The sequence below is a fragment of the Streptomyces sp. NPDC058145 genome, assembly GCF_042884245.1.
In the GTDB taxonomy this organism is placed as follows: domain Bacteria; phylum Actinomycetota; class Actinomycetes; order Streptomycetales; family Streptomycetaceae; genus Streptomyces.
Genome location: NZ_JBHVUH010000003.1, coordinates 320,372 through 375,518, shown reverse-complemented (window position 1 = coordinate 375,518; position 55,147 = coordinate 320,372). Strand labels below are relative to the sequence as shown.

Here is a 55,147-nt window from a genome sequence, read left to right as displayed (position 1 = left end):
CCAGGACGGCCCGGGAGCGAGCCCGCACGCCGCCGAGGCCAGCGTGAACAGGGCCAGCCCGAACAGGAAGGCCTGGCGCCGGCCGCGCATGTCGCCCAGCCGGCCCGCCGGGACGAGCGCGAGCCCGAAGGTCAGGGCGTATCCGGAGACCACCCAGGCCTGGGCGGCCTCGGAGGCGCCCAGCCCGTGCTCCATCGAGGGCAGTGCCACGTTCACGATCGAGGTGTCGAGCAGCGAGATGAACCCCGCCGTCAGACAGACCCCGAGCGCCTTCCACCGCCGGTCGTCGAGGGTGGGCCCTGCCTGGACTGTGGTCATGAGGTCACGCTAAGCAGCCGTTCGGCCAGGCGCACGCCGGGAGCGCCGCCGTGTGCCTCGGGAACATCCCGTCCGGTTCAGCGGGATCCGGACGTGTCCATGAGCCACGCGTACGCCGACTGCGCCGTGAACTCGGCCTGGCCGCCCCGCACCAGCAGTGCGGCCGTGGCGAACTCGGGGGCGTCCGTCTGCGAGGCCACGTACGGGACGGCGATGCAGCGCATCCCGGCCGCGTGCGCGGCCGCCGCGCCCGGCGCCGCGTCCTCGACGACCACGCAGCCGGCCGGATCCGCGCCGAGCCGGCGGGCCGCCTCGAGGAAGACGTCGGGGGCGGGCTTGCCGCGGGGAACCTCGTCGGCGGAGACGACGGTGCGCAGATGGGCGTCCAGGCCGGTGCCCGCGAGGATCGCCTCGATCGCGTCCAGGGAGGAGCCGGAGGCCACCGCCGTCGGCACGCCCTCGGCGGCCAGCAGTTCGACGAACTTCCGCATCTCCGGGTACGCGCGCGTGCCGGTGCGGGCCAGTTCCAGATAGCGCCGGTTCGTCGCGTCGAACAGCTCCTCCACCGAGGCGCGCAGGCCGTAGCGCTCCCGCCAGAGGACGACGGTCTCCAGGGTGCTGACGCCGACGTAGCTCTCGTGCTCCGTCCAGGTGAAGTCCGGGACGCCGTGCTCGGCCAGGGTCAGCCGGCCCGCCTCGTAGTAGTTCGGCTCGCTGTCCACCAGCGTTCCGTCGAGATCGAAGACGACCGCAAGGGTGCCTGGCTCGCTCATGCCGACCAGCATGCCCGGCGTCAGGCGCGGTCCGCCCGTCCTACCGCCTCCACCAGGGGGAGCAGCCGGTAGGGCACGCGCTCGCGCAGGGCCACCTCGGTGCGGGTGCGCACCACGCCCGGCAGGCTGATCAGCTTCTGGATCACGTCCTCCAGATGGGCGTTGTCCCGCCCCACCACCCGGGCCAGCAGATCACCGCCGCCCGTGATCGAGAAGGCCTCGACGATCTCCGGCACGGCGGCCAGCGCGTCGCCCACGTCGTCCAGGTGGCCCTGGGTGACCTCGATGTGCACGAAGGCCAGCACCGGGTGGCCCAGCGCGGCGGGGGACAGCGAGGGGCCCGTACCGGTGATCACGCCGTCGCGTTCCATGCGGTCCAGGCGGGCCTGCAGGGTGCCCCGGGCCACGCCGAGGATGCGGGCGTACTCGCGCACGCTGGTGCGCGGCTGCTCCAGCAGCAGCCGCAGGATGCGGGTGTCGAGTGCGTCCACGCTCATGAGGTACGACTGTACCAATGGCTCACCGGTGAGCTGACGGCGTGTGCCGCCCGACCTGGTCCGTTGGCATTCCGGCGACCGCTCCTCCGGGCGGCGGACCGGGCCATTGGATCAGTGACGCAGTCGACACTTGAGCCAGTGACCTCTGTGATGCTCTCATGGAGACGTCGATGGCGCTGCGGATCCCCGCGGCGCCTTTTGTGTGCCGGTCTGCCATCCGGCGTTCCAGGTGTTCCGGGCGTCCCGGGGTTCCAAGGGGAGGGGCTCAGTGCTGAAGAGGGTGTTCGTGGCCGCGGACCCGGGGCGGACGCGGCTGCGTTTCGCAGCGCGGGCCGTGCTCGGCATCGGGCTGGCGGTCGCCGTGTGCGGGGCGGCGGGGCAGCCCCTGGCCGGCGCGGTCACCGGTGGTCTCGCCGCGCTGCTCGCCCTGTTCACCGTCACCGACGCCACCGTGCGCGGGCAGGCGGTCACGACCGCGCTCCTGCCCGCCGTCGGCCTGCCCGTGCTCGCCGCCGCGGCCGAGCTGCACGACTTCCCCGTGGCGCGGGACCTGGTGTTCCTCGCCGTGGTCGGTGCCGGCGTGTACGCCCGCCGCTGGGGCCCGCGCGGCCACAGCCTCGGCGTCTTCGCCTTCATGACCTTCTTCATGGCCCAGTTCCTGCACACCACGCCGGGACAGCTGCCCGCGCTGTACGCCGCCGTCCTGCTGTCCGTGCTGAGCGCGGCCGTCGTGCGCTTCGGCCTGTGGTGCTACGAGCGCCGGCTGCCCCCGGCCGCGGTGCCCGCGCCGCCCGCCGGCACCGGCCTGGCCCGGGTGACCACACGGCAGGCCGTGCAGGCGACCGCGGGCGCGGGCTTCGCGCTCGTCGCCGGCCAGCTGATGTCCGGGCAGCGCTGGTACTGGGCGGTGGGCGCCACCTGGTGGGTCTTCGTGAACACCGCCTCGCGCGGCGAGACACTGGTCCGCGGCTTCCGGCGGGTCCTCGGCACCGTCATCGGCATCGGCCTGGGCTTCCTCGTCGCCGTGCCGGTCCACGGCGCGGCCGTGCCCACCGCCGTCCTCGTAGCCGCCGCCGTCTTCGGCATCTTCTACACGGCCGCCGTCTCCTACACCTGGATGATGCTCTGGGTGACCGTGCTCGCCGCCTCGCTCTACGGCCTCCTCGGCGTCCTCAGCCCCGGCCTGCTCGCCCTGCGCCTGGCCGAGACCGGTGTCGGCGCCCTCGGCGCCGCGCTCGCCGTGCTCTTCGTGCTGCCCGTCACCACGCACGCCACCACCGAGGCCTGGATCCAGCGCGCCCTGCGCTGCGTGCACGCCTGCACCGCCGAGGCCGCCGCACGGCTCGCCGGATCGGCGACGGCCGACCCGGCGCCGCGCGTGGCCGAGCTGGAGCAGCTCCTCGGCCGGGTACGGCTCTCGGTCGCCCCGCTCGTGCACCCGCTGAACCCGATGCTCGGCCGCAAGCGGCGCGCGCGCCGGGTGCTCGCCCTGCTCGACGACTGCGCCCGCGAGATCCGCGGTCTGGTCGCGGTCGCCGCGGACCCCGAGGCCTCTCACGACGCTCGCCTGGCTGCCGCCTGCTGGCGGGTGGAGACCGCGGTCGAGGCGCTCACCGACGGCGGCTCCGAACGGGTCCACCGGCTCGCCGAGGCCCCCGCCGAGCCCGCCCTGGCCCATCTGCACGGCCTGGAGCGGGCGCTCGCCGAGCTGGCCGAGCCGCTGCGGGCACCCTCCGGTTCACGGCTCGTCGGCGCCTGAGAGGAAACGTCCCCTGTTGGTCTAGACCGACGGTGATCGACTGCTACCGTCGGCACCACTGGCGCGGACCGAGAGGGGACAGCGGTGGCAGCAGTCGGCATGCGGCACAGGGCGTTCATCGGGTCGTTCACGGCCGCGGGCGGCCCCGGACTGGTCACCGCGACGGTCCAACCGGGCACCGGCGCGCTGACCCTCACCGGCCGCCTCGGCACCGTCCCCGACCCCGCCTATCTGGCCCTATCCCCGAACGGCGACATGCTCTACGCGGTCAGCGAGACCGCCGAGGGCGCCGTCGCCGCGTACCGCGTCGGCGGGGACAAGCCGGAACCCGCCGGGCCGCCCGTGCCGGTCGGCGCCGGCGGCCCCACTCACCTGGCCCTGCACGCCGGTCACGTGCTGACCGCCAACTACGGCTCCGGCAGCGTCACCGCCGTACCGGTGCGCCCGGACGGCACCCTGGCCGCCGCGCCCTCCGGGCTGCTGCTGCACACCGGCTCCGGCCCGCACGACCGCCGCCAGCGCGGCCCGCACGCCCACCAGGTGCAGTCCGATCCCAGCGGCCGGTGGATCGTGAGCGTCGACCTCGGCACGGACTCGGTACGGGTCTGCACCCTCGACGGGGGCGTGCCCGCGCTGCACCGCGAGATCGCGCTGCGCCCCGGCTCGGGCCCCCGCCACCTCGCCTTTCACCCGGACGGCGAGCACGCCTACGTGGTCAACGAACTCACCCCGACGGTCACCGTGTGCCTCTGGGACGCGGACGGCGGCTCCCTGAAGCCGCTGGCCGAGGTCCCGGTCCTGCCGGGCGCCCCGGCCGGCGACGCCTACCCCTCGGGCGTCGTGGTATCACCGGACGGCGGCTCCGTGTGGACCGCGACCCGCGGTGAGGACGTCCTGTCCGTGTTCGCCGTCCAGGGGGACGGCCTCCGGCTGACCGGCACGGTGCCGTGCGGCGGGCACTGGCCCCGCGCGCTCGCCGAGCACGACGGCTTCCTGTACTCCGCCAACGAACGCTCCGGCGACGTGACCTGGTTCGACGTACGGGAACGGACGGGACTGCCCCGCTACGACGGCTCCGTCGAGGTCACGGCGGCCTCGTGCGTCGTCTTCGGCTGAACGGGCGTCCGCGCATCCCCGCGGCACGCCGAAGGGCCCGCTCCAGCGACCGGAGCGGGCCCTTGTGCCGTACGGGGGTGCCTGCCTTCGCGTCAGCGGACCGGCGTGCCCTGCTGCTGCGGCGGGGCGATACCGAGCGCGGTCGTGTACTTGGCGAGGGCGAGCTTGCCGATCGCCGGGTAGGCGCCCAGCGCCTCGGCGGTGGCGCAGCCGGCCTCCTCGGCGGCTGCGGCGAGCAGCGCCGAGTCGATCTCGGGGCCGATCAGGTACGGCGCGAGGGCGAGCTGCTGCGAGCCGGAGGAACGCAACTGCTCGGCGATCGAGGTGATCGCACCCTCCTGGTCGAGAGCCGCCGCCATGACCGGGACGGCCAGGCGCGCGGCGAGCAGCATGCCGGTGATGCCGGCCGCCTGCACGGCCTCCTCGCCCCCCACTGAGGCCAGGATGATGCCGTCCGCGGCCGTGGCCACGGTGAACAGCCGGGCGCGGTCGGCGCGGGCCAGGCCCGCCTCGGACAGGCGCACGTGCAGCGCCTCGGCGAGCAGCGGGTGCGGGCCGAGGACGTCGGTCAGCTCGGCGGCGACCCGGCTGTCCATCACGGCCTGGCGGACCTGGCGCAGCAGCGCGCTGTCCGGACCGGCCAGCAGCGGGACGACGACGGCGACCGGGCCGTCGGGCTCCCTGACCTCGGCACCGGCGGCGCGGGCCTGCTCGAAGCGTACGGTCCGCTCCTCGGCGGCGCCGGACAGCACCGTGCGCAGGCTCGGGAACTCGGCGTCGTCCCCGTCCAGGTAACCGATGCGGGCGTCCAGGCCGGGCAGCTCGGAGCGGGCGATGCTCACTACATCCTCAGCGAGGCTGCGCGAGGCGGCGCTGGGCGCGCCGGGCACCGCGAGGACGAGCGCGGGCGCGCCCTCGGGAGCCACCAGCGGTTCCGGTCGGCGGTGCCTTCCGGGCTGGCGGGGTCGCGGCATTCGTACTGGCAGGCCGGACGCGGGCCCAGTGGGGGAGCTCATGGCGCCGCATGTTACTGGCTCTTTGGGTTCCCCTGTTCGGGGAGGGTGCAGGTGAACGGTATCCGTCCGCTTTTGTCTGATGAGTTACGCCCGTTTGGCATGTGTTTCGGGCACGTGCCGGACAGATGGAACGGAAAGCGAGGAATCACCCTATGTGTGGACGATATGAAGCATGGTCGATTCACCCGGAAGTGTGAGCCGCCCGGCCGCCAGCTCGCCCGCGATCCGCACACAGCCGTGCAGCGGGTCGCCCTCGGCCGGAACCAGCCGGGCCCGCGGCAGCCGGTGCGCCAACTCCTCACGCACCGGCACGAGGAGCGGGTCGCCCATGTTGAAGAGGCCTCCGGTGAGTGCCACTTCGGCCGCACCGGAGGCCGGGCAGACGGCCGCGGCGGACTCGGCCATGGCACGGGCCGCCGCGCGCAGGATGCCGGCGGACACCGCGTCGTGCGGGGCGCAGGCGGCCACTCGTGGCGCGAACGAGGCGAGCATCGCCGGTCGGTCGGGGCGCGGGTAGAGCAGGCCGGGCAGTCCCGGCAGCGGGCCGAACTGTTCCTCGGCGCCGGCCCGCAGCGACACGGAGCCGCCGTCGCGGCCGTCATGGGCGCGCAGCGCCGCCTCGAGACCGGCCCGCCCGATCCAGGCCCCGCCGCCGCAGTCGCCCAGCAGATGTCCCCAGCCGTCCGCCCGGTGCCAGCGGCGCAGATCGGTGCCGATCGCGATCAGGCCGGTGCCCCCGGCGACCACCGCACCCGGCCGTGGTCCCAGGGCGCCCACATAGGCCGTCACGGCGTCGGCGGCGAGCGCCACGGACCGCACGCCCAGTTCGCGCGCGAGCAGGCCCGGCAACTCGGCGCGCAGGGCGTCGCCCAGGGTGGCGAACCCGGCGGCGCCGACGACGGCCGTGCCCAGCTCGCCGACCCCGGCCCGCGTGGTCAGCTCGCGGGCCAGCGGGAGGAGTTGCGCCATGAGGTGCGCGGGGTCGATGCCCCGCGCACCGGTACGCACCGGCTCCCGAGACTCCCCCCGGGCCGACGGCGGCCGCCCCGGCACCCCGACGGCGACCCGAAGGCCGGAACCCCCGGAGTCCACGGCCAGGAACCCGGCGGCGGTCACGGCAGACGCCAGTCCACCGGCTGTCCACCCTGCTCGATCAACAGGACGTTGGCCCGGCGGAACGGACGCGAACCGAAGGAGCCGCGGTGGGCCGACATGGGCGACGGCTGCGCCGGCTCCTCGGCCGGCAGCCGGCCCAGCAGCGGACGCGGGTTGCGGGCGTCCCTGCCCCACAGGATCGACACCAGCGGCTTGCCGCGCCCGGCCAGGGCCCGGATCGCCTGCTCGGTGACCTCTTCCCAGCCCTTGCCGCGATGGGCGGCCGGGCGGCGCGGTGCCGTGGTGAGCGCCCTGTTGAGCAGCGGCACGCCCTGCTGCGTCCAGGGTGTGAGGTCACCCGTGGACGGCTGGGGCGGCCCCAGGTCGCTGGTCGGCTCACGGTAGATGTTGATCAGGCTCGGCGGCAGCGGACGCACCTCGGGCGTGACCGAGAACGAGAGCCCGACCGCGTGTGCGGGAGTTCCAGGATCTGGGTGTCGAGCATGAGGGGGTGACCAGGCGTGATGACTGTGGCGGAGTGGTGCGATCACTGGATGCAACAGGCTCCCCTCCTTCCCGGTGACCGGCTGCGTGATCCGCTCGACCGGTTCGAGGATCTCGACGAGGAGGAAGAGTAGCGGCAGGAGCGGCGGCCGTGGGTGAGGGCTTCTGTGTTGTGCCGGAGCACGGCACCCACCAGTAGAGTGAGGCGCCGTGGCACCACGACCCTTGCATGAACTTGTTGACGCAGGCTGGGCGAAGGCCCTTGAACCTGTGGCTGAACGCATCGCGGCCATGGGGGACTTCCTCCGGGCCGAGGTAGCGGCGGGCCGGACCTACCTGCCGTCCGGGGCGAACGTCCTGCGGGCCTTCCAGCAGCCTTTCGACGACGTCCGCGTCCTGATCGTGGGGCAGGATCCCTACCCCACACCCGGGATGGCCATCGGACTGAGTTTCGCGGTCTCGCCGGAAGTGCGTTCGTTGCCAGGGAGTCTGGAGAACATCTTCCGGGAGATGCACTCCGACCTCGGGTTGCCCAGGCCGTCGAACGGCGATCTGACGCCGTGGACGCAGCAGGGCGTGCTGTTGCTCAACAGGGCGTTGACGACGGCCCCGCGCAAGCCCGCGGCGCACCGGGGCAAGGGCTGGGAGGAGGTCACCGAGCAGGCCATCCGGGCCCTCGCCGGGCGGGGCAAGCCGCTGGTGTCCATCTTGTGGGGGCGTGACGCGCGCAATCTGCGGCCGTTGCTGGGGGATCTTCCGGCGATTGAGTCGGCGCACCCGTCGCCGATGTCGGCGGACCGGGGCTTCTTCGGCTCGCGTCCGTTCAGCCGGGCCAACGATCTGCTGCTGCGGCAGGGTGCGCAGCCGGTGGACTGGCGACTGCCGTAGGGCACGTTGAGCGTGATGGCTTGGAGGGCGCCGGCCTCCCGCCAGGGGCGCCGGGAGTAGCGACCGTAGCCGATCCGACGCCCGTGTTCATCACGGTTGTGGACGCGGTGTTCGCGCGGTCGCCCGGGCGGACCGGGAGGAGCAGGGTGAAGCTCGTCGGGGTGCGGCTGGCCAGGGAGAGCCGGCCGCCGAGGCGGACGGCCAGATCATGGGCGAACCGCGAGACCGATGCCCGGTCCCGACCCTGCGGCACCGCAGGGGGAGGATCTCGCGGACTATCAGGGCGCTGACCAGGGGGAATGGAGAACTCCCCCCGGAGTATCTAGGGTCATCGCGTGGCTTTTATTATGGTGTGCGAAGATGACGCGGCGGTCCGCGACGTCCTCAAGCGCGCACTCGAGCGCGACGGTCATACGATCGCAGTCGCTTCTACGGCGGACAGCCTGCTGCGGCACCTTGAGCCGGTCCCTCACCTGATCGTTCTGGATCTAGGGCTTCCGGACGCTGATGGCCGCGATGTCTGCTTGGCGCTGCGCGCACGTGGCGTTGATGCCCCGGTGCTGATGCTCACCGCTCTGGATGGCATGCATCACAAGGTGGGCGGCTTCGAGGCGGGAGCCGACGACTACATGACGAAGCCGTTCGACGTCCGGGAGTTGCTGGTGAGGGTCCGCGCCCTGCTACGTAGAACAACAGCGACGACCTCGCGAAGGGGCGTCGTTCTCGATCCGGCGAGACATGTCGTGATCTACGGTTCGACGAGCGAGAGCCTGACGCCGACCGAGTTTCGGTTGTTGGGCAGGCTTATCGCTTCGCAGGGCGACGCTGTACGCCGTCACGCCCTCGTTGCTGCCGGTTGGCCACATGGCGCGCAGGTCAGCGACAACACCCTTGACTCCTTCGTTCGCCGGCTACGGACCAAACTCGGTGCGCTGGGCGTGGCCGATCGCCTGGCGACGGTCCGGGGGGTGGGCTATCGATGGGAGTGACGGGCTTCCGCGGGAGGGTCGTCGCGCTTGCGGTTCTGATCGCGACAGCGGTGGTCGCGGTGTTGGTGGTGGTCTCACACGTGTTGCTGAGCCGGGTGACCGACGCCGACGCGAACGCTCTGGCGCATACGCGGGCAGAGGCGGTGGCGGCGAACGTAGCCGTACGCGGTGGCCACGTCGTGCTGATCGAGAGCGGCAACGAAGCGCTGGACACGGTCTCGTGGGTGTATGCCGATGGGCACCTCATTGACGGGATCGTGCCGCGCAGCGTCCTTGACCGCGTAGAGGCGCTTGCCGGCTCCGGGCAGTCCCAAACCACCACGGTCGGCAATTACCTTCTGTATGCCCGGCCGATCCGGCTCGAAGGCCACCGCGTAGTGGCGGTCGTGAGGGTGGATCTGACGCCGTACGAGACGTCGGAGCAGCGCAGCCTGGCGATGTCGCTCATGTTGGGTGGCATCTCGATCCTGCTCGCAGGCGTCGTCGCATACCTCATGGTGGGTCGTGCGTTGCGGGTGGTTCACGAAATGGCCGCTCTTGCCAACGACTGGGGCGATCACGAAGGCGGGCGCCGATTCAACCTTGGCGTTCCTCGCGACGAATTCGGGGAGCTGGGACGAACTCTCGATCGCCTGCTTGACCGCATAGACAACGCGCTCGCGGACGAGCGCCGGCTCACCGATGAGATCGCCCACGAGTTGCGGACACCCTTGACGGCCCTGCGGGGCGAGGCACAGTTGGCGCAACTCTCCGGTCATCATCTGGCACCGGAGTCTGTTCTGACCGAGGTCGACCGCCTGAACACGGCGATCACGACGATTTTGAGCGCCGCCCGGACACGGATCGGTGGCGGTACCCGCTGCGATCTCAGGGCGGCGGCGCGACAGGCGATCGCTGGTCGCTCCATCGAACTCGCCATCCCTGCGAACGTCGATGTCGCCGTGGCAACCGAACTCGTCGTGGCTGTGTTGTCACCCCTGCTGGAGAACGGCCTGCGGCATGCGAGTTCGCGGGTTTGGGTCACGGCGCGCACCCAGCCGCAGGGCGTCGTGATCAATGTCCTCGACGACGGCCCGGGGTTCGATCCGGCAGAGGTTGACCGGGTCTTCGAAGCGGGTGTGACCAGCGGCAACGGGCACGGGTTGGGGCTGGCCGTGGTAAGGCGTCTCGCCGCGTCCGCGGGAGTGGCGGTTCGTGCGATCGCGGATGGTCACGGTCGCGTCGAAGTGACCTTCCCCACGCCATAGGCGACTGCGTAGTCAGGTTGTGTGCAGGTTGGCCGAGCCAACCTCGTCGCATGACGACGACAAGCGAAGCCCGCACACGCCGCGGTGGGCGGCTGATGCTGAACAAGGTTCCCGAGGTCACCATCTGGTTCTGGGTGATCAAGATCCTGTGCACGACCGTCGGTGAGAGTTTCGCCGACTGGATCAATATGAAGCTGGGCGTCGGCCTGGTGAACACTGCCTGGATCTTCACCGCGGTGTTCGTGGTGGTTCTGGGCGTCCAGCTGCGCTTCAAGCGATACGTCCCCTTCCCGTACTGGCTGACCGTAGTCGTTGTCAGTGTCACGGGCACGCTCTACACCGACATCCTGACCGACCAGCTCAACGTGCCGCTGTGGATCAGCTCCGCGGTGTTCTCGGTCCTGCTCGCCGTGGTCTTCGGTGTGTGGTGGCTGCGCGAGCGCACCCTCTCGATCCACTCGGTCACGACGCTGCCGCGTGAGTCGTTCTACTGGCTCGCCGTTCTCGTCACCTTCGCGCTCGGCACCGCGACCGGCGACTGGACCCTCGAGCTCACCGGCTGGAGCCCGGGAGTCTCGGTCCTGTTGCCGCTCGGCCTTATCGCGGCGATCACGCTGCTGTGGAAGTTCGGCGCGAACCCGGTGCTGTCCTTCTGGCTCGCCTACATCATGACCCGCCCGCTGGGCGCCAACATCGGCGACTGGCTCGCCTCCCCGAAGGTCGCTCAGCCGGGCGAGCCGACCGGCCTTGCGCTGGGCACCTTCACCACCAGCCTGATCTTCCTCGGCCTCATCCTGGCGACCGTCATCTACCTGACGGTGACACGCTCCGACGTGACCGAGACCCACGAGGCTTCGCACACCCCGCAGATCACCGCGAACCCGCGCAGGGAGCGCATCGCGCTGGCGGGCTTCGGCCTCCTCGCCGTCGCCACCGGGAGCCTGCTGTTCTGGGCACACAGCCGGCCGCACGTCGGCCCGGCGCCGGAGACCGACGCCACCTCCACCGTCCACCTCGCCCCCGGCCAGGCCGTGAAGCACTTCCCGTCCACGAAGGTCGACGCACTGAAGACACTCGCATCGACCTCACTCAAGGACGCACGGTCGGGGAACACGACCGGGGCCCACGCAGCTGCCCAGTCGCTGCGAGACCTCTGGGATGCCGACCAGGCTTCGTTGCAACCGCTGGACAACACCGGCTGGACGTTCATCGACGCCCAGATGGACCAGGTCCTGAAGACCTTCGGCATCGACCACCCGAACCCGCCGATGTCGCCGGCCCGGCAGGAGACCGAACTCAACACCCTCCTCACAGACATGCGCTGACGGACCTGATCGGCGGCGGCTCCCCAGAGGCCGCCGCCGACCAGGCTCTCGCGGTGTACGGGATCAGTGACGCAATGGTCGTCGCGTCCACCTTCGATCAGGTGCTGCCCGAGCTGCTGCGCGCGGGAACGCCCTGAACCCCCGGCCCCACTCGTGACACTCGGATTGGTGGTAGCCGTACGCATCACGTATCTCCCACGCATGCTCGTACGCCGTCGGCTTGCGCTCGGTGTGGGGCCTGGGCCCGCAAACGGGGCATGCATGTGCCGTCCCAAGGCAGGCTTCGCGGGGAGATCTGGGGTGCCTGGCACACCGCCCACCCAACCTCACCACGGAAGGCGTGAGCGGCGGGCTGCGGTGCTGGGCCGCCGGTCGTCGAGTGCCGGGCACCGGTCGGCGATCAAGCCGCGGCCGGGTCCGGCCGGGGGACGGCCGCCGCCGGCCCGGCCGGCCGGCGCCCCCACATCCCCTACGGGGTGACCCCTGTCAGCCGATCACGGCGGCCCGTACGCACAGCACGTCCGGCAGATGAGAGGCCAGTTGCCGCCAGGTGTCGCCGTCGTCGGCCGAGGCGAACACCTCGCCGTTGCGGTTGCCGAAGTAGACCCCGGCCGGATCGGCGTCGTCCGTGCAGAGCGCGTCCCGCAGCACGGTGCCGTAGTGGTCCTCGGACGGCAGCCCCGCCGACAGCGGCTCCCAGCTCTCGCCCGCGTCGGCCGTACGGAAGACCCGGCAGCGGCGCCCGGCCGGCACCCGGTCGGCGTCGGCGTTGATCGGGAAGACGTACGCCGTCCCGCCCCGGTGCGGATGGGCGGCCACCGCGAAGCCGAACGTCGACGGCAGTCCCGCGCCGATGTCGGTCCACTTCCCGCCCGCGTCGTCGCTGCGGTACACGCCCCAGTGGTTCTGCAGATACAGCCGGTCGGGGTCGGCCGCGTCGCGCGCGACCTTGTGCACGCACTGGCCGAACTCCGGGTCGGGGTCCGGCAGGAACACCGCGGACACACCGGAGTTGGACGGCGCCCAGCTCGACCCGCCGTCCCGGGTGCGGAACACCCCGGCGGTGGACACAGCCACGGTGACCGCCCGCGGATCGCGCGCGTCGGTGAGCACCGTGTGCAGCCCCTCGCCGCCACCGCCCGGCACCCACTGGGAACGGGTCGGGTGCTCCCACAGGGGGCGCACCAGCTCGAAGCTCTCCCCGCGGTCCTCCGAGCGGTACAGCGCGGCCGGTTCCGTCCCCGCGTACACCACGCCGGGCTCGGCGGCGGCCGGGTGCAGCTGCCAGACCCGCTCCAGTGAAGCGCCGGTGTCCTTGGGGAACTTGACGGCGGGCCGGGCCGGTTCGGTCCAGGTTCGGCCCAGGTCGTCGGAGTGGAACACCGACGGGCCCCAGTGCGCGCTGTCGCCGCCCGCCAGCAGTCGGGGACGGTCTCCCCGGGTGTCGATGGCGACCGAGTAGACCGCCTGCGCGTTGAAGTAGGGAGTGTCGTCGAACTCCCAGCCGCCACCTCGCCTCCGCCCGATGAACAGGCCCTTGCGGGTACCCACGGCGAGCAGGACCTCGGTCATGCCGGTCACCTCCGGGACATCGTCGTCCAGGTAGTCGTCAGATACCGGCCAGTCTGCACCCCACCACTGACAGTCACCCGTGAAGCCGCGTCGCCGCAGGTCACGGCGGTGGGGTCGGCCCGTCGCGCGGACCGGCGCCGATGCGTTGTGTCATGCGCCTGCGCGGGAGCGGGCTCTCGTGCGACCGTCGGGGTGACGGTTCGTCGTGAGCAACGGGGCGGCCGCGCCCGTATGGGAGTGCGGTCCGGCCTGTCGGTGCGCTCGTGAGGAGGATGCCTTTGAAGGCGTTCCGTGGTCCCAAGGTGTGGCTGTGGCGCTGGCGGCGCAATCCGCTGCGGCGCCGGGCCGACGTGCTGGAGGCCTGGGTGGTGCTCGCCGCCTGGCTGCTGACCGTCCTAGTGGGGGTGTCGGCCGGCCTCGCCGCCGCCCGGTCGGTGGAGCAGGGACTGGCCCGGGAGCGCGCCGCCTGGCAGCCTTCCGTGGCCCGCGTGGTCGCCCGGGCCCCCGGAAGATCCGCTTCCGAGGCCTCCGGCGAGCGGGTCTGGGCACAGGTGCGCTGGGCCGGCGCCGACGGCTCGGTGCACACCGGCCAGGCCCGGGTCGCGCCGGGCAGCGCGGCCGGCAGCCCGGTCACCGTGTGGACCGACCCGCGGGGGCACCTCGTCAGCCGCCCGGCCACCGCGTCCGAGGCCACCTTCCGCGCCGCTCTCATGGGCGGCCTGGTCGGGTTGAGCGCCGCCGCCGTGCCCTTCGTCGGCGGACTCGCCCTCCGCGGCCGGCTGGAACGCCGCCGCATGGACGACTGGGACGCGGAATGGGCCCGGCTGGGACCTCAGGGCGGACGGATGACGTGGTGACGCTCCCGGCCGCGCCGGAACACGGCCGGGTGCCTCCGGGCGTCCCGCGGATCATGCCGGCCGCCTGACGGGCTCCCGGCGTCCCTTGGACCACGACGGCCCACGGGCTCCCGGCCCGCAGACCACGACGGCCCACGGGCCTCCGCGTCCCGCGTGAGCCGGAAGAGGCTCATGAGAATTGGGCCGGCCCGGCCAGCACCTCCTCGCAGGTCCTGAGCAGCGCCTCGTCCTCGGCGATCGCCCGGCCGCCGTGTCCGCCCGCGTGTGCCGTGTGCCGCCGTGGGGCGGCCAGTTCCGCGATCACGAGATCCCGCATCGACGCGCCCGCCGGGCCCATCGCGGCGAGGCACCGCGCGATCGGGACCCGGGTGCCGGGACTCTCCGACCAGGCGGCCCGGAGCACCGGCAGCACGGGTTCCGGGTCCCCACCGACGTGCCACAGCGCGCACGCGGCGAGGGCCCGCTGCCCGGCCTGTCCCGATGCCGCCGCCCGGCGGAGCTCCGGCAGGGCCGCACGGGCCGCCGGGCCCATCCTGGCCAACTGCCGCGCGGACAGGCGGCGGATGCCCGGCTCGCCCTGTGTCAGCTCCCGCACCAGCACGGGAAGCACGGCCGGGGCGTCACCGTCGGCCGACCACAGCGCGCCCGCCGCCGCGGCCGCGTGCCGGGTGTGCAGCAGTGCGCGCAGGACCGGTGCCGCCCGGGTGGCGGCGCCGAGGGCGTCCAGTGTCCGGACGGCCTGTCCGGCGACTCTGTCCCGTGCCCCGAGGCCGTCCGGGGCACCGGTCAGCAGCCGTAGCACCTCCGGCACCGCGTCCGCGTCCCCGATGGCCCTGAGCGCCGTCAGCAGCGGCGCGGCCCGGGTGTCCACGGCCGGCGAGTCCAGCGCAATCCGCCCCAGCCGGTGCCGCAGCGCGGGGGCGAGGGGAGCGGCGACCGGGCCCAGATGCGCGATCTCGTCCCCCAGACCGCCGGGCACGACCGGGCCGGCCAGGACCTGGGCCAGAACCGGGACGGCCCGCGGATCGCCGCTGCGGGCAAGAGCCTTGAGGGCGCCGCCCACGGTGGGCGAGCCGCGTTCCCAGCGGTGGGTCCACAGATCGGGCCGGGAGGTCACCAGCGCGTGCAGGTCGTCCGCCGCCGGAGCGGCCAGACGGAACAGCTCCGACAGAACGGAGACCGCCGTGTCCCGCAACCACTCCTCCTCCGCCCCCAGTTGACTGCCGACCAGGGCCACCGGCCCGGCGAAGCCGGCCCGCCAGCCGCGGAACAGCACCGCCGCCATCCACACGGCGTTGCCCCGGTCGACCGGGTCGGGACTGGTCAACTGCCCGGTCAGCAGGGTGATCCGGTCACCGGTCCGGTCGCCGAGCGCGGTGTGCAGCGTGCGCAGCAGCCGGGCGCCCTCCTCGTCCGAGGGGCGCAGCCGCCGTAATCGCCCCACCAGAGTGTCGTTGGCGGAGCGGTCCGGGACGCGGGCGCGGCGGGCGGACCGCTCCCGCAGCAGCCGGACGGCCGTCGGCACCAGGTCGGCGGGAAGCCGGCCGGGGACACCGAGCGCGAGCTGGCCGAGCGCCGCGAGACGCAGCCCGGGGTCGTGCGGCGGGGCGCTCTGCGCGGCCAGCAGGTCCACCGCGGCGGCCCGTGCCGGGTACCGGCGCACGAACACACCGACGGACTCGGTGAGGGCGAGCAGCACCCGGCCGTCCCGCTCGACCGGGATCCGCTGCCGCAACATCCCCAGCACGCGCGCCGGGTCGTCGACGAACCGGACCACCGCGCCGGCCGCCGCCCGCCGCACCCCCGGGTCCGGATCCCCGAGCAGCGACACGAACACCTCGCCGTCCGCCCGGACCGCCTCGCGCGCGCGTGCGTCCCCGCTCTCCGCCCCGATGCTCACCAGCAGTTCCACGATGCAGCCCCGCTCCGGCACCGCCTCGCGGGCAGCGAGCGAGAACAGGAAGGGAACGCAGGCGAGCGTCGAGTCGTACACGTTCCCCTCGTGGTGCACCGTGCCGTACATGCCGTCCAGCGCGGTCTGCCGCTCGGCGGCGTCCGCGGACGCCAGTCCGCGCAGCCATCCGGGCACGTCCCGTGCGCTGCCGTACGCGTGCCGCAGCGAGGCCCAGTCGACCTCGTCGATCCCGGTGAACACGATCCCCTCCCCCAGACGAGTGGCACCTGATCGCGAGTCTGCACCACGGCAGTGACAACGATGCGCGAGCATGCGCTGACTGTGTGCGATCCGTCGGCTGTCACCGGCCACGGCGCGTCAGGTCGCGCCCCTCGCCCGTAGGAGCTCAGCTCAGGACGGGCAGCGCCCGCTCCAGGATCGCGTCCAGGCCGGTCCCGGCGGGCAGCGTGCCGAACGAGTGTCCCCAGTCGCCGCCCAGCCGGGTCGCGCAGAAGGCGTCCGCCACCGGGTGGGGGGCGTGCCGGACCAGCAGGGACGCCTGCAGCGCGAGCGCCATCCGCTCGACCAGCCGGCGGGCGCCCACCTGCCCGGTTTCGGCCAACTGCGTCCTCAGCCCGGCCACGGTGGCGTCCAGCCTCGCGTCCGCCCCGCGCGCGAGGGCGAGTTCGCCGAACAGGGCCTCGGCGGTGTCCGGTTCCCGTCCCAGGGCGCGCAGCACGTCGAGTGCGTTGACGTTGCCCGAGCCCTCCCAGATGGAGAGCAGCGGGGCCTCCCGGTAGTGGCGGGGCATCCCGGAGTCCTCGACGTACCCGTTGCCCCCCAGGCACTCCAGGGCCTCCGCGGTGAACGCCGGGCCCCGTTTGGTGACCCAGTACTTGCCCACGGCGGTGGCGATCCGCCGGAAGGCCCGCTCCCCGGCGTCCCCGCGCACCGCCCGGTCCGCGGCGCCGGCCAGCCGCAGGGTGAGCGTGGTCGCCGCCTCCGACTCCAGCGCGAGGTCGGCCAGGACGTTGCGCATCAGCGGCTGGTCGATCAGCCGGGCGCCGAACGCGCTGCGGTGACGGGCGTGATGGCCCGCCTCGACGAGTGTCTTGCGCATCAGGGTCGCCGAGGACATCACGCAGTCCAGCCGGGTGCAGTTGACCATCTCGATGATCGTCTTCACCCCCCGGCCCTCCGGCCCGACCAGCCAGGCCACCGTCCGGTCGAACTCCGGCTCGGAGGAGGCGTTCGACCGGTTGCCGAGCTTGTCCTTCAGCCGCTGGATGCGGAACGTGTTCCGGCTGCCGTCCGGCAGCACGCGCGGCACCAGGAAGCACGACAGGCCGCCCGGAGCCTGCGCGAGCACCAGGAAGACGTCGCACATGGGCGCCGAGGTGAACCACTTGTGCCCGCGCAGCGTGTAGACGCCCGCCTCACCGGTGGGTGTCGCCACGGTGGTGTTGGTGCGGACGTCGGAACCGCCCTGCTTCTCGGTCATGCCCATTCCGGCGAGCAGCCCGGGCTTCTCGGTGGGGACGCGCAGCCCGGGCTCGTACTCGCGGCTGGTCAGCAGCGGCTCGTAGACCTTGGCGAGGTCCGGCTGGGCGCGCAGCGCGGGCACGGCGGCGTACGTCATCGAGGTCGGGCAGCCGTGCCCGGCCTCCGTGTGCCCCCACACCAGGCCGCCCGCCGTACGGGCCACGTGGGCGCCGGTGCGGTCGTCCGCCCATGGGGCGCCGGCCAGGCCCTCGGCGACCGCCGTCCGCATCAGATGGTGCCAGCTGGGGTGGAACTCGACCTCGTCGACCCGGTGGCCGTAGCGGTCGTGGGTGCGCAGCTCCGGCTCGTGCAGATTGGCCAGCTCGCCCCACTCCTGGGCCTCCGCGCTGCCGGCCTGCCGCCCCAACCGCCTCAGGCCGACCTCGGCCCAGTCGGCGCCCTCCCGGCGCAGGCCCTCCAGCAGGGCCCGGTCCTCCGAGGCGTCGTACGGGGCCAGGGGCGGAGCCTGGTTGGTGACGTCGTGGGTGGCGTACTGCGACTGGGGCTGCGCGGATGTCGAGACCATGAAGCCATGTTGCACTCCTCGTACGGCTGTAGCAATGATGCAACAAGAAGTCTCCGTACAGTGTGTGCCCATGCGCATGAACGTGTCAGCCGAGCCGGGCGGGGCCGCGCTGCGGCCCCTGTCCGCGCGGTCGGTCGTGCTGAGCCTGCTCCTGGGCGCGCACCCGCCCGAGCTGCCGGTGAGGGACCTGGTCGGGCTGGTGGAACCCTTCGGGGTGGGCGGCTCCACGCTGCGGGCCGCGCTCAGCCGGATGGTGGCGGCGGGCGACCTCCGGCGCACCGACGCGGTCTACCGGCTCAGCGACCGGCTGCTGGCCCGTCAGTGCCGCCAGGACGAGGCGCTGCGCCCCAGCACGCGCGCGTGGCACGGCGACTGGGAGATGCTGGTGATCACGGCGACGGGCCGCGGTCCCGCCGAAAGGGCCGATCTGCGCACCCGCCTGACCGCCCTGCGCCTGGCCGAACTCCGCGAGGGCGTGTGGCTGCGCCCGGCCAACCTCGGCCGGCCGCTGCCCGCCGGCCTCACGCGCGTGACGCTGTCATACACGGCGCGCCCAGACGGCGACCCGCGCGACCTGGCCGCGCGGCTGTGGCCCCTGGACGAGTGGGCCGCCACCGCGCGCACCCTGCTCGCCCACGCGGCCGCGGCCCGTCGGCCGGCCGACCGCCTCACCGCCTTCGCTGCGGCCGTGCGCCACCTGCTCACCGACCCCGTCCTGCCGGCCGGCCTGCTGCCCGCCGACTGGCCGGGGGAGGCCCTGCGCGCGGCCTACGCGGACTACCAGGAAGAGCTGTCCGCCTCGCTGGGGCCGCGGGGCCGCGCGAGATAGCTCCGCCTCCGCACGTGTGGAGGCCGCCGCCCCGGCGGGACGGCGGCCCTTCACGCCCTTCGGGCGCTCACTTGTAGGTGATGTCCGAGGACGAGTACTTGCAGTAGGTGCCGTCGGCACCCGAGCCGTTCGTCGACGGCTCCTTGCCCGTGTTGTTGCCGGTGTACTTCTGGCACGGGACGATCTTCTTGCTGCTGTCGCCGACGATGGTGATGTTCTTCAGGGTCGCGCTGTCGCCGTAGTTGGTGTTGATGCCGACGAGCTTGCTGCCCTTGTACGTCGCCTCGATGGAGTTGAGGTTGATCGTGCGCTTGTACTGCGTCTTGCAGTTGCCGCACGAGCGGGCGAAGGTGCCGAAGTTCTTCACGGCGAAGTTCGAGACGTTCAGCGTCCCGGCGCCGTTGAACTGGAACACCTTGTCGCCGGCCTCCTTCGCCCCGCCGCCGCTGACGGTGTAGACGTTGGAGGACGAGGAGCCGAGGAACGTGGCCGCGTCCTCGCCGACGTCCTCCCACCACACGTTCTGCAGGGTGCAACTGCCCAGGCAGTGGATGCCGTCCGCGGCCGGTGAGCCGATGATGACGTTCTTGACCACCGCGCCGGGCGCGAGTTCCAGGATGGGCCCCTGGTCCTCGTCCTGGCTGCCGGTGCCCAGGTCCCCGGAGCCGTACAGGCGCTTCATCCCGTAGTCCTTGGTGCCGGAGACCGAGAAGGTGGACGTCACCGCCTCGCTGCCGTTGGCCGAGGGCCAGGTCGCGGCGTTCGCCGTGGCTCCGTCAATCATGATCATGCCAACCGACAGGCTGAGGGCGGCGAGTCCGCCCAGCAGTGCGCGGCCCGATCCCGCGCGCGTGAGTGCCCTTGAGGTCATGTCCCGAATGCCTTCCTCCGAGTGGGGGGTGGTCAGATCTTTCCGGCGCCGGCACCGGCCGTCACCGAGGCGACGACAGCGGACGCGGGTTCTGCGGTGTAGCCGTACGGGGGGTTGGTGAAGGTGCCGGTTCGCGAGATCTCGGTCGTGGCTCCGCCGAGGTCGTTGCCGCGCAGGTTGGCGTAACCGTCGACATCGCTGTCCCGGCTGGTGGTGACGGCCACCTGGGTGCCGCGGAAGACGTTGTTCTCGACCAGCATCTGCGCGCCCATCCGCGAGTGCACGGCGGTCTCGGCGCCGACGACGTAGTTGTCGTAGAAGTGCCCGGTGCCGAAACGCAGGCTCGGGATGCGGGAGTTGACGTTGTTGAACCAGTTGTGGTGGTACGTCACCCGCAGATGCCCGGTGTCCTCGCTCGCGTTGCTGTCGCTGTGGCCGACGAGCGAGCCCTTGTAGTGGTCCTTGAAGGTGTTCCAGGAGACGGTCACGTAGTCGGACCCGTGGGTGATGTCGACCAGGCCGTCGTAGTAGTCCTTGCCGTGATCGCGGTCCGAGGACAGGGTGTTGTGATCGATCCACACCTTCGTCGAGGCCTGCACGGTGACCGCGTCGGACTTGACGGCCCTGCTGAGGTTGAGGTTGCGGACGACGACGTTGGTGACCTTCTTCAGGCGCAGTCCGCCGCCGGTGAACCCGGAGGACGAACCGACGCCGAGGACCGTGGTGTTGGAGCCGATGTCGATCTGGCCGCTCAGCGAGATCAGGCCGTTCACCTTCACGACCTTCGCCGAACCGCCGGCGACGGCCGCCTTGAAGGCGTCGGACGTGGAGACGGTCACCGCCGCGGCGCCGCCGCCGCCCGTCGTGCCGGCGCCGAATCCGACGGGTGCGTTGTCGGCCGCACCGGCCGCCTGGGGCAGCGCGAGCACGGCCGCGGCCGCGAGGGCCACGGCGGCCGTCGCCGCTGTGGTGAGGTGTCGCTTTCGCATGCGGGTGCGTCCCTTCGAGTGGGGGTCGGTTGGTGTACGTGAATGACGTACGCCATGTGGAACGCGCATGGGGGAGTTCATGACCTCATGACCTCAACTGACGGGCCAATTGGTCACGTTGATGAACGGGAACGTAAGGGGTAAGCGCTTTCTGGTCAACGCCTCCCGTAGTCGGTTTCCGGTCACCCGGAAGTCTCGTGGGAGCGCTTCCATGAAGGGGGTGTCCATGCCACGATGCATCCGTGAAGCCGTTCAGCAGAACGTCGATCGCCACCCTCCTCACGCTCTGTGTCCTGGTGCTCGCCCTGTTCGTCGCGTCCTCGGCGCTCAAGGCCGTACTCGAGCGGCCCGGCCCGGGACGGCCGACGGCTCCGGGCGCCGCGGCGGGTCCGCACTGGGTGCACACCTGGACCGGTGTGCCGCAGCTGACCGAGCCCGGGAACCTGCCGCCCGCGCCGTTCACCGGTGAGCGCTCGGTGCTCGCCGACACGACGCTGCGGCAGACCGTCCACGTCACCATCGGCGGCCGGCACCTCCGACTGCGGTTCTCCAACGCCTACGGCGACACCCCGCTGCCGCTGACCGCGGTGACCGTGGCGCTGCCCGAGGGCGGCCGGGCCGGGGTCAGCGCGGTCGAACCCGGCAGCCTGCGCCGGGTGACCTTCGCCGGACGGGACGCCGCGACGGTCCCGGTCGGTGCCCAACTGGTCTCGGACCCGGTCGACTTCGGCCTGCGTCCCGGATCCGACCTGACCGTGACGGCGTACACCGCCCAGGGCCAGCCGTCGCTCGCGCTGACCTCGCACCCGGGGTCGCGCACCACCTCGTACCTCCAGCACGGCGACCACACCGGGGACCCGGACCTGCCGGCCGCGACCGCGGTGAATCACTGGTACCTGCTCAGCGATGTGGAGGTGCTGTCACCCGGCCGGGCGGCGGCGGTGGCCGTGGTGGGCGACTCGCTCACCGACGGCCGCGGTTCCACGACCAACGGCAACGACCGCTGGCCGGACCGGCTCGCCGACCGGCTCCGCGCTCGCAGTGCCACCTCGGACGTCGCCGTGCTGAACCAGGCCGCCGGCGGCAACCGCGTGCTCGCCGACGGAGTCGGCCCCAATGTGCTCGCCCGGCTGGATCGGGACGTCCTCTCCCGCAGCGGGGTCTCCTGGCTGGTCCTCTTCGAAGGCGTGAACGACATCGGAACCGCCGACGCCGCCCCCGAGGCCCAGCGCGCCGTCACCGACGATCTGATCGCCGGCTACGAGCAGATCGTCGTCCGCGCCCACGCCCAGGGCATCCGCGTCTACGGCGCGACCCTGACACCGTTCGGCGGCAACACCCCTTACGACGACGCGGCGGGGGAGCGGGAGGCGTCCCGGCAGCGTGTCAACGCCTGGATCCGCACCCCCGGCCACTTCGACTCGGTGATCGACTTCGACCGCGCGGTACGGGACCCGGCCCACCCGGCCCGGCTGCTCCCCGGCCTCCACGACGGAGACTGGCTGCATCTCGACCCGAAGGGGTACGGGGTGCTGGCGGACGCGGTGCCCACGGGGCTGTTCCGCGGGAAGTGACCGGGCGGCGGCACAGGCCGCCGCCCCGTCACCGGCTCACGCCGTACCGGGGGCCGTTCCGCCGGTTCCCTCCTCGCCGCCTCCGGCCGGCAGCGCCCCGGCCTCGGCCCCGGTCCCCGCGTCGGCCTCGGCCGCCGCCGAACCGGCCCGATTCGGGAAGTGGTTGAACAGCAGGTTCAGCACGATCGCGGTCAGGCAGCCCGCGCTGATGCCGCTGTTCATCACCGTCTGGAACCAGTCCGGGAACTTCGCGTAGACCGTGGGCACCCCCACCGGCAGCATGCCGACCGCCACCGAGACGGCCACCACCGTCAGGTTGTCATTGCCCCTGAAGTCGACCCGGGCCAGCGTCCGCAGGCCGCTCGCCGCGACGCTGCCGAACATCACCAGGCCCGCCCCGCCGAGCACCGGCGCCGGAATCGCCGCGACCACCGCTCCCAGCTTGGGCAGCAGACCGAGCAGCACGAGGATGCCGCCGGCCGCCGCGACCACCCACCGGCTGCGCACCCGGGTCATCCCGACCAGCCCCACGTTCTGCGCGTACGCCGTGTACGGAAAGGTGTTGAACACACCGCCGAGGACGGTCGACAGGCCGTCCGCGCGCAGCCCGTCGGCCAGGGAGCGCGGCTCGACCCGCCGCTCCGTCATCTCACCGACCGCGATCAGGTCACCGGTCGTCTCCGTCATCGTCACCAGCGCCACCACCAGCATGGACACGATCGCCGACGCCCTGAACTCCGGCGCCCCGAAGTGGAACGGGGTACTGATGCCCACCCAGTCCGCGTCGCCGACGCCGCCGAAGTCGGTGAACCCGAGGGGCACGGCCACCGCCAGGCCCACGACGATGCCGGTGAGGACGGCGATCCGGCTCAGGAACGCGGGCGCGAACCGCTGCACGCCCAGCACCACCGCGAGCACGAAGGCCGCCAGCGCCAGGTTCCTCGGCTCGCCGAAGTCCTTCGCGCCGGCGCCGCCCGCGGCCCAGTTGCCCGCGACCGGGAGCAGCGAGAGGCCGATGATCAGGATCACCGTGCCGGTGACCAGCGGCGGAAAGAAGCGCAGCAGCCGCCCGAAGACCGGCGCGAGCAGCATGATCGCAAGACCCGCGACGATCACCGAGCCGTAGATGGCGGGCAGCCCGCCGCCCGTCGTCCCGATGAGCACCATCGGCGACACGGCCGCGAACGTGCAGCCCTGCATGATCGGCAGCCGCACACCGAACCGCCAGCAGCCGACGCACTGGATCAGCGTGGCGATGCCGCACACCAACAGGTCGGCGGTGATCAGATAGGCCAGGTCGGCGGGCGACAGCTTCATCGCGCCGCCCACGATCAGCGGCACCGCGACCGCACCCGCGTACATCGCGAGCACATGCTGCAGGCCGAAGGCGGCGAGCTGTCGTGCCGGTGGTATCTCGTCGACGGGGTGTGTGTCTGCGGTCGTGGACATGGGGACTCCAGAGCGGCGGGTGGGGGAGTGGCAGCCGGACAGCACGAGACCGTAAGGGCCTTGAACAGTTTGTTGATTTCTGCGGTGTTGCCGGTGTGTGTCATGCCCACCCGGGCGCCGTCGACTCCGCTACGCGGTGCGGGCCGCCGCCAGCAGGGCGTCCCAGTCGGGCAGTTTGACCACGCCCCGCCCCAGCCGCGCGCCCAGCTCCGCCTCGGCGCGCGCGATGGCCAGCCAGCCCGTCCACGGCACCGGCTCGATCCCGGCCGCCCGCATCGCCGGGAGCGGGTCGTCGGGCATCCGGTCGCCCACGAGCGCGGGCGCGTCCATGAGCAGGGAGGTGACCGTCTCCTTGGCGCACGGCCGGTTGGTGCCGATGACCCCCGTAGGACCGCGCTTGATCCATCCGGCGACGTACTCGCCCGGTGAGGTGGCGCCCTCGCGCAGCACGCGGCCCTGCCGGTGCGGCACGGTGCCGCTCGCGGCGTCGAACGGCAGCCCGTCCAGCGGCACTCCGCGGTAGCCGACCGACCGCAGCACCAACTGTGCCGCCACGGTCTCGAAGCGGCCCGTGCCCGTCACGCCCCCGTGGCCGTCCGGCGCGGTCCGTTCGAAGCGCACGGCACCCACCCGGCCGTCCCGCGCGAGCAGTTCCACCGGCCGCAGGAAGAACCGCAGCCGGATCCGGCGGACGGCCCGGCCGGGCTGGTCCGCCGTCCACCCGCGCAGCGCCTCCACGTTGCGGCGCTGCACGGCCGGCAGCGCCGCCGGGTCGGCGCACCCGGGATCGAGTGCCAGCTCGCCCGCGTCCACCGACACCTCGGTGCCGGGCAGGCCGCCCAGCTCGCGCAGCTCCTTGGTGGTGAAACGGGCCTGCGAGGGACCGCGCCGGCCGACCATGTGGACCTCGGCGACCTCGCTCGCCGCCAGCGCGTCCAGCGCCGCCTGCGGCATGTCCGTCGGACGCAGCTCGCCGGGGCCCCGCGCCAGCATCCGCGTGACGTCCACGGCCACGTTGCCCACCCCGATGACCACGGCCGACCGCACCCCGCGCACGAACCCGGCGTCCGCCGCGTCGGGATGGGCGCTGTACCAGGAGACGAACTCCGTCGCCGACCAGCTCCCCGGCAGCTCCTCGCCGGGGATGCCCAGCCGGCGGTCGGTCGCGGCGCCCACGCAGTACACGACCGCGTCGTACAGCTCCCGCAGCCGCTCCACGGGCAGCCCGCCCGGGCCGCCCACCCGGATCCCGCCGAGGAACCGCACCCGGTCGTGCTCCAGCACCGCGCGCAGGCTGCCCTGCAGGGACTTGATCTTCTCGTGGTCCGGGGCGACGCCGTACCGCACCAGGCCGTAGGGGCACGGCAGCCGGTCCAGCACGTCCACGTGGACCTCGGGATCGAGCTGGACCAGGTTCTGGGCGGTGTAGCACCCGCTCGGCCCGGAACCGACGACGGCGACACGCAGCACGGCGGTACTCCTTGCCCCGAAGGAGAAGAGTGTGCGGACGGTTCCAGCATGGCACCGCCCGGCCCGGGGCGGCAGGGGCCGGGAGGGTGACCAGGACGCGGGTCCGCACGGCGACACCGGCTCCTGGTGCCGCCCGCTCGGCCGGCTTCCCGGACGCCGCCTACTCGCCCGGCTTCCTGGACGCCGCCTACTCGGCCGGCTTCCTGGACGCCGCCTACTCGGCCGGCTTCCTGGACGCCGCCTACTCGGTCGGCTGCCCAGGTGCCGCCTACTCGGTCGGCTGCCCAGGTGCCGCCTACTCGGTCGGCTCCCGGGATGATGCCTGCTCGGCCCGCTCCTCGGTCGCGAAGAAGCGCGACAGGTCCTGGCACCGGGCCGCCGCGGCGTCCGTGCCGCTGCCCGGCGGCGTGCCCAGCTCCCAGTCGAGCCGGTACCGCTTGAACAGCTCGGCCCGCAGCGCCGGGACCGGCATCGGCACCCCGGGCACCAGGGCCGCGAACACCGCCCCCATCAGCGTGGCCCGCAGCATCGGGTAGTCGGCCGTCACGTCCGCCGAGCCGTACCGGCCGACGGTGTCGCTCAGCAGCTCGGACAGCCGCCGCTGCTCGGGGCACTGCACGAAGCCCTCGGCCTGGAGCAGTCCGGCCATGTGCTGGCGCATGAGCACCGGGCGGTCGTGGGCGAGGCCCAGGATGGCGTCGATGGCCCGGGCGAGGCGCTCGCGGCCGTCCTCGGTCCGTGGCTCCCGCTCCAGCGCCTCCTCCAGCGTGCGGTGCATCAGCCGGTGCACGGCCGACTGCACGAGCTGCCGCTTGCCGGGGAAGTAGTACGACACCAGGCCGCGCGCCGAACCCGCTCGATCCGCGATGTCGGCCAGCGTGGTGGCTTCAAACCCGTGCTCGTCGACCAGTTCGACCGCGGCCTGCAGCAGCCGCTCCCGGGAACGCCGCCGCAACTCTTCATTGACCGAGGCGCTGCGCGGGGACATCCTGTAACTCCTGCGTTGACTGGCTGCCAGCCAACTATACTCGGACGCAGGGGCTCCGCCGTGCGCGGAGTCTGTTCAGAGCTGCCGTCCGTCTGGGGCGACGCGGGGGATCGTCTCAGGCGGGCGGCGTGAACATGCCGGCCCGGGCGGCGCCGGGAACCGGGGTCCCGGTCGGCCGGGGCAGCGCCGGAGCCCGGAGGTCCGGTCAGCCGACCAGATCCAGGACCGGCAGCAGCGCGTCCGGCCGCTGTGCCACCGGCAGATGGTCCACGAAGTGCACGCGGCAGCCCAACGCGGCCGCTCCGCCGTCCGCCGTTCTGTCGTCCCCGACCATCAGCACCTGACGCGGCTCGGCGCCCAGTTCCTCGCAGGCGGCCGAGAACAGCCGCGGGTCGGGCTTCTGCACGCCGTGTTCGTACGACAGCACATAGGCGTCCACGTACGCGTCGAGGCCGTGCTCGCGGAAGACCGGGCGCAGATCCCAGCCGATGTTGCTGACCACGCCCACGCCGATCCCGCGCTCGCGCAGCGTGCTCAGCACGTCGGCGGCGTCCTGGTACGGCGACCAGGCGGCGGGGGACATGTGCCGCTCGTACAGCGCGTCGTGCAGCGCGGGGCCGGGCAGCGGCACACGCCGGCACAGCCCGGTGTACGCGGCCCGGTGCTGCTCGGCGCTCTTGTCCCGGACGGCCCACAGCCCGGCCAGTTCCTCCGGCACCGCGACCGGGTCCGCCCCGCCCGGCAGCGCGCCCGCCGCCTCCAACGCGGCGGCGGCCTCCTTGAGTTCGGGGCCGGTGAGCGCGAGTCCGGCCTCGTCCAGCACGGCACTCAGCCAGGACTCGGTGGACTCGACACGGAACAGGGTCCCGGAGAAATCGAAGAGCACGGCAGCCATGTGCCGGACTCTACCCGGGCGTCGGGCCCGTCCGGCCGTCCCTCGGCCACTCGTAGACCGCCACGGCGACGGCCACCACCAGCGCCCCCAGCAGCCAGCCGCCCAGCACGTCCGAGGGCCAGTGGACGCCCAGCCACACCCGGGTCAGGCCCACACCGGCCACCGAGACGGCGGCCGCGGCGACGGCCGTACGCCACAGGGCCCGGCCGGCGCCGCGGCGGTGCAGCAGCCACAGCAGGAGTCCGCAGACGACGGTGGCCGTCATGGCGTGGCCGGAGGGAAAGGCCGCGTAGTGCGCGCTGTCGACGGGGTTCGGCCAGGCCGGCCGGGGCCGCCCGACGGCGGTCTTCACTCCCTGCTGCAGGATCGTCGCCAGCGCCACGGCGACCGCCAGCCACAGCGCCGTCCACCAGGCCGCGCGGCGCCACCCGAGCCACACCGCCGCGGCGGCGCACACCAGGCGCATGGTCAGCGGATCCCAGACCCAGTCCGTGAGAACGCGGAATGCGTGCGTGACACCGTGATCGCTCACCGCCCAGCGGTGGGTGGTGATGGAGATGTCGCCGTCCAGGACGAGCAGCGGACGCCACCGCAGCACGACGACCGCCAGCAGCAGCGCGCAGCAGACGGCGAGGGCGGCGGCCACGCGGGCCGCGGTGCGGTGGGGCGGTGTGCGGGGCGGGGACTGGGTCGGCTGGCGGCGCATGCTGCGATCTTCGTCGAAGGGACGGCCCAACGGCCACCGTCCCGGGCGCCGGGTCGCTCATCGGGGAACGGCGGATGCTCTGGGGTGCCGGGGTGCCGGGGTGCCGGGGTGCCGGGGTGCCGGGGTGCCGGGGTGCCGGGATGTCAGGGCCGGCCGTTAGCCCAGTGCCCGCAGGCCCGGTACGAAGGCCACCAGGACCGGGACCACCGGCACCAGGGCCGCCGTCGCGGTCAGGCGCAGCCGGTGCAGGGCCGGGAGGCGGTCCGGGGGAGTGAGCAGCCGGTGCACCCGCTGCGGTACGTGCGCCTGCGGAGTCGGGCAGGGCCCGAACACGCCCCGGTCCTCGTTGAGTCCGACCAGCGCGAGCGCGGTCGTCAGCCGGCCGAAGCGCCGGGAGGCCATGTCGTCGGCGGCCAGCTCGACCAGGCGGTGCATCTCGGCGCGGAACGCGGCGAAGACCGGTACCTGCGGGAAACCGTCCGCCAGCGCCGTCGAGCAGTGCAGCAGCCAGTCGTGCCGGGCCTGGGCGTGCCCCTGCTCATGGGCGAGGAGAGCGTCCAGTTGACGCCCCTTCAGCCGGGTGAGGGCGGCCGTGGTGACGACGAGCCGGGGCGCCGTACCGGGCAGCCACCAGGCGTCGGGCCGCTCGCCCTCGAGCACCACCAGCCGACCACCCGCCGGCTCCTCGCCGGGCAACAGCGGGGCCCGCACAAGAAGTTCGGCCCGGCGCACCCGCCGTCGCGAGCGGGCCGGTACGACCTGGCGCACCAGCATCGCCAGGCTCCACAGCCCGCCGCAGGCCAGCGTCACCGCGATCGGCGCCGCCCAGGGGCCGGCCGTGCCGAGGGCGTACGCGTCCACCACCGCGCGCGGAGCCGTACCGAACACATGGCCGCGTACCGCCTGCCAGGCCGCGGCCGCGCTGAGCGTCATCGACAGCGCGCAGCACAGCAGCACGGCCGCCACCACGCACTGCCACGCCCACAGGGCGACCACCGGCTCCCGGTCGGGCCAGTCCGCCCGGGCGAGCAGCCGCGGGCCGACGACGGCGGTCAGGGCGCCGAGCAGCAGCAGGGCCGCGGGGACCATCATGGGCAGCACCCTATGAGCGCACCGCGGCCCACGGGTCGGTCCTCGGGGCCGAAGTGACGCAGGCAACGCTCGTGCCCTTCGGGCCACCGGGCGGCCAGGGCCGTCATGTCCTCCGTGCCGCCGGGCGGCTCACATCGTCAGCAGCATGGCGACCATGCCGATCCCCATCGACAGCCGGCACGCCCGTGCCAGCTCCGGACGGTCGCCCCAGCGCACCCCCGCCGCGCCTCCCGCCGGGACGGCCGAGGGCACCAGGCGGGCGCCCGCCAGCAGCACATAACCGGTGAAGTAGAGCAGGAGCGAGCCCGTCACCAGCGGCACTCCGGCACCGGTGTGCGCGTGGTGGTGCGAGGCGGGGGAGGCCGCCATGGCGAGGGACATGTAGACCATCGCCGCCGTCCCCACCAGATGGTGCAGATGGTGCGGTCCGGTGCGCGCGGTCCACAGGGCGCGCAGCGCGGCCGCCGCGAACACGGCCGCGTACAGCGGCCATGCCCACCCCGGCGGGCTGAACACCGTCGCGGGCACGGCCATCGCGGCCATGCCGAACCCCATCAGCGCCTCGTCGCCCGCGGCCCGGCGCTGCTCCTCGACACCGCTGCGCATCCGCAGCAGGCAGTAGGCGCCGGTGGCCGCGCACAGCGCGACCAGCAGCCAGGCCGGCGAACCCGGTCCGTGCACGCGCACCCCCCCCGCTCGACGGTCGGTCGAGGGATGCGATGCCCACGGCATGCGGCGCGCACGCAAGCGCAAGGGTGTACGCGGGGAGCGTTCACCGGAGCACAGCAGGTGAGCGAGGGGAGACCCGGATGATTTACTAGTAAAACACATGCTAAATTAATAGGCATGAGCAGTGCGACCCGACTCCGTCTCCCCCTCGCCGGCGTGCTCCGCCTGGGGCGGCCCTCCGACATCTGGTTCAAGCCCGCGCTGAGCGTGGTCGTGGCCACCGCTCCGCCCAATCTGATCCTGCTGGCCCTCGGCCGCCTCGATCTGGCGGTGTACTCGATGGCCGGCTCGCTCTGCGCGCTCTACGGCCACAACCGGCCCTACGCCGCCCGGGCCCGCGTCCTCGCCTGGGTCGTGCTCGGCATGGTCGGCGGCCTGGCCCTCGCCCTGGTCGCGGCCTCGCTCACCACCAGCGCGGTCATCCTGGTCACCGTGGGCGCCCTCATGGCAGCCGTGCAGAAGGCGGTCTGCGACGTCACCCGCATCGGGCCGCCGGGAAACGTGATCCTCGCCTTCATCAGCTCCGCCTCCCTCTTCGTGCCGCAGAGCCTCGGCCAGGTGCCCGGCCACGTCGCACTGGCCCTGCTCGCGGGCGTCTGGGCCTGGCTGGTCGGCATGGCACCCGGGCTGCTGCGCCCGCACGGCCCCGAACGCCGGGCCACCGCGCAGGCCCTGACCGCGGCCGCCGCGTACGCCGAGACCGGCGGCACCGTCGAGGGCCACGCCAGGTCCCGCGCCGCCACCGCCGCCGCCGTGCACGCCGCCTGGCAGTCCCTGCTGGCCGGCGGCACCCGCCTTGACCGCACCCGGCGCGCCCTCGAACGGCTCCTCGTCCGGGCCGAGGTCGCGCTCGCCGCCCCCGCGGACACCGACCCCGGGCGACTGCGCCTCTGGGCCCGCGAGCTGCGGGGCACCGGCCGGATCCCGCGGGTGGAGTTCCCGCGCGAGTCGGCCGACGAACTGCTCGGTGTGGACACCGAACTCGCCACCCCGCGCCGCCCGCTGCGGCACCGGCTCGCCCCGCTCGCACCCATCGCCGCGCGCACCGCGATCGGCTGCGCCCTCGCCGGGTACGCCTCCCTGGCACTCGGCGTCGGCCGCCCCTACTGGGCGCTGGTCACCGCGGCCTCCCTCTACCAGGCCAACGTCACCCTCACCTGGAACCGGAGCGTCCAGCGCGTGGTCGGCAACCTCCTCGGCGTCCTCGTCTTCGCCGCGGTGGCGCCGCTGGCGCACCTCCACCCGGCGGCCCTGGTGCTGACCTGCCTCGCCTTCAACTTCGGCGCCGAGGCGCTGATCAGCCGCAACTACTGGCTCGGCACCGTCTGCGTCACGCCGATGGCGCTGCTCATCACCGAGTTCGCCCGTACCCAGGACCCTGGTCAGCTCATCGGCGAGCGCGTCGCCGACACCCTCGTCGGCGCGCTGGTCGGCTTCGTCGCGGCCGTCGCCGTCACCAACCGGCGCGCGGGCGACCGTCTGGAACACGCGCTGACCGCGGCGGAACGCGCCCGCGAGAACGCCGCGCGGCTGCTCGCCGGGCCGCACCCGGCGCCCCGCGCCCTGGAGAGTGCCCGGCGTGCCCTGGCCGCCGCCCTGGTCGACCTGCGCGCCACGGCCGACGCGGCCTCCGGCGAGTGGTGGCAGCGCGCCCTGCCCGAGGAGCGGGTCGTGCTCGCCGAGCAGTCCGGACACCGTACGCTCGCCGCGACGGTACGACGCCGGGGGCTCGCCCCCCTGGCGCAGGACACGGGCACCACGACGGAGGACGCACGGCCATGACCCCGACGAACGGACGACCGCCGGCCGCGCACACCCAGGCCGGCGCACCGACGGGGACGGGGACCGGGGCCCCTGCGGCGGGCGGCCGGAGGGAGTCGGGCGGCGCCGGTAGGACCGGGCCGGGCCCGATGGGCGCCAGTGCCGCCGGGGAGGCCGATCGGCCTGGTCCTGGAGGCGGCGCGACCGAGGCCCTGTCGGCAGCCGGGGCTCCGCAGGCGCGGGCCCGGTCGGCCGCGGGCGGCGCCGGGACGGGCGGAGCGCCCGACGCCGGGCAGGACGCGGCCGAGGAGCGCTCGACGGCCCCGTCCGCCCGGGCGGGCGGCCGCCCGGGGACCGGGGGCGAGGCCGGTCGGGAACTTCGGGCCGCAGCGGACGGGACCGGGCGCGAGCGCCGGGCCGCGGCGAGCGAGGCAGGACAGCGCGAGCAGCGCCGGGCTGCCGTGGGCGAAGGCGAACAGCAGCCTTTGACCGCCGCGAGCGAGGCCGGGCAGGCTGCCGGGGACAGGGGGGAGGGCGACGCCGAGCGGGGACGGCGGGACGCCGGAAGCGGTGAGGGTGACACCGTCGCCTCCGTCGTCCGGCAGTGGCGGGCCGTGCACCCCGAGCTGAACACCGGGCCCATGGAGGTCATCGGACGGATCAACCGCTGTGCCGCCCTCCTCCAGCAGGCCGAAGACGCCCCGCTGCGCCGTGCGGGACTCAGCCGCCCCGAGTTCGACCTGCTCGGCGCGCTGCGCCGCACCGGCCACGAGCTGACCCCGGGTGAGCTGGCCCGGGAGACCTTCTCCTCGGGAGCCGCCGTCACCAAGCGGCTCAAGCAGCTCACCGAGCGCGGGCTGATCGAGCGGCGCGGCGACACCCGCGACCGCCGTGTCGCCCACCTCCGCCTGACCGACGCCGGCCGCGACCTCGTGGACGGCATCCTCCCCGAGCAGCTCGCCTACGAGACGGCCGTGCTGTCCGTCCTCGCCCCCGAGGGCCAGGACGAACTGGCCGCGCTCCTGGGCGCCCTGCTCAGCCGTCTGGAGGGCCGCATGGGCCCCCTGCACGCCTGAGCACGCGGAACCCGCCGCTCAGCCCTCCTCACCGGCCCGGTGCACACCGAACGCCGCGCCCTGCGGGTCCCGCAGCACCGCGATGCGCGGGCCGTCCGGCACCGACGCGGGCGCCACGACGACGTCGCCGCCGGCCTCGCGCGCGACCTCGGCCGTCGCGTCCACGTCGGCCACCGCGAAGTACGGCATCCAGTGGGCCGGCACCTCGGGCGGGAACCGGTCGCCCATGTCGGCCATCCCGCCGAAGTCCTCCCCGCCGACGGCCCACTGCGTGTACCACTGCGAGGCGTTGGCGCTCCAGCCGAAGACCGTGGTGTAGAAGTCCCGCGCCCGGTCGGGCTCGCGGGTCGCCAGTTCCACCCAGCCGAGCGTGCCGGGCGCGTTGAACAGACCGGCGCCCTGGAAGCCCCGCGCCTGCCAGAGCTGGAACGCCGCACCCGCCGGATCCAGGGCCACCGCGAAGCGGCCCGCGTCGAAGACGTCCATCGGGCCGAGGACCACCGTCCCGCCCGCCTCCGCCACCCGCCGTGCGGCGTCGTCCGCGTCCGCCACCGCGAACGACACGTTCCAGGCGACCGGCTGGGTCTCCTGGTACAGCGGGCTGAGCGCGGCCACCGCTGCGTCCCCCAGGTGCGCCACCGTGTACCCGCCCGCCTCCTGCCGCGGGTCCGTCTCCGGCCGCCAGCCGAACAGCTCCGTGTAGAACCGCTTGGCGCCCTCCAGATCGCTGGTCCCCAGCTCGGTCCAGCAGGGGCCGCCGATCACCGGCTTGTCGAATTTCATGGCGGTTCCTTCCCCGTACCCGCTCACGACCCGCCCGCGGAGCACGCCACGCGGCACAGCGGGATCTCTCTCGAAGCTAGCCCCCACCACTGACAGCGGCCATCGGAGCGGCCCCCGCGGAATTCCCACGGCGCGCGAACCACTCGCTGAAGTCCTACGGCGCGCGCAATTCGCTTGCCGCCCCCGACGGCGGTCGGTCGGGGTGCGGGCATGGACGCGGACGAGACGACAGTGGCCGGGTCTCCCGTACTGGCCGAGGAGATCGCGGAGTACTACGGCCGGGACGGCGAGGACGGCAGGCTGCGCTCCGGCGCCGGACGCCTGGAGCTGTGGCGCACCCAGGACGTGCTGCGCCGGCTGCTGCCGCCCGCTCCGGCGCGCGTCCTGGACGTCGGAGGCGGCAGCGGTGTGCACGCGCAGTGGCTCGCCGCCGACGGGTACGCGGTGGACCTGGTCGACCCGGTGCCCCTGCACGTCGAACGGGCGGCCCGGCTGCCCGGAGTGACCGCCCGCCTCGGCGACGCCCGTGCCCTGGACGCGCCGGACACGTCCGTGGACGTGGTCATGCTCCTCGGCCCCCTCCTACCACCTGCCCGAACGCGAGGACCGGATCCGGGCCCTCGCCGAGGCCCACCGCGTGCTGCGCCCCGGCGGACTGGTGGTGGCCGCCACCATCAACCGGTACGCGGGAGTACACGACAACCTAGCCACCGGTCTGTACTTCGACCCCGACCGGCGGCCGCAGATCGACGACTCGGCCCGGGACGGCCGGATGCGGCCCGTCGCCGGGGCGAAGTCGCTGTTCACCACGGCCTACTTCCACGAGCCCGCGGACGTGCCCGCCGAGTTCGCCGCGGCGGGCCTCACCGCGCACGGGCAGTACGGCGTGGAGGGCGCCGCCTGGCTGATGGGCGACATCTCCGGGCGGCTCGACGACCCCGGGGCCCGTGAGCTGGTCCTGCGCGCGCTGCGGCGGACCGAGCGCGTGCCCTCGCTGCTCGGCGTCAGCGGCCATCTGCTCACAGTGGGCGGCAAGGGTTAGATTCCGGGCCGGTGGCGCAGCGGATGGTCCGCGGGGACCTCCACCAGCACGATCGGGGTGCCGTCCGGGTCGGCGATCCACATCTCGACCAGGCCCCACGGCTCCTTCACCGGGGGCCGCGCGATCTCGACGCCCTTGGCCAGTAGTTCCTCGTGCGCCGCGGCCACGTCCGCCACCTGCAGCCACAGCCGAACCTCCGGCGGCGCCGGGGTCTCGGAGCGCCCCGAGACCTCCAGGAAGCCGCCGCCGAGGAAGTACACGGTCCCGCGCTCGGGGCCCGTGCCGAACTCGCGGTAGACGGCCAGACCCAGCCGCTCCCCGTAGAAGGCGCGGGAGCGTTCGGGGTCGGTGGGGCGCAGAAGTGTCCGGCTGCTGAGTACATGCACCATGCATCCGGAGCTTAGTGGCAGGGTTACCCTCGTCCTGCTTCAGCAGCGCCCGAGATCGGAGCCCGCCCCATGGAAACCGCCGCCACCGCACTGACGTTCCGCGACGCCGGTGACGCCGACGTCGACGCACTGGTCGCGCTCATCGAGTCGGCGTACCGGGGCGACGCCAGCCGGGCCGGGTGGACCACCGAGGCGGACATCCTCCAGGGGCAGCGGACCGACCCCGAGGGCGTGCTGGAGGTCATCAAGGCGCCGGACAGCCGGCTGCTGACCGTCGAGCAGGGCGGCCGGATCGTCGCCTGCTGCCAACTCGAGCACCGCGGCGACGCCGCCTACTTCGGCATGTTCGCGGTCAGCCCCACCCTCCAGGGCGCGGGCCTCGGCAAGTCCGTCATCGCGGAGGCGGAGCGCCAGGCGCACGCGACCTGGGGTGTCACCGAGATGCACATGACGGTGATCTCGGCCCGCGAGGATCTGATCGCCTGGTACGAGCGCCGCGGCTACCGCCGCACGGGTCGGACGACCCCGTTCCCGTACGGCGACGAGCGCTTCGGCATCCCGCAGCGCGACGACCTCCGGTTCGAGCTGCTGGTCAAGCCGCTGGTGTGACGTTCACAGGGGAGTCGGCGCGCCGGATCACGCGGTGAAGCGGCCGGTGCGCTTGATCTCCGGGTAGTCGGTGGTCGCTCCGTCCAGTCCGAGCGCCCGGACGAGCCGCAGCTGGTCCTGCGTGTTGACCACCCAGCCGATGATGTTCAGACCGGCCGCCCGCGCCTGCTCGACGACCTCCAGACTCAGCCGCCGGATGTTGAGGCAGACGGTCGCGGCCCCAGCCGTCCTGGCGCGGTCCACCACGTCGGTGCCGTAGCGGCTGGCGATGAGCGCGGTGCGCGCGCCCGGCACCAGCCGGGCGATCTCGGCGATGGCCTCGTCGTGGAACGAGGACACCTCCACCCGGGAGACAAGGTCCCGCCGGTGCATGACCTCCGCCAGCGCCCGGGCCGCCGCCACGTCCTTGATCTCGGCCTGCAAGGGTGTCCGTACCGCGTCCAAGACCTCCTCGAAGACCGGCACGTGCTCCCCGCGGCCCGCGTCCAGGGCGCGCAGCTCCGCGAGGGTCATCTCGGCGATGGGCCCCGTGCCGTCGGTCGTGCGGTCGACCTCCGCGTCGTGCATGACGACCAGGGCGCCGTCCTTGCTCAGGTGCAGATCGAGTTCGATCAGGTCGAGGCCGGCCTGTTGCGCGGCGACGAAGGAACGAAGGGTGTTCTCGGGCTCCACACCCATGACCCCGCGGTGACCGATGGTAAGGAAGTTCAAGGTTCAACTCGCTTCCGTCGACGGCGGCTCGGCGCCCGTGGACCCGGAAGGGCGTCGCTGTCCACGCGGCAGAGTCGCAGCCTAACGGCCGGGTCCCGGGATGAACCCGCACCTGCGCGGGGGATCGGAGTGCGGGGCGTGCGGCGACTGGCTCGTATCCGCCCGTGCCGTCACCCGGGCGTGGGCGCGTCCCCCGGGAGTTGACCGGCCGGATCCGAGCGGTGTCCGCAGCTCGTTACAAGACTCCGGTGCTCAACGAAAGTGACCGTCATCACGGTTTCAGGCAGGAAAAACAACGGTGACCATGGGGTTGCGCAGAATAATTTCCCGAGCTGCCTCTTGCTGGGAGAAACCGGGTATGCGTACGGTGTGCATACGCGAGGTTCTCCCGTGGAGGATGGGACATGACGGAAATTCTTGTGCAGGCGGCTACGAAGGAGCAGGTTCCTTCGCTGACCAGGGTGGTTGAGCACCCGGCCTGGCCCGTGCTCAAGGATGCCGTGGAGCAGATCCGGCCATGGCAGTCCAAGGACGGATCGATCGACTTCGAGGCCGAGGGCGCCCCGGAGCGTGCCGGCGCCGAGGCCGCCGTGCGCCGTGTCGTCGAGTCGGTCGAGCAGCTCTCCCCGCTGCTCCCGCACGACGCGGCCTACCATGAGGCGCTCGTCAAGGACCTGCGCCGCTGGGCGGAGGAGGGCTTCCCGGTACCGGACTTCCTGGATTCCCTGCTGGCGTTCCAGCCCGCGGCGGGCCGGGCGGACGGCCTGCAGCACCTGGTCGTCTTCCCGATGTACACCCAGAACGGCAACCCCGACCGCAACCTCGAGGCGGTCGTGCTGCGCATGGTCTGGCCGGACTGGCTGGCCGAACTGGAGCGCACCCGGTACGACAACCCGCTCTTCTGTGGCATCAAGTTCGAGGACTTCACGGCCGGCTACGACACCAACTCCGCCGTCCTGTTCCCGGAGACCATCGCCGTGCGCGAGGCGCCGGAACGGTTCTCCTGGGGCGGCATCTTCTGCGACCGCGAGGCCGCCCGCTTCCGCCGGGTCACCGACGCCTCCGTGGACATCCTGGGCCTGAAGCTGCCCGAGGACATCGCCGCGATGGTCCACGACCAGAAGCGCTGCGAAGAGGCCTTCGTGCTCTGGGACATGGTCCACGACCGCACCCACAGCCACGGCGACCTGCCGTTCGACCCGTTCATGATCAAGCAGCGCCAGCCGTTCTGGATGTACGGCCTGGAGGAGCTGCGCTGCGACCTCACCGCCTTCAAGGAGGCCGTGAAGCTCGAGGCGGACGGCGTCCCGCAGGCCCGCGACGTGCAGTACGCGGTGCTCTTCGACCGCATGTTCCGCTTCCCGGTCACCGGCGACCGCAACCGCAACTACGACGGCCTCGGCGGTCAGCTCCTCTTCGCCTACCTGCACAAGCACGACGTCGTCCGCTGGACCGACAACAAGCTCTCCATCGACTGGGAGCGCGCCCCGCAGGTCACCAACCAGCTGTGCGCCGAGATCGAGAAGCTGTACAAGGACGGCATCGACCGCCCCAAGCTGGTGCACTGGTTCGCCGGCTACGAGCTGGTCGCCACCTACCTGGCCCCGCACCCCGGCTCCAAGTGGGCCAAGGGCCCGGACGCCCTGGACCTGACCCAGCCGCCGCGCAAGCTCGTCGACGACGTGCTTCCGGACGAGTTTCCGCTGAGCATGTTCTATGAGGCCCTGTCCAAGAAGCTGAAGAACGTGATCGCCTCCACCAAGGGCATCACCGCGGACGGCGCCGAGCGGGTCGCCGCGTGAGCGACCGCCTGAACGACACTGCTCAAGAGGGGAAGAACATGGTGGGGAACGGGTCTCTCAGTGGTGCGGTGATCGCGGTGGCCGGTGCGGGCGGACCCGCCGGGCACGCCGCGCTGGTCCGGCTCGCCGAGGCGGGCGCGATCGTCGTCGGTGCCGACAACAACCCCGAGCGCCTCGCGGAGGCCGTGGACGCGGCCCGCTACGCGGGCGGCGGCGCCACGGTCACGGGTGAGACGGTCGACCTGCTCGACCTGGACTCCACCCGTGCCTGGGCCGACCGCACCGAGAAGGAGTTCGGCCGCATCGACGGCCTGGTCCACCTCGTCGGCGGCTGGCGCGGCAGCGCCACCTTCGCCGAGACCGATCTCGCCGACTGGGAGCTGCTGGAGAAGCTGCTGGTCCGCACCGTCCAGAACACCTCCCTGGCCTTCTACGACGTCCTGCAGCGCAGCGACCGCGGCCGCTACCTGCTGATCAGCGCCGCCGGGGCGTCGAAGCCGACCGCCGGCAACGCGGCCTACTCCGCCGCCAAGGCCGCGGCGGAGGCCTGGACGCTCGCCATGGCGGACGGCTTCCGCAAGGCGGGGGGCGAGGAGGGGCCGCGCTCGGCGGCTGCCATCCTGGTGGTGAAGGCGCTGGTGCACGACGCGATGCGCGCCGAACGCCCCAACGCGAAGTTCGCGGGCTTCACGGACGTCAAGGACCTGGCCGAGGCCATCGAGGGCGTCTGGAGCAAGACCGCCGCCGAAGTGAACGGAAACCGTCTGTGGCTGACCGAGAAGCCGTGAACCCTCCCAGGACCGACGCGCGTCGTCATCACGACCCGGAGGTCCGCGGTTTCGCCAGTGACAACTACGCCGGGGTCCATCCGGAGGTGCTGGCGGCCATCGCCCTGGCCAACGGCGGCCACCAGGTGGCGTACGGCGAGGACGACTACACCGAGAACCTCCAGCGGATCGTCCGCGGCCACTTCGGCCCCACGGCGGAGGCCTTCCAGGTCTTCAACGGCACCGGCGCGAACGTCGTCGCGCTCCAGGCGGTCACCGACCGCTGGGGCGCGGTGATCTGCGCCGAGAGCGCGCACATCAACGTCGACGAGGGCGGCGCCCCCGAGCGCATGGGCGGTCTGAAGCTGCTCACCGTGCCCACGCCCGACGGCAAGCTCACGCCCGAGCTGATCGACCGGCAGGCCTTCGGCTGGGAGGACGAGCACCGTGCCATGCCGCAGGTCGTGTCGATCACCCAGAGCACGGAGCTGGGCACGCTCTACACGCCCGGCGAGATCCGCGCGATCTGCGAGCACGCCCACGCGCACGGCATGAAGGTGCACCTGGACGGCTCCCGGATAGCCAACGCCGCCGCGTCCCTCGACGTGCCGATGCGGACCTTCACCAACGCGGTCGGCGTGGACATCCTCTCGCTCGGCGGCACGAAGAACGGCGCCCTGTTCGGCGAGGCGGTCGTGGTCATCAACCAGGACGCCGTCTCGCACATGAAGCACATCCGGAAGATGAGCATGCAGCTCGCCTCCAAGATGCGTTTCGTGTCGGTGCAGCTGGAGGCGCTGCTCGCCAAGGACCTGTGGCTGCGCAACGCCCGCCACGCCAACGAGATGGCCCGGCGGCTGGCCGAGGGCGTCCGGGCGGTCCACGGAGTGGAGATCCTCTACCCGGTGCAGGCCAACGGCGTCTTCGCCCGGCTGCCGCACGAGGTGAGCGTGCGCCTGCAGAAGCGGTTCCGGTTCTACTTCTGGGACGAGGCCGCCGGCGATGTGCGCTGGATGTGCTCCTTCGACACCACGGAGGAGGACGTCGACCTCTTCGTGGCCGCGCTCAAGGAGGAGATGGCGCGCTAGCCTCCATCTATGCATAGATATGCGGTCACCTGAAAAGTCATTGACTGTCGGGTGATCGCATACCTATGCTCTGCGGGCATGGAGCTGATCCAGGACACCGCCGACCTGTCCGCCTATCTGGCCGCTGACGAGGTCATCGACCATCACCATCCAGTCGTGCGGGCGACGGCCGCCCGCCTCGCCGAGGATGTCGCGGATTCGTATGCCTATGCACAGGTCGCATATGAGTTCGTGCGCGACACCGTCCCGCATTCCGCCGACGCGGACGACCCGCGCGTCACCTGGCGGGCCTCCGACGTGCTGGCGCTGCGCACGGGCATCTGCCACGCCAAGGCACACGCCCTGGCGGCCCTGTTGCGCGCCGAGGACATCCCCACGGCGCTGTGCTACCAGCGGCTGACGCACGACGACGGCAGCGGCCACGTCCTGCACGGCCTGGTGGCCGTGCGCTTCCACGGTGCCTGGCACCGGCAGGACCCGCGCGGCAACAAGCCCGGCGTGGACGCCCAATTCTCCCTGGACGGCGAGCGGCTGGCCTGGATCCCGGATCCCGCGTCCCACGAGGTGGACTACCCGGTCCTGTACGCCGAACCGCATCCGGCCGTCGTCGGCGCCCTGAAGGCCGCCCCGGACCGGCCGCACCTGTGGCGGACGCTGCCCGGCAGCCTTCAAAGCGACACGGCCCGTTGTGAACTCCTCTGAGTGCCGCGGAAGTCCGGTACGCGGCGGGTCAGTGCGCCTCGGCCGCCCGCAGCTGCTCCACCGTCGGTGCCGAACCGCCCAGGTGGGCCGGCATCCACCAGGAGTCCTCCGTGCCCTTGGGGCGCGCGGGGTAGGCGCGCTGGGCGGCGTCCAGCACCTCCTGCACGCGCTCGCGCAGACGGCGGGTGATGGCACCCGCGTACTGGTCGCGCGGAGCCTCGACCTGCTCGCCGACCCGGATGGTGATCGGGGTGTGGCTGCGCCGGAAGTTGCGCGGCTGCCCCTTGGTCCACAGCCGCTGGGTGCCCCACACCGCCATCGGGACGAGGGGCACGCCCGCCTCCTGAGCCAGGCGGGCGGCACCCGACTTGAAGCTCTTCAACGTGAACGACGGCGAGATCGTGGCCTCCGGGAACACTCCGATGACCTCTCCCGAGCGCAGCGAGTCCAGGGCGTGCTCGTACGCGGCCTCACCCTGCCGGCGGTCCACCGGGATGTGCTTCATCCCGCGCATCAGCGGGCCGGACACCTTGTGCCGGAACACGGACTCCTTCGCCATGAAACGCACCAGGCGCTTCTGCGGCAGGGCGGCCAGGCCGCTGAAGATGAAGTCCAGATAGCTGATGTGATTGCTCACCAGCACCGCACCGCCCGAGCGCGGGATGTTCTCCGACCCCTGGCAGTCGATCTTCAGGTCCCAGGCCTTGAACAGCGTCTTGGCGAGACCGATGACGGGACGGTAGACCAGCTCTGCCATGGGCGGGGTGGACCCTTTCTGCTCTGCTCGGGGAAGGGGCTCCCGGCGGGAAAGTTACGCAGCCGTAGGTTTACGGTGTCTCGCAGATCGTGCCCGAAGAACGGACGGGTAGCCAGTCCTGGTGCCCGGACACGGCGAGATCCTCGTCACTCCGGTCGTACCGTCACCCTCTTCAGCAGCAGGTACATCTCGCACCCCAGGCAGTGGCCGAACGCGGCGTTGAGGAAGGCCGCCGCGAGCGCCGCTCCGGTCGCCCCGAGCCCCAGCCAGGCCGGGCCCACCGTGAGGCCCACCAGACCGAGCCCGGCGAAGACCAGCCCCACGGCCTGTGCGAACCTCGGCGGTTCGGGCGCCTCGAACTCCGTCGGCGGTCCGAGCCGCGGCCGCACCAGCGTCCGGAACAGCACGCCGTACGGCGACCGCCCGACCCCGCCGGCCGCGCCGAGCGCGAACGCCATGGTCTGCCAGGCCAGTATCCAGGGGCTTTGCGTGATCAGCGCCACGGCCAGCACCAAGGTCGTCACGGCCGCACCGAAGCGCGGTCCTCTCGCGTCGATGTCCATGAATGAAGCATTCCGCAACGGCGACTCCTCCGGGAGGCGGGAATCTTTGCGATCTCGTGAACGGTTGTGGCGATGATGACCGGACTGGTGGTGTGCGTGACGGTGCTCGTCGTGGCGAGCGCCTACGGAGTGCTGCACAGGCGGCGGAGCGGGAGAGTAAGGGTGCGCGGGCGGGACGACGGCAGACGGCTCGGTGCGGCGGAGCTGGGCGGCGAACTGGGCGCGCGGGCCACGCTGGTGCAGTTCTCCAGCGCCTTCTGCGCCCCCTGCCGGGCCACCCGGCGCGTCCTCGGCGAGGTCGCGGAGATGGTGCCGGGCGTCACCCACGTCGAGATCGACGCCGAGGCCCGCCTGGACCTCGTACGGGCACTGGACATCCTCAAGACGCCCACCGTTCTGGTCCTGGACGCCGAAGGGCGAGTGGTGCGGCGCGCCGCCGGACAGCCGCGCAGGGCCGATGTGATCGCGGCGCTCGGGGAGGCGGTGTGAGGCCCCTGGGGGCCGGGTGAGCCTTCTCCCGGATCGCGGACCGAACTTGACTGTGTGTGTCATCTGTCGTCAGCCTGACCCTGTGCCGACCGAACTCCTTCTCTTCGCGCGGGTCCACGTCGACCTGGCCCGCACCGCGAGCGCGCGCTGTCCGGGCTGTTGACCAGCCCCGACCCTGCTCGAACCCCCTCGCAGAAGGACAGCTCCATGACGGCCTCCCCCGAACTCGGCGCCCATCGGCTCGCCTCCCCCGACCTGCTGCGCTCCACCTTCCGCCGGCACGCCGCCGGTGTGGCGGTGATCACCGCGCGCGGCGCCGCGGGACCGGTCGGCTTCACCGCCACCTCCCTCACCTCCGTCTCCGCCGAGCCGCCGCTCGTCTCCTTCGGGATCGGCACCGGCGCCTCGAGTTGGCCCGCCGTGGCGACGTCCGAGCACGTCGGCATCCACATACTCGGTGAGCACCAGAGCGACCTGGCGGCCACCTTCGCCCGCAGCGGGGCCGACCGGTTCGGTGCGCCCACGGCCTGGCGCGAGGGACCGGAGGGCGTACCCGTGCTCGACGACGTGCTCGCCTGGCTGGTCTGCCGCGTGGTCGCCCGGGTCCCGGCCGGCGACCACCGGATCGTGCTGGCCGAGGTGGTCCTCGGCGACTCCACGGGCGCCGGCCGCCCCCTCCTCTACCACCAGGGCCGCTTCAACGGACTGCGGGATTGAGCACGCCGCCGCCGTCCTGCGTCGACGTCGAATTCCGGTTACGCTGCGTTGCGAAGGTCACAGTTCAAAGCGCTTGCTTAGCGGGCAGGAACTGGGTGTACTGACGAGTAATATTTCGGTCGGAGCGCGCGGACGCCCCGACCAGGATCGGCCGCTTGAGGCGCCTATGCTGCCTCCAAGAGGCAGCCCGGAAATGACGATGCAGTAGGAGAGCCGGCGTGAGCTTGAGGATCGTTGTCACTGTGAAGTACGTGCCCGACGCCACTGGCGACCGGCACTTCGCCGATGACCTGACCGTCGACCGCGACGACGTGGACGGTCTGCTCTCCGAGCTGGACGAGTACGCGGTCGAGCAGGCGCTGCAGATCGCGGAGGACGCGGACGACGCCGAGGTCACCGTGCTGACCATCGGCCCCGAGGATGCCAAGGACGCGCTCCGCAAGGCTCTTTCGATGGGTGCCGACAAGGCCGTTCACGTCGAGGACGACGACCTGCACGGCACCGACGCCATCGGCACCTCGCTGGTGCTGGCCAAGGCCATCGAGAAGGCCGGTTACGACCTGGTGATCTCCGGCATGGCCTCCACCGACGGCACCATGGGTGTCGTGCCGGCGCTGGTCGCCGAGCGTCTCGGCGTCCCGCAGGTCACCCTGCTCTCCGAGGTCTCGGTCGAGGACGGCACGGTCAAGGGCCGCCGCGACGGCGACGCCGCGAGCGAGCAGCTCGAGGCCGCCCTGCCGGCCGTCGTGTCCGTCACCGACCAGTCGGGCGAGGCGCGCTACCCGTCCTTCAAGGGCATCATGGCGGCCAAGAAGAAGCCGGTGGAGTCCTGGGACCTGTCCGACCTGGACATCGAGGCCGGGGAAGTCGGCCTGGAGGGTGCCTGGACCAAGGTCGAGGCCGTGGCCGAGCGTCCGGCCCGCACGGCCGGCACCATCGTCAAGGACGAGGGCGAGGGCGGCAAGCAGCTCGCCGAGTACCTCGCGAGCCAGAAGTTCATCTAAGGGCTCGCCCCCGCTGACCGCCCCTCAACTTCGTTACGCAGGAGAGCAATCCCATGGCTGAAGTCCTCGTCTACGTCGACCACGTGGACGGTGCCGTCCGCAAGCCCACCCTCGAGCTGCTGACCCTGGCCCGCCGCATCGGCGAGCCCGTCGCCGTCGCGCTGGGCAACGGCGCCGCCGACACCGCCGCCACGCTCGCCGAGCACGGCGCGGTGAAGGTCCTCACCCACGACGCGTCCGAGTACGCCGACTACCTGGTCGTGCCCAAGGTGGACGCCCTGCAGGCCGCCCACGAGGCCGTCTCCCCGGCCGCCGTGCTGGTCCCGTCCTCCGCCGAGGGCAAGGAGATCGCCGCCCGTCTGGCGCTGCGCATCGGCTCCGGCATCATCACCGACGCCATCGACCTCGAGGCCGGCGACGAGGGCCCGGTGGCCACCCAGTCGGTGTTCGCCGCGTCCTTCACCACCAAGTCCCGTGTCAGCAAGGGCACCCCGGTCATCACGGTCAAGCCGAACTCGGCCGCCGTGGAGGCCGCCCTGGCCGCCGGTGCGGTCGAGGCCCTGAGCGTGTCCTTCTCCGAGAAGGCCACCGGCACCAAGGTCACCGGCCGTACGCCGCGTGAGTCGACGGGCCGCCCGGAGCTGACCGAGGCCGCGATCGTGGTCTCCGGTGGCCGCGGCGTCAACGGCGCCGACAACTTCTCGATCATCGAGGCGCTCGCCGACTCCCTCGGCGCGGCCGTCGGCGCCTCGCGCGCCGCGGTGGACGCGGGCTGGTACCCGCACACCAACCAGGTCGGCCAGACCGGCAAGTCGGTCTCGCCGCAGCTCTACATCGCCAACGGCATCTCCGGCGCGATCCAGCACCGCGCCGGCATGCAGACCTCCAAGACGATCGTGGCCGTCAACAAGGACGCCGAGGCCCCGATCTTCGACCTGGTCGACTACGGCGTGGTCGGCGACCTCTTCGACGTCGTCCCGCAGCTGACCGACGAGGTCAAGGCCCGCAAGGGCTGAGCTCCCCCTCGCCCCACGAGGCCCCTGTGACCGGCGCGGTCACGGGGGCCTCGGCGCATGCTGGACACAGCCCGACCGGTGCCGGCCGGCCTCGCGGGGGTGTTGACCGGCGGGAAGCACCCCCGATAACTTCGTTCAACGGATTGTTGATTCCGTAGAGCGGAAATTGGAGGGTGTGGGATGGGTCAGCAGGAGAAGGTGGCCACGAGCCTCGCGGGCGCCGTCAGCGAGGAGATCAGCGCCTCCCTCGCGCCGGTCGACGCGGAGCTGGCGCGCCGCTACCCGGGCGACCCCGGCACCCGGCAGCCCGTCCACACGGTGTACGTCCCCGGCGACGTCTTCGACGCCGGCACCATCCGCTCGTGGGGCGACCGGGCCCTCGCGGCGCTCGACGAACACGCCCCCGACGCCGCCTCCTTCGCCGCGGTGCTGGGCCTGTCCGACGACCTCGCCGAGCCGGTGTACTCCCGCGTCCGCGCCAAGCTGGAGCGCGAGCCGGTGGAAGACCTGCGTGTCGACTTCGAGGACGGCTACGGCCCCCGCCCGGACGCCGAGGAGGACGAGACCGCCGCGCGCGCGGCCCGTCTGATCGCCGAGGCGTACCGCGACGGCACGGCGGCCCCGTACATGGGCATCCGCATGAAGTGCATGGAGGCCGCGGTGCGCGACCGGGGCATCCGCACCCTCGACGTCTTCCTCACCGGACTGATGGAGGCCGGCGGGCTTCCCGACGGGCTCGTGCTGACGCTGCCGAAGGTGACGTACGCCGAGCAGGTCGGCGCGTTCGCGCGTCTGCTGGAGGCGTTCGAGAAGGCCCACGGGCTGGCGGCCGGCCGGCTCGGCTTCGAGATCCAGATCGAGACCAGCCAGTCCATCCTCGCCGCCGACGGCACCGCGACCGTCGCCCGGATGATCCAGGCCGCCGGGGGCCGCGCCACCGGACTGCACTACGGCACCTTCGACTACAGTGCCTGCCTCGGCGTCTCCGCCGCCCACCAGGCGAGCGACCACCCAGCCGCCGACCACGCCAAGGCGGTCATGCAGGTCGCGGCCGCGGGCACCGGCGTACGTGTCTCGGACGGCTCGACCAACGTCCTCCCGGTCGGCACGGCCGAGAAGGTCCACAGCGCCTGGCGCCTGCACTACGGCCTCACCCGCCGCGCCCTGGCCCGCGCCTACTACCAGGGCTGGGACATGCACCCCGGCCACATCCCGACCCGGTACGCCGCCGTCTTCGCCTTCTACCGCGAAGGCTTCGAGCACGCCGCGGCCCGCCTCGCCCGCTACGCCAACCGGACCGGCGGCGACGTCATGGACGAGCCGGCCACCGCCAAGGCCCTCAGCGGCTATCTGCTGCGCGGCCTGGACTGCGGGGCCCTCGGCATCGCCGAGGTGGCCCGGCTGAGCGGACTGACCCGGGCCGACCTGGAGGGCTTCGCGGCGCCCCGCCGCGGCGACCTGACGGCCTCCGCCACGTGACGGCGCCCCGCGCCGGCTCAGTCGGCAGGCGGCAGCTCGCCGGAGCCGCGGGTGATCAGCCGGGTCGGCAGCTCGATGCGCTCCGGCGCGACGAGGGTGCCGTCCAGCTGGCGGAAGAGGCGCTCGGCGGCGGTCCGGCCGAGCGCGGCCGCGTCCTGGGCGACGACCGTGACGCCCGGCTGGAGCAGGTCGGCCAGCTCGATGTCGTCGAAGCCGACGAGGGCGACCGGACGGGGCCGCTCGGCGAGGACCCGGATCACGGTGACCGTCACCCGGTTGTTGCCGGTGAAGATCGCGGTGACGGGGGAGGGGCCGGAGAGCATCTCCTCGGCCGCCCGGCGCACCCGCTCCGGATCCGTCGCGCCGAGGGACATCCAGGCGTCCTCGACGGGTATCCCGGCGTCCTCCATGGCGGCCCGGTAGCCGCGCAGCCGCTCCGCCGCGGTGTGGATGCGGGGCATGTCGCCGATGAACCCGATCCGGCGGTGGCCGTGCGCGATCAGGTGGGCCACGCCGTCGCGGGCGCCCCCGTGGTTGTCGGACAGGACGACGTCGGCGTCGATCTTCCCGGCGGGCCGGTCCACGAACACGGTGGCCACGCCCGCCCGCAGCTCCGGCTCCAGATAGCGGTGGTCGTCGCCGGCCGGGATGACCACCAGGCCGTCCACCCGCCGCGCGCACAGCGCCAGCGCCAGCTCCTGCTCACGCTCCGGGTCCTCCGCGCTGGAGCCGTTGATCAGCAGGGCGCCGTGGGCGCGGGCCACCTCCTCGACCGCGCGGCTGAGGGGGCCGTAGAAGGGGTCCGCGAGATCCTCCAGGATCAGGCCGATGCTGGCGGTCCGGCCCTTGCGCAGCACCCGCGCGCTGTCGTTGCGGCGGAAGCCGAGCGCCTCGATCGCCTCCTGCACCCGGCGCTCGGTGTCCGGGGTGACGCCGGGCTCACCGTTGACCACCCGGGACACCGTCTTCAGGCCCACCCCGGCCCGGGCCGCCACGTCCTTCATCGTCGGGCGGTTGCCGTAACGGTTCCCGGTGAGGCGGTCTGCGCGGCGGGTGGTCTCGGGCACGATGCGGTGTCCTGTCCTGTGTCCGTGGAATTCTGGGAGGGGCGGCTGCGGCGTTCGATGGTCTGTATGAGGATGTGGCGTCGAGCATAGAGCCTGGACAACGTTGTCAGATGCGGACAGACTGTCCCTCGCTGTCTCCGGCCTGCGCCCCCACCGCCTGACCGGTCCGCGTCTGTTTGGTTTTCGAGCATCAACGGGGAGATCTGACTCTGATGTACACCGACCTCGTGGCGGCCCTCGACATCGGCGGCACCAAGATCGCCGGCGCGCTGGTGGACGGTCACGGACGGATCCAGGCCCGTGCCCAGCGCGCGACCCCCGCCCAGCAGGACGGAGAAACGGTCATGCGGGCCGTCGAGGGAGTGCTCGGCGATCTCGCCGGCTCCCCGCTGTGGGGACGGGCCGGCTCGGTCGGCATCGGCAGCGCGGGCCCGGTGGACGCCTCGGCGGGCACCGTGAGCCCGGTGAACGTGCCGGGCTGGCGTGACTTCCCGCTGGTCGAGCGGGTACGCGCGGCCACCGGCGGGCTGCCGGTGGAGCTGATCGGCGACGGGGTGGCCATCACCGCGGCGGAGCACTGGCAGGGGGCCGCCCGCGGCCATGACAACGCGCTGTGCATGGTGGTCTCGACGGGCGTCGGCGGCGGACTGGTGCTGGGCGGGCAGCTGCATCCCGGTCCGACCGGCAACGCCGGGCACATCGGGCACATCAGCGTCGACCTCGACGGCGACCCGTGCCCGTGCGGCGCACGCGGCTGCGTCGAGCGCATGGCCAGCGGCCCCAACATCGCCCGCCGGGCCCTGGAGCGGGGCTGGCGGCCGGGCCCCGACGGGGACACCTCCGCCGCGGCGGTGGCCGCCGCCGCCCGGGCCGGCGATCCGGTGGCCGTGGCCTCCTTCGAGCGGGCCGCGCAGGCCCTGGCCGCCGGGATCGCGGCCACCGCGACCCTGGTGGAGATCGACATCGCCGTGATCGGCGGGGGCGTCGGCAAGGCCGGCGACATCCTCTTCACGCCCCTGCGCAAGGCGCTCACCGACTACGCGACCCTCTCCTTCGTCCAGCGGCTGACGGTCACCCCGGCGCAGATGGGCACGGACGCGGGCCTGGTCGGCGCCGCCGCGGCCGCACTGTCCCGCCGTCCGGACGCGACGGCGGCGGGGGTCTGAGCGCACGGCCGGCGGCGTTCACGGCCCGGTGCCGGACCGCCGCGGGCCCGGCGGGGGCGAATCCGCGTCATCCGCGTGACCCTCCGGAGGGTTCGGCAGTTGATCAGGGCATGAAGAAGCGCAGCATGCTCGCCATCGCCTCCCTCGCCACCGGATTCGTCGTGGCCGCCGTCACCCCGTCCCACGCCGTGGACCAGGGGCCCGCCCGGGACCTCAAACTCTCCAACACGCTCGGCGATGTCGACCACCTGGTCAGCCAGGCCACCCTCGCCGTGGCGGAGAACGCGCGGGGCAAGAAGTAGCCCCGGGCCACGGGTGAAAGTGCCGGTGTCACCCTCGCGGGAGGCACCGGCACTGGCGTATGCGCGCCCTCAACTGGACGTGGTTTCCGTGGCAGGGTGGAGCGGGCAAGCCACAGGGGGCCAACAGAAGAGGGGGAGTCCGTGACCGTCGTCTGGATCAACGGCGCGTTCGGTGCGGGGAAGACCACGACCGCACGGGAACTGATCGAACTGATCCCGAACAGCACGCTCTTCGACCCCGAGGTCATCGGCGCGGCACTCCCGCACCTGCTGCCGCCCAAGCACCTCGCCGAGGTCGGCGACTTCCAGGATCTGCCGATCTGGCGCCGACTCGTGATCGACACGGCGGCCGCGATGCTCGCCGAGTTGGGCGGCACGCTCGTCGTTCCCATGACCCTGCTGCGCCAGGAGTACCGCGACGAGATCTTCGGCGGTCTCGCCGCCCGGCGGATCCCCGTACGCCATCTGCTGCTCACCCCGGCCGAAACGATCCTGCGGGAGCGCGTCGCCGGGCGCGAGTTCCCGCCGGACCTGCCCGACGGCGAGATACGGCAGCGGCAGTGGGCGTACGACCACCTCGAGCCCTACCGTGCCGCCCTCGCCTCCTGGCTCACCGCCGACGCCCACCTCGTGGACTCCAGCGGCCTCACCCCGTACGAGACCGCCGTCCGCATCGCCGACGCCGTGGGCAGCGGTGCCGTACGACCCGTCGACATCGTGCAGACCCCCGAGCCCACTGCCGAGACCCTCGCCGCCGGTGTGCTGCTCTTCGACGAGCAGGACCGGGTGCTGCTCGTCGACCCCACCTACAAGCCCGGCTGGGAGTTCCCCGGCGGTGTGGTCGAGCGCGGCGAGGCCCCCGCCCGGGCCGGGATGCGCGAGGTGGCCGAGGAGACCGGCATACGGCTGCGGGAGGTGCCGCGGCTGCTGGTCGTGGACTGGGAGCGGCCGGCGCCGCCCGGCTACGGCGGACTGCGCCTGCTCTTCGACGGGGGCACGCTGGATCCCGCCGAGGCGGCCCGGGTGCTGCTGCCGGGGCCGGAGCTGCGCGGCTGGCGCTTCGCGACGGAGCAGGAGGCCGCAGGCATGCTGCCGCCGGTGCGCTACGAACGGCTGCGCTGGGCGCTCCGGGCCCGGGAGCGGGGGGCCGCCCTGTATCTGGAGGCCGGCGTACCGGTCGTGGGCCGGGCGGCCTGACGGCTCCACGCCGCCCTGCCGTCCTTGCCGTCAGCCGGTGGACGGTTCGCCGTCGGCCGCTCTCCTCAGGGCGGCCGACGCACCGTCCAGCACCGGTTCGCCGTGCCCGAAGCAGGCCAGTTCCGCGTCGAGCGCGGCCAGCCTGTGGAGGGATTCCATGAGTTGAGCGCGGTCGAGGTTGAACACGCCCGGCATGACCGATCCGTCGACCGGCGAGGCGGCCACCGCGTCGCCCGTGAACAGCACACCCTCGTCGGGAATGAACAGGGCGATGCTGCCGTCCGTGTGCCCGGGGACATGGAGCACCCGCGCGCCGCCGCCGAAGCCGAGCACCGCGCCGTCGGACAGCGGGGTGACGTGCCGGGGTCGTTCCGGCTCGCCCCCGGGCAGGTGCCGTGACACCTCCGCGTGGACCGGCAGCTCCCAGTCCTCGAACCGCGGGGGCGGGCCCGGGCGTTCACCCCGCACGAACGGTGCGTCCAGATGGTGCGCGAGCACCTCGGCGCCGCTCAGCGCGGCGAACTCGCCCGCCCCGCCGGCGTGGTCCTCGTGGAAATGGGTCAGCACGATCCGCCGTACGTCCCCGGGGGAGCGGCCCAGTGCCGTGATCGCCTCGGCGATCGCGCGGCCCGAGCCGATCATCCCCGCGTCGATCAACGACAGCTCGTCGCCGTCGCGCCAGAGGTAGGCCTGGCCGACCGGGAAGCGCAGCAGGTGCAGGCGGGGGAGCAGTTCGAGCATGTCCACCCGCCGACCGTAGGCGGCGCCCCCGCCCGGTGGCGAGGGCGCTCTGCTCCGGGCAGAAGCGTCAGCCCGCCGCGTAGTTGGTCAGGAACAGCGCCTCGGCGACCGACAGCCGCTCCAGCTCCTCCGGGGACACGCTCTCGTTGACCGCGTGGATCTGCGCCTCGGGCTCGCTCAGGCCGATCAGCAGGATCTCCGCCCGCGGGTAGAGGCCGGCGAGGGTGTTGCACAGCGGGATGGAGCCGCCCTGGCCGGCGTAGCTCATCGCCTCGCCCGGGTAGGCGACCGCCATCGCGTCGGCCATTGCCTGGTAGGCCGGGCTGGAGGTGTCGGCGCGGAAGGCCTGGCCCTGGCCGATCTGCTCGGTGGTGACCCGGGCGCCCCACGGGGTGCGCGCCTCGATGTGCGCCTGCAGCAGCTTGGTCGCCTCGGCCGCGTCCACGCCCGGCGGCACCCGCAGGCTGATCAGCGCCCGGGCGCCGGCCTGCACCGACGGGGTGGCGCCCACGACCGGCGGGCAGTCGATGCCGAGGACGGTGACCGCCGGGCGGGCCCAGATGCGGTCCGCGACCGAGCCGTCACCGATCAGCCCCACGCCGTCCAGCACCCTGGCGTCCTTGCGGAACTGCTCCTCGGTGTACTCGAGGCCGTCCCACCGCGCGGTGGCGTCGAGCCCGTCGACCGTGGTCGAGCCGTCCTCGGCGCGCAGCGAGTCCAGGACCCGGATCAGCGCGCCGAGCGCGTCCGGGGCGGCGCCGCCGAACTGGCCCGAGTGCAGGTTACCGGCGAGGGTGTCGACCTGGACCCGGACCAGGGTCATGCCGCGCAGGGTGGTGGTGACCGTGGGAAGGCCGACCCGGAAGTTGCCGGCGTCGCCGATCACGATCGTGTCCGCGCGCAGCAGCTCGGGGTGCTGCTCGGCGTACCGCTCCAGGCCTCCCGTGCCCTGCTCCTCCGAGCCCTCGACGATCACCTTGACGTTCACCGGGACGCCGCCGTTGGCCCTGAGCGCGCGCAGCGCGAGCAGGTGCATGATCACACCGCCCTTGCAGTCGGCGCTGCCACGGCCGTACCAGCGGCCGTTCCGCTCGGTCAGCTCGAACGGCGGGGTGGTCCAGCCGGCCTCGTCCAGCGGCGGCTGGACGTCGTAGTGGGCGTAGAGCAGAACCGTTTTTGCGCCCTCCGGGCCCGGCAGGAAGCCGTACACCGACTGGGTGCCGTCCGGGGTGTCCAGCAGGGCCACGTCCACGAATCCCTCGGCGCGCAGCGCGTCCGCGACCCAGTTCGCGGCGCCCTCGCTCTCGCTCCTCGGGAACTGCGCGAAGTCGGCCACCGACTTGAAGGCGACCAGTTCGGCCAGCTCCGCCTTGGCCCTGGGCAGCAGCGAGGCGACGGTCTCGGCGACCGGATTCGACGACATGGGCACGCTCCTCGTGGGTGCGACGTTGTACCGGGTGAGTACACCGATCCTCCCACAGCGGTCCGCCGTGATCGTCGCCGTAGGATGCGGGGGACAGGTGCGGCAGCGGCTTGATCGGAGCAGTAGACCATCGTGAGCGGCGAGAACTCTTCGGCGGACGACGTGCAGCGGGTGTGGGACGTCGTCGTGGTGGGCGCGGGACCCGCGGGGGCCTCGGCGGCCTACGCGGCAGCGGTCGCGGGGCGGCGCGTGCTGTTGCTGGAGAAAGCCGAGCTGCCGCGCTACAAGACATGCGGCGGCGGCATCATCGGCCCGTCCCGTGACGCGCTGCCGCCCGGCTTCGAGCTGCCCTTCCGGGACCGCGTGCACGCGGTGACCTTCTCCCACAACGGCCGCTTCACCCGCACCCGCCGCTCCCGGCAGATGCTGTTCGGGCTGATCAACCGGCCCGAGTTCGACCAGCAACTGGTCGAGCACGCCCAGAAGGCGGGCGCCGAACTGCGCACCGGCGTCGCCGTCCAGCGGGTCGAGCAGCACGGCTCGACGGTGCCCGACCGGCGCACCGTCGCCGTGGTGCTGCAGGGCGGGGAGACCGTGCTGGCCCGCGCGGTCGTCGGCGCCGACGGCAGCGCCAGCCGCATAGGGGCGCACGTCGGCGTGAAGCTGGACCAGGTCGACCTCGGCCTGGAGGCGGAGATCCCGGTCCCGGAGACGGTCGCCGAGGACTGGAAGGGGCGCGTGCTCATCGACTGGGGCCCCATGCCGGGTAGTTACGGCTGGGTCTTCCCCAAGGGCGACACGCTGACGGTCGGTGTGATCTCGGCGCGCGGCGAGGGCGCCGCCACCAAGCGGTACCTGGAGGACTTCATCGCCCGGCTCGGGCTGGCCGGCTTCGAGCCGAGCATCTCATCCGGGCACCTGACGCGCTGCCGCGCCGACGACTCGCCGCTCTCCCGCGGCCGGGTGCTGGTCTGCGGTGACGCGGCGGGGCTGCTGGAGCCGTGGACCCGGGAGGGCATCTCCTTCGCGCTGCGCTCGGGCCGGCTGGCCGGGGAGTGGGCGGTCCGGATCTCCGAGGCGCACGACGCCGTGGACACCCGGCGCCAGGCGCTGAACTACGCGTTCGCGATCAAGGCGGGGCTCGGCGTCGAGATGAGCGTCGGCAAGCGGATGCTGGCCGCGTTCGAGCGCCGTCCCGGCGTCTTCCACGCGGTCCTCACCGGTTTCCGTCCCGCGTGGAAGTCGTTCAAGGAGATCACGCAGGGCTCGACGTCCCTGGGCGAGCTGGTCCGCTCCCACCCGCTCGCCCAGCGCGCCCTGACCGCGTTCGACCGGGGCCGGGGTGCGGCTGCGGCCGGGGCCGGGGTCGCGGAGGACACCGTCACTCCGTGACGGTGATCCGGAAGACGGGGTGGTCGCCGGCCGCCGCGAGGATCTCCTCGTCGGTGGACCTGGCCGTCACGCCCTGGAAGTACTGGTTGACCTCCCAGCCCCACTTCTCCAGGTAGGTCCGCAGGATCGGGAGCTTCTCGGCATCGGGGAGCTCCACCGCAGTGAACGCGCGCACCTTGCGCCCCACCCGCAGCTCACCACCGCCGGCGACCCGCATGTTGCGCACCCACTGGGAGTGGCCGCGCGCCGAGACGAGGTACCGCGCGCCGTCGTAGTGGTGCGGGTTGACCGGGATGCGCTGCATCTGCCCGCTCTTGCGGCCGCGCACGGACATCTCGGCGCTCCCGGCGAGGCTGAGCCCGTGCCGCGCGAGCCAGCCGATGATCCCGTTGAGCCGTACGTTCAGCGGGCTGCCCTTGAGGTAGTACGGCGAAGAAGACGACGACATGGTGACCCCCACGGTTCGGGAGAGCAGTGCTCTCGGTTGACTCCAGTGTGGAGCAGGCGGGTACACCAGGGCAAGAGCGGTGCTCTCTTTTTTGTTCGGTGCTCTCGTTTGTGTGCACTGCTCCGACCTCGTGGCACACTGCTGCCATGAGCACCGCACAGGGCGCCCGCGCGCGAGCCAGGATCGAAGTGACCGCGGCCATCAAGGACGCGGCGCGCAGACAGCTCGCGGAGGACGGCGCGGCCAAGCTCTCACTGCGGGCCGTGGCCCGCGAACTGGGGATGGTCTCCTCCGCGCTGTACCGGTACTTTCCCAGCCGGGACGACCTGCTGACCGCGCTGATCATCGACGCCTACGACTCCCTCGGCGAGGCGGCCGAGGCCGCGCACGCGGCGGCGCCCGGCGCGGCCCCCGTACGGCGCTGGACGGCGGTCTGCGAGGCGGTGCGCGCGTGGGCCCTCGCCCATCCGCACGAGTACGCGCTGATCTACGGCTCGCCGGTGCCCGGTTACTCCGCCCCGCAGACCACCGTTCCGGCCGCCGCGCGCGTCGGTCTGCTCCTCATCGGCATCGTCCGCGACGCGCTCGACACCAGCGGCCTCACCGAGTTGCCCCTGGCCGCCGAACTGCGCCCCGAAGCCGAGCGGCTGGCGGCCGACCTCGCGCCCGACCTGCCCCCCGAGGCGGCGGCGGCCCTGGTGGCGGCCTGGGCCGAACTGTTCGGACTGGTCGGTTTTGAAGTGTTCGGGCAGTTCAACCGAGTGGTCGAGGACCGCGAAGCCTTCTTCCGCCACGCGGTGACGCGACTCGCCGGAAGCGTGGGCCTGACGGCCGGTCCTTGACGTTGGCAGGCGCACCGGTGGCTTTACGGGCTCCGCCCGCCCGCCCGCCCGGGCGGGCGGGCGGGCGGAGCGCCGGAAGTGTCGGCCGGATGGTCCGTTCCTGACGTTCGGCGGCGGGTCGGCGGGGCGGCGGGCTTGCGGGCCCGGCCGGCCTGGGCGCGTGGTGACGGCGGTTCCTCGGCGGCGCGAACTTCGGCGGCTGAGATCCCAGCCCCCGGTCCGCATTGACGTGCGCCCCGCGGGGGACGACACCCCCCCGGCGCCCCCCGTGGGGGGGTGCCCCCAGTAGCGGGCCCGCACCCCG

The 55,147-nt window shown here is 72.9% G+C and carries 52 protein-coding genes and 2 pseudogenes (1 of these 54 only partly in view); 27 read left to right on the top strand and 27 right to left on the bottom strand.

The features are described from left to right. The 3 genes from ACFVVO_RS08575 to ACFVVO_RS08565 form a co-directional block, all read right to left on the bottom strand. Positions 1-318: the start of an MFS transporter gene (locus tag ACFVVO_RS08575; protein ID WP_390052934.1), read on the bottom strand. 1,185 nt of this gene lie to the left of the window's left edge; only the first 318 of its 1,503 coding nucleotides appear in the window; the start codon lies at positions 316-318; the stop codon falls past the left edge of the window. Between the two features lie 77 nt (positions 319-395). Beyond that, positions 396-1,091 (bottom strand): HAD family hydrolase, encoded by a 696-nt coding sequence (locus tag ACFVVO_RS08570; protein ID WP_390052933.1) that lies wholly within the window; start codon positions 1,089-1,091, stop codon positions 396-398. Positions 1,092-1,111: 20 nt separating this feature from the next. After that, complete coding sequence (locus ACFVVO_RS08565) at positions 1,112-1,588, bottom strand: Lrp/AsnC family transcriptional regulator (protein ID WP_390052931.1); 477 nt, start codon at positions 1,586-1,588, stop codon at positions 1,112-1,114. A gap of 268 nt (positions 1,589-1,856) precedes the next feature. Here ACFVVO_RS08565 and ACFVVO_RS08560 point away from each other — a divergent pair, with 268 nt between their 5' ends. Beyond that, on the top strand, positions 1,857-3,347 hold the full coding sequence (locus tag ACFVVO_RS08560) for an FUSC family protein (RefSeq protein ID WP_390052929.1): 1,491 nt from the start codon (positions 1,857-1,859) through the stop codon (positions 3,345-3,347). Between the two features lie 99 nt (positions 3,348-3,446). Continuing rightward, entirely contained in the window at positions 3,447-4,463 is a 1,017-nt protein-coding gene (locus ACFVVO_RS08555) for a lactonase family protein (RefSeq protein ID WP_390053370.1), read from the top strand. A gap of 92 nt (positions 4,464-4,555) precedes the next feature. On the opposite strand, the gene ACFVVO_RS08550 is transcribed toward ACFVVO_RS08555, so the two are convergent. The 3 genes and pseudogenes from ACFVVO_RS08550 to ACFVVO_RS08540 form a co-directional block, all read right to left on the bottom strand. Further along, the gene (locus ACFVVO_RS08550) at positions 4,556-5,479 is read right to left on the bottom strand and encodes a sirohydrochlorin chelatase (protein WP_390052927.1); all 924 of its coding nucleotides are present in this window, start codon (positions 5,477-5,479) and stop codon (positions 4,556-4,558) included. Between the two features lie 150 nt (positions 5,480-5,629). Beyond that, complete coding sequence (locus tag ACFVVO_RS08545) at positions 5,630-6,595, bottom strand: N-acetylglucosamine kinase (protein WP_390052925.1); 966 nt, start codon at positions 6,593-6,595, stop codon at positions 5,630-5,632. Continuing rightward, positions 6,592-7,056: pseudogene (locus ACFVVO_RS08540) on the bottom strand (uracil-DNA glycosylase); the annotation flags it as partial. The pseudogene ACFVVO_RS08540 and the gene ACFVVO_RS08545, both read right to left, overlap by 4 nt. A 232-nt stretch (positions 7,057-7,288) precedes the next feature. Here ACFVVO_RS08540 and ACFVVO_RS08535 point away from each other — a divergent pair. From ACFVVO_RS08535 to ACFVVO_RS08520, 4 genes are all read left to right on the top strand, one after another. Next, a complete protein-coding gene (locus ACFVVO_RS08535) occupies positions 7,289-7,966 on the top strand; it encodes a uracil-DNA glycosylase (protein WP_390052923.1) in 678 nt (225 codons plus the stop codon). A 335-nt stretch (positions 7,967-8,301) separates the two neighbouring features. Next, positions 8,302-8,955: a response regulator transcription factor gene (locus tag ACFVVO_RS08530; RefSeq protein WP_390052921.1), complete on the top strand. Its 654-nt coding sequence runs from the start codon at positions 8,302-8,304 to the stop codon at positions 8,953-8,955. Then, positions 8,946-10,202, top strand: coding sequence for a sensor histidine kinase (locus ACFVVO_RS08525; protein WP_390052919.1), 1,257 nt, complete (start codon positions 8,946-8,948; stop codon positions 10,200-10,202). Before ACFVVO_RS08530 ends, ACFVVO_RS08525 begins: the two co-directional genes overlap by 10 nt. Positions 10,203-10,252: 50 nt before the next feature. Next, positions 10,253-11,527, top strand: coding sequence for a hypothetical protein (locus ACFVVO_RS08520; protein WP_390052917.1), 1,275 nt, complete (start codon positions 10,253-10,255; stop codon positions 11,525-11,527). Positions 11,528-12,013: 486 nt separating this feature from the next. On the opposite strand, the gene ACFVVO_RS08515 is transcribed toward ACFVVO_RS08520, so the two are convergent. Beyond that, positions 12,014-13,099 carry a WD40/YVTN/BNR-like repeat-containing protein gene (locus ACFVVO_RS08515; RefSeq protein WP_390052915.1) on the bottom strand — a complete coding sequence of 362 codons (1,086 nt, stop codon included), beginning with the start codon at positions 13,097-13,099 and terminating at the stop codon, positions 12,014-12,016. A 272-nt stretch (positions 13,100-13,371) separates the two neighbouring features. Between ACFVVO_RS08515 and ACFVVO_RS08510 the strand changes: the two genes are divergently transcribed. Beyond that, positions 13,372-13,956, top strand: a complete 585-nt coding sequence (locus ACFVVO_RS08510; protein WP_390052914.1) for a hypothetical protein — start codon at positions 13,372-13,374, stop codon at positions 13,954-13,956. 169 nt (positions 13,957-14,125) lie between these two features. On the opposite strand, the gene ACFVVO_RS08505 is transcribed toward ACFVVO_RS08510, so the two are convergent. Together ACFVVO_RS08505 and ACFVVO_RS08500 are read right to left on the bottom strand one after the other, a co-directional pair. Beyond that, positions 14,126-16,111: a HEAT repeat domain-containing protein gene (locus ACFVVO_RS08505; RefSeq protein WP_390052912.1), complete on the bottom strand. Its 1,986-nt coding sequence runs from the start codon at positions 16,109-16,111 to the stop codon at positions 14,126-14,128. Between the two features lie 145 nt (positions 16,112-16,256). Further along, positions 16,257-17,918, bottom strand: coding sequence for a DNA alkylation response protein (locus ACFVVO_RS08500; RefSeq protein ID WP_390052910.1), 1,662 nt, complete (start codon positions 17,916-17,918; stop codon positions 16,257-16,259). Between the two features lie 70 nt (positions 17,919-17,988). On the opposite strand from ACFVVO_RS08500, the gene ACFVVO_RS08495 reads away from it, so the two are divergent. Further along, complete coding sequence (locus ACFVVO_RS08495; protein WP_390052909.1) at positions 17,989-18,747, top strand: PaaX family transcriptional regulator C-terminal domain-containing protein; 759 nt, start codon at positions 17,989-17,991, stop codon at positions 18,745-18,747. A 67-nt stretch (positions 18,748-18,814) separates the two neighbouring features. On the opposite strand, the gene ACFVVO_RS08490 is transcribed toward ACFVVO_RS08495, so the two are convergent. Continuing rightward, positions 18,815-19,618, bottom strand: coding sequence for a pectate lyase (locus ACFVVO_RS08490; protein WP_390052908.1), 804 nt, complete (start codon positions 19,616-19,618; stop codon positions 18,815-18,817). A 32-nt stretch (positions 19,619-19,650) separates the two neighbouring features. Next, on the bottom strand, positions 19,651-20,607 hold the full coding sequence (locus ACFVVO_RS08485; RefSeq protein ID WP_390052907.1) for a polysaccharide lyase family 1 protein: 957 nt from the start codon (positions 20,605-20,607) through the stop codon (positions 19,651-19,653). Positions 20,608-20,849: 242 nt separating this feature from the next. Here ACFVVO_RS08485 and ACFVVO_RS08480 point away from each other — a divergent pair, with 242 nt between their 5' ends. Next, positions 20,850-22,181, top strand: coding sequence for an SGNH/GDSL hydrolase family protein (locus tag ACFVVO_RS08480; RefSeq protein WP_390052905.1), 1,332 nt, complete (start codon positions 20,850-20,852; stop codon positions 22,179-22,181). 36 nt (positions 22,182-22,217) lie between these two features. Here the strand turns inward: ACFVVO_RS08480 and ACFVVO_RS08475 are convergent, their stop codons facing one another. From ACFVVO_RS08475 to ACFVVO_RS08445, 7 genes are all read right to left on the bottom strand, one after another. Beyond that, positions 22,218-23,630, bottom strand: a complete 1,413-nt coding sequence (locus ACFVVO_RS08475; protein ID WP_390052903.1) for a nucleobase:cation symporter-2 family protein — start codon at positions 23,628-23,630, stop codon at positions 22,218-22,220. Positions 23,631-23,759: 129 nt separating this feature from the next. Beyond that, entirely contained in the window at positions 23,760-25,100 is a 1,341-nt protein-coding gene (locus ACFVVO_RS08470; protein ID WP_390052901.1) for an FAD-dependent oxidoreductase, read from the bottom strand. A 295-nt stretch (positions 25,101-25,395) separates the two neighbouring features. Next, positions 25,396-26,088 carry a TetR/AcrR family transcriptional regulator gene (locus tag ACFVVO_RS08465; RefSeq protein ID WP_390052899.1) on the bottom strand — a complete coding sequence of 231 codons (693 nt, stop codon included), beginning with the start codon at positions 26,086-26,088 and terminating at the stop codon, positions 25,396-25,398. A 205-nt stretch (positions 26,089-26,293) separates the two neighbouring features. Then, positions 26,294-26,983 (bottom strand): HAD family hydrolase, encoded by a 690-nt coding sequence (locus ACFVVO_RS08460; protein WP_390052897.1) that lies wholly within the window; start codon positions 26,981-26,983, stop codon positions 26,294-26,296. Between the two features lie 10 nt (positions 26,984-26,993). Then, the gene (locus tag ACFVVO_RS08455) at positions 26,994-27,689 is read right to left on the bottom strand and encodes a phosphatase PAP2 family protein (RefSeq protein WP_390052895.1); all 696 of its coding nucleotides are present in this window, start codon (positions 27,687-27,689) and stop codon (positions 26,994-26,996) included. 156 nt (positions 27,690-27,845) lie between these two features. Beyond that, positions 27,846-28,781, bottom strand: a complete 936-nt coding sequence (locus ACFVVO_RS08450; RefSeq protein ID WP_390052893.1) for a M56 family metallopeptidase — start codon at positions 28,779-28,781, stop codon at positions 27,846-27,848. 129 nt (positions 28,782-28,910) lie between these two features. Beyond that, a complete protein-coding gene (locus ACFVVO_RS08445; RefSeq protein ID WP_390052892.1) occupies positions 28,911-29,462 on the bottom strand; it encodes a DUF5134 domain-containing protein in 552 nt (183 codons plus the stop codon). A 165-nt stretch (positions 29,463-29,627) separates the two neighbouring features. Here ACFVVO_RS08445 and ACFVVO_RS08440 point away from each other — a divergent pair, with 165 nt between their 5' ends. Further along, entirely contained in the window at positions 29,628-31,292 is a 1,665-nt protein-coding gene (locus tag ACFVVO_RS08440; RefSeq protein ID WP_390052890.1) for an FUSC family protein, read from the top strand. A 464-nt stretch (positions 31,293-31,756) separates the two neighbouring features. Next, positions 31,757-32,347: a MarR family winged helix-turn-helix transcriptional regulator gene (locus tag ACFVVO_RS08435; protein WP_390053368.1), complete on the top strand. Its 591-nt coding sequence runs from the start codon at positions 31,757-31,759 to the stop codon at positions 32,345-32,347. Positions 32,348-32,365: 18 nt separating this feature from the next. Here the strand turns inward: ACFVVO_RS08435 and ACFVVO_RS08430 are convergent, their stop codons facing one another. Continuing rightward, positions 32,366-33,130, bottom strand: a complete 765-nt coding sequence (locus ACFVVO_RS08430; RefSeq protein WP_390052888.1) for a VOC family protein — start codon at positions 33,128-33,130, stop codon at positions 32,366-32,368. A 210-nt stretch (positions 33,131-33,340) separates the two neighbouring features. Here ACFVVO_RS08430 and ACFVVO_RS08425 point away from each other — a divergent pair. Continuing rightward, positions 33,341-34,172: pseudogene (locus ACFVVO_RS08425) on the top strand (class I SAM-dependent methyltransferase). Here ACFVVO_RS08425 and ACFVVO_RS08420 read toward each other — a convergent pair. Continuing rightward, positions 34,169-34,561: a VOC family protein gene (locus tag ACFVVO_RS08420; RefSeq protein ID WP_390052886.1), complete on the bottom strand. Its 393-nt coding sequence runs from the start codon at positions 34,559-34,561 to the stop codon at positions 34,169-34,171. The pseudogene ACFVVO_RS08425 and the gene ACFVVO_RS08420 sit on opposite strands and share 4 nt — an antisense overlap. Before the next feature lie 69 nt (positions 34,562-34,630). Here ACFVVO_RS08420 and ACFVVO_RS08415 point away from each other — a divergent pair, with 69 nt between their 5' ends. Further along, positions 34,631-35,170 (top strand): GNAT family N-acetyltransferase, encoded by a 540-nt coding sequence (locus ACFVVO_RS08415; protein ID WP_390052884.1) that lies wholly within the window; start codon positions 34,631-34,633, stop codon positions 35,168-35,170. Positions 35,171-35,197: 27 nt separating this feature from the next. On the opposite strand, the gene ACFVVO_RS08410 is transcribed toward ACFVVO_RS08415, so the two are convergent. After that, on the bottom strand, positions 35,198-35,881 hold the full coding sequence (locus ACFVVO_RS08410) for a glycerophosphodiester phosphodiesterase (protein WP_390052882.1): 684 nt from the start codon (positions 35,879-35,881) through the stop codon (positions 35,198-35,200). Positions 35,882-36,285: 404 nt separating this feature from the next. Here ACFVVO_RS08410 and ACFVVO_RS08405 point away from each other — a divergent pair, with 404 nt between their 5' ends. The 4 genes from ACFVVO_RS08405 to ACFVVO_RS08390 all read left to right on the top strand — a co-directional run bounded on the left by ACFVVO_RS08405 (position 36,286) and on the right by ACFVVO_RS08390 (position 40,240). Then, complete coding sequence (locus ACFVVO_RS08405; RefSeq protein ID WP_390052880.1) at positions 36,286-37,683, top strand: DUF6421 family protein; 1,398 nt, start codon at positions 36,286-36,288, stop codon at positions 37,681-37,683. A 38-nt stretch (positions 37,684-37,721) separates the two neighbouring features. Continuing rightward, the gene (locus ACFVVO_RS08400; RefSeq protein ID WP_390052878.1) at positions 37,722-38,471 is read left to right on the top strand and encodes an SDR family NAD(P)-dependent oxidoreductase; all 750 of its coding nucleotides are present in this window, start codon (positions 37,722-37,724) and stop codon (positions 38,469-38,471) included. Then, positions 38,468-39,538 carry a threonine aldolase family protein gene (locus ACFVVO_RS08395; RefSeq protein WP_390052876.1) on the top strand — a complete coding sequence of 357 codons (1,071 nt, stop codon included), beginning with the start codon at positions 38,468-38,470 and terminating at the stop codon, positions 39,536-39,538. The genes ACFVVO_RS08400 and ACFVVO_RS08395 overlap by 4 nt, the downstream gene beginning before the upstream one ends. 78 nt (positions 39,539-39,616) lie before the next feature. Then, positions 39,617-40,240 carry a transglutaminase domain-containing protein gene (locus ACFVVO_RS08390; RefSeq protein WP_390052874.1) on the top strand — a complete coding sequence of 208 codons (624 nt, stop codon included), beginning with the start codon at positions 39,617-39,619 and terminating at the stop codon, positions 40,238-40,240. Positions 40,241-40,268: 28 nt separating this feature from the next. On the opposite strand, the gene ACFVVO_RS08385 is transcribed toward ACFVVO_RS08390, so the two are convergent. Further along, on the bottom strand, positions 40,269-40,997 hold the full coding sequence (locus tag ACFVVO_RS08385; RefSeq protein WP_390052872.1) for a lysophospholipid acyltransferase family protein: 729 nt from the start codon (positions 40,995-40,997) through the stop codon (positions 40,269-40,271). 146 nt (positions 40,998-41,143) lie between these two features. Beyond that, the gene (locus ACFVVO_RS08380) at positions 41,144-41,560 is read right to left on the bottom strand and encodes a DUF4395 domain-containing protein (protein WP_390052871.1); all 417 of its coding nucleotides are present in this window, start codon (positions 41,558-41,560) and stop codon (positions 41,144-41,146) included. Positions 41,561-41,635: 75 nt separating this feature from the next. Between ACFVVO_RS08380 and ACFVVO_RS08375 the strand changes: the two genes are divergently transcribed. From ACFVVO_RS08375 to ACFVVO_RS08355, 5 genes are all read left to right on the top strand, one after another. Beyond that, on the top strand, positions 41,636-42,049 hold the full coding sequence (locus ACFVVO_RS08375) for a TlpA family protein disulfide reductase (protein ID WP_390053366.1): 414 nt from the start codon (positions 41,636-41,638) through the stop codon (positions 42,047-42,049). 207 nt (positions 42,050-42,256) lie between these two features. Continuing rightward, the gene (locus ACFVVO_RS08370) at positions 42,257-42,766 is read left to right on the top strand and encodes a flavin reductase family protein (RefSeq protein ID WP_390052869.1); all 510 of its coding nucleotides are present in this window, start codon (positions 42,257-42,259) and stop codon (positions 42,764-42,766) included. A gap of 218 nt (positions 42,767-42,984) precedes the next feature. Further along, entirely contained in the window at positions 42,985-43,770 is a 786-nt protein-coding gene (locus ACFVVO_RS08365) for an electron transfer flavoprotein subunit beta/FixA family protein (RefSeq protein WP_390052867.1), read from the top strand. Between the two features lie 53 nt (positions 43,771-43,823). Continuing rightward, on the top strand, positions 43,824-44,786 hold the full coding sequence (locus ACFVVO_RS08360) for an electron transfer flavoprotein subunit alpha/FixB family protein (RefSeq protein ID WP_390052865.1): 963 nt from the start codon (positions 43,824-43,826) through the stop codon (positions 44,784-44,786). Between the two features lie 180 nt (positions 44,787-44,966). Further along, the gene (locus ACFVVO_RS08355) at positions 44,967-46,265 is read left to right on the top strand and encodes a DUF6986 family protein (RefSeq protein ID WP_390052863.1); all 1,299 of its coding nucleotides are present in this window, start codon (positions 44,967-44,969) and stop codon (positions 46,263-46,265) included. Positions 46,266-46,282: 17 nt separating this feature from the next. Here the strand turns inward: ACFVVO_RS08355 and ACFVVO_RS08350 are convergent, their stop codons facing one another. Next, positions 46,283-47,332 carry a LacI family DNA-binding transcriptional regulator gene (locus ACFVVO_RS08350; RefSeq protein WP_390052861.1) on the bottom strand — a complete coding sequence of 350 codons (1,050 nt, stop codon included), beginning with the start codon at positions 47,330-47,332 and terminating at the stop codon, positions 46,283-46,285. 212 nt (positions 47,333-47,544) lie between these two features. Here ACFVVO_RS08350 and ACFVVO_RS08345 point away from each other — a divergent pair, with 212 nt between their 5' ends. The 3 genes from ACFVVO_RS08345 (at position 47,545) to ACFVVO_RS08335 (ending at position 49,997) form a co-directional block, all read left to right on the top strand. Then, entirely contained in the window at positions 47,545-48,498 is a 954-nt protein-coding gene (locus ACFVVO_RS08345; protein WP_390052859.1) for an ROK family protein, read from the top strand. Positions 48,499-48,608: 110 nt separating this feature from the next. Continuing rightward, positions 48,609-48,800, top strand: a complete 192-nt coding sequence (locus ACFVVO_RS08340; RefSeq protein ID WP_390052857.1) for a hypothetical protein — start codon at positions 48,609-48,611, stop codon at positions 48,798-48,800. 141 nt (positions 48,801-48,941) lie between these two features. Next, the gene (locus ACFVVO_RS08335) at positions 48,942-49,997 is read left to right on the top strand and encodes an NUDIX domain-containing protein (RefSeq protein ID WP_390052855.1); all 1,056 of its coding nucleotides are present in this window, start codon (positions 48,942-48,944) and stop codon (positions 49,995-49,997) included. A 30-nt stretch (positions 49,998-50,027) separates the two neighbouring features. Here ACFVVO_RS08335 and ACFVVO_RS08330 read toward each other — a convergent pair whose 3' ends face one another. Together ACFVVO_RS08330 and ACFVVO_RS08325 are read right to left on the bottom strand one after the other, a co-directional pair. Continuing rightward, positions 50,028-50,744: an MBL fold metallo-hydrolase gene (locus tag ACFVVO_RS08330; protein ID WP_390052853.1), complete on the bottom strand. Its 717-nt coding sequence runs from the start codon at positions 50,742-50,744 to the stop codon at positions 50,028-50,030. Positions 50,745-50,805: 61 nt separating this feature from the next. Then, positions 50,806-52,161 (bottom strand): dipeptidase, encoded by a 1,356-nt coding sequence (locus tag ACFVVO_RS08325; protein ID WP_390052851.1) that lies wholly within the window; start codon positions 52,159-52,161, stop codon positions 50,806-50,808. Between the two features lie 132 nt (positions 52,162-52,293). On the opposite strand from ACFVVO_RS08325, the gene ACFVVO_RS08320 reads away from it, so the two are divergent. Next, a complete protein-coding gene (locus ACFVVO_RS08320) occupies positions 52,294-53,553 on the top strand; it encodes a geranylgeranyl reductase family protein (RefSeq protein ID WP_390052849.1) in 1,260 nt (419 codons plus the stop codon). On the opposite strand, the gene ACFVVO_RS08315 is transcribed toward ACFVVO_RS08320, so the two are convergent. Then, a complete protein-coding gene (locus ACFVVO_RS08315) occupies positions 53,543-54,001 on the bottom strand; it encodes a nitroreductase family deazaflavin-dependent oxidoreductase (protein WP_390052847.1) in 459 nt (152 codons plus the stop codon). The two genes, ACFVVO_RS08320 and ACFVVO_RS08315, sit on opposite strands and share 11 nt — an antisense overlap. A 146-nt stretch (positions 54,002-54,147) precedes the next feature. Between ACFVVO_RS08315 and ACFVVO_RS08310 the strand changes: the two genes are divergently transcribed. Next, the gene (locus ACFVVO_RS08310) at positions 54,148-54,843 is read left to right on the top strand and encodes a TetR/AcrR family transcriptional regulator (protein WP_390052845.1); all 696 of its coding nucleotides are present in this window, start codon (positions 54,148-54,150) and stop codon (positions 54,841-54,843) included. The last annotated feature ends 304 nt before the right edge of the window (positions 54,844-55,147 follow it).

Excerpts from the sequence above, each read along its gene's own strand:
- ACFVVO_RS08455 (WP_390052895.1), bottom strand. The coding sequence starts at position 27,689 with ATGCGCCGCCAGCCGACCCAGTCCCCGCCCCGCACACCGCCCCACCGC.
- ACFVVO_RS08360 (WP_390052865.1), top strand. The coding sequence starts at position 43,824 with ATGGCTGAAGTCCTCGTCTACGTCGACCACGTGGACGGTGCCGTCCGC.
- ACFVVO_RS08460 (WP_390052897.1), bottom strand. The coding sequence starts at position 26,983 with ATGGCTGCCGTGCTCTTCGATTTCTCCGGGACCCTGTTCCGTGTCGAG.
- ACFVVO_RS08310 (WP_390052845.1), top strand. The coding sequence starts at position 54,148 with ATGAGCACCGCACAGGGCGCCCGCGCGCGAGCCAGGATCGAAGTGACC.
- ACFVVO_RS08500 (WP_390052910.1), bottom strand. The coding sequence starts at position 17,918 with ATGGTCTCGACATCCGCGCAGCCCCAGTCGCAGTACGCCACCCACGAC.
- ACFVVO_RS08340 (WP_390052857.1), top strand. The coding sequence starts at position 48,609 with ATGAAGAAGCGCAGCATGCTCGCCATCGCCTCCCTCGCCACCGGATTC.
- ACFVVO_RS08345 (WP_390052859.1), top strand. The coding sequence starts at position 47,545 with ATGTACACCGACCTCGTGGCGGCCCTCGACATCGGCGGCACCAAGATC.
- ACFVVO_RS08405 (WP_390052880.1), top strand. The coding sequence starts at position 36,286 with ATGACGGAAATTCTTGTGCAGGCGGCTACGAAGGAGCAGGTTCCTTCG.
- ACFVVO_RS08515 (WP_390052915.1), bottom strand. The coding sequence starts at position 13,099 with ATGACCGAGGTCCTGCTCGCCGTGGGTACCCGCAAGGGCCTGTTCATC.
- ACFVVO_RS08400 (WP_390052878.1), top strand. The coding sequence starts at position 37,722 with ATGGTGGGGAACGGGTCTCTCAGTGGTGCGGTGATCGCGGTGGCCGGT.
- ACFVVO_RS08465 (WP_390052899.1), bottom strand. The coding sequence starts at position 26,088 with ATGTCCCCGCGCAGCGCCTCGGTCAATGAAGAGTTGCGGCGGCGTTCC.
- ACFVVO_RS08495 (WP_390052909.1), top strand. The coding sequence starts at position 17,989 with ATGCGCATGAACGTGTCAGCCGAGCCGGGCGGGGCCGCGCTGCGGCCC.
- ACFVVO_RS08430 (WP_390052888.1), bottom strand. The coding sequence starts at position 33,130 with ATGAAATTCGACAAGCCGGTGATCGGCGGCCCCTGCTGGACCGAGCTG.
- ACFVVO_RS08520 (WP_390052917.1), top strand. The coding sequence starts at position 10,253 with ATGACGACGACAAGCGAAGCCCGCACACGCCGCGGTGGGCGGCTGATG.
- ACFVVO_RS08375 (WP_390053366.1), top strand. The coding sequence starts at position 41,636 with ATGACCGGACTGGTGGTGTGCGTGACGGTGCTCGTCGTGGCGAGCGCC.
- ACFVVO_RS08325 (WP_390052851.1), bottom strand. The coding sequence starts at position 52,161 with ATGTCGTCGAATCCGGTCGCCGAGACCGTCGCCTCGCTGCTGCCCAGG.
- ACFVVO_RS08570 (WP_390052933.1), bottom strand. The coding sequence starts at position 1,091 with ATGAGCGAGCCAGGCACCCTTGCGGTCGTCTTCGATCTCGACGGAACG.
- ACFVVO_RS08525 (WP_390052919.1), top strand. The coding sequence starts at position 8,946 with ATGGGAGTGACGGGCTTCCGCGGGAGGGTCGTCGCGCTTGCGGTTCTG.
- ACFVVO_RS08315 (WP_390052847.1), bottom strand. The coding sequence starts at position 54,001 with ATGTCGTCGTCTTCTTCGCCGTACTACCTCAAGGGCAGCCCGCTGAAC.
- ACFVVO_RS08385 (WP_390052872.1), bottom strand. The coding sequence starts at position 40,997 with ATGGCAGAGCTGGTCTACCGTCCCGTCATCGGTCTCGCCAAGACGCTG.
- ACFVVO_RS08490 (WP_390052908.1), bottom strand. The coding sequence starts at position 19,618 with ATGACCTCAAGGGCACTCACGCGCGCGGGATCGGGCCGCGCACTGCTG.
- ACFVVO_RS08450 (WP_390052893.1), bottom strand. The coding sequence starts at position 28,781 with ATGATGGTCCCCGCGGCCCTGCTGCTGCTCGGCGCCCTGACCGCCGTC.
- ACFVVO_RS08440 (WP_390052890.1), top strand. The coding sequence starts at position 29,628 with ATGAGCAGTGCGACCCGACTCCGTCTCCCCCTCGCCGGCGTGCTCCGC.
- ACFVVO_RS08510 (WP_390052914.1), top strand. The coding sequence starts at position 13,372 with ATGCCTTTGAAGGCGTTCCGTGGTCCCAAGGTGTGGCTGTGGCGCTGG.
- ACFVVO_RS08550 (WP_390052927.1), bottom strand. The coding sequence starts at position 5,479 with ATGAGCTCCCCCACTGGGCCCGCGTCCGGCCTGCCAGTACGAATGCCG.
- ACFVVO_RS08420 (WP_390052886.1), bottom strand. The coding sequence starts at position 34,561 with ATGGTGCATGTACTCAGCAGCCGGACACTTCTGCGCCCCACCGACCCC.
- ACFVVO_RS08390 (WP_390052874.1), top strand. The coding sequence starts at position 39,617 with ATGGAGCTGATCCAGGACACCGCCGACCTGTCCGCCTATCTGGCCGCT.
- ACFVVO_RS08370 (WP_390052869.1), top strand. The coding sequence starts at position 42,257 with ATGACGGCCTCCCCCGAACTCGGCGCCCATCGGCTCGCCTCCCCCGAC.
- ACFVVO_RS08555 (WP_390053370.1), top strand. The coding sequence starts at position 3,447 with ATGCGGCACAGGGCGTTCATCGGGTCGTTCACGGCCGCGGGCGGCCCC.
- ACFVVO_RS08565 (WP_390052931.1), bottom strand. The coding sequence starts at position 1,588 with ATGAGCGTGGACGCACTCGACACCCGCATCCTGCGGCTGCTGCTGGAG.
- ACFVVO_RS08485 (WP_390052907.1), bottom strand. The coding sequence starts at position 20,607 with ATGCGAAAGCGACACCTCACCACAGCGGCGACGGCCGCCGTGGCCCTC.
- ACFVVO_RS08380 (WP_390052871.1), bottom strand. The coding sequence starts at position 41,560 with ATGGACATCGACGCGAGAGGACCGCGCTTCGGTGCGGCCGTGACGACC.
- ACFVVO_RS08475 (WP_390052903.1), bottom strand. The coding sequence starts at position 23,630 with ATGTCCACGACCGCAGACACACACCCCGTCGACGAGATACCACCGGCA.
- ACFVVO_RS08415 (WP_390052884.1), top strand. The coding sequence starts at position 34,631 with ATGGAAACCGCCGCCACCGCACTGACGTTCCGCGACGCCGGTGACGCC.
- ACFVVO_RS08355 (WP_390052863.1), top strand. The coding sequence starts at position 44,967 with ATGGGTCAGCAGGAGAAGGTGGCCACGAGCCTCGCGGGCGCCGTCAGC.